Annotated in this window: 44 protein-coding genes, 1 tRNA gene and 1 pseudogene (1 of these 46 running past the window's edge); 19 read left to right on the top strand and 27 right to left on the bottom strand. The window is 64.6% G+C overall.

Annotation, left to right across the window (positions count from 1 at the left end; genetic code table 11):
• Both ACFTS5_RS07385 and ACFTS5_RS07380 read left to right on the top strand, forming a co-directional pair.
• Positions 1–6,806: the 3' portion of an amino acid adenylation domain-containing protein gene (locus ACFTS5_RS07385; RefSeq protein ID WP_378628458.1), read on the top strand. Its footprint begins 358 nt before the window's first position; only the last 6,806 of its 7,164 coding nucleotides appear in the window; the start codon falls outside the window, past its left edge; it ends in the stop codon at positions 6,804–6,806.
• A 35-nt stretch (positions 6,807–6,841) separates the two neighbouring features.
• Complete coding sequence (locus ACFTS5_RS07380) at positions 6,842–9,331, top strand: FAD-dependent monooxygenase (RefSeq protein ID WP_378628456.1); 2,490 nt, start codon at positions 6,842–6,844, stop codon at positions 9,329–9,331.
• 87 nt (positions 9,332–9,418) lie between these two features.
• Here the strand turns inward: ACFTS5_RS07380 and ACFTS5_RS07375 are convergent, their stop codons facing one another.
• Positions 9,419–10,276 (bottom strand): alpha/beta fold hydrolase, encoded by an 858-nt coding sequence (locus ACFTS5_RS07375; protein WP_378628453.1) that lies wholly within the window; start codon positions 10,274–10,276, stop codon positions 9,419–9,421.
• A 47-nt stretch (positions 10,277–10,323) separates the two neighbouring features.
• Positions 10,324–11,793 (bottom strand): long-chain fatty acid--CoA ligase, encoded by a 1,470-nt coding sequence (locus ACFTS5_RS07370; RefSeq protein WP_378628451.1) that lies wholly within the window; start codon positions 11,791–11,793, stop codon positions 10,324–10,326.
• 140 nt (positions 11,794–11,933) lie between these two features.
• On the opposite strand from ACFTS5_RS07370, the gene ACFTS5_RS07365 reads away from it, so the two are divergent.
• The 3 genes from ACFTS5_RS07365 to ACFTS5_RS07355 all read left to right on the top strand — a co-directional run bounded on the left by ACFTS5_RS07365 (position 11,934) and on the right by ACFTS5_RS07355 (position 15,686).
• Positions 11,934–13,139: a PucR family transcriptional regulator gene (locus tag ACFTS5_RS07365; RefSeq protein ID WP_378628449.1), complete on the top strand. Its 1,206-nt coding sequence runs from the start codon at positions 11,934–11,936 to the stop codon at positions 13,137–13,139.
• A 103-nt stretch (positions 13,140–13,242) separates the two neighbouring features.
• Positions 13,243–14,436, top strand: a complete 1,194-nt coding sequence (locus ACFTS5_RS07360) for a hypothetical protein (RefSeq protein ID WP_378628447.1) — start codon at positions 13,243–13,245, stop codon at positions 14,434–14,436.
• Positions 14,433–15,686 (top strand): hypothetical protein, encoded by a 1,254-nt coding sequence (locus ACFTS5_RS07355; protein ID WP_378628445.1) that lies wholly within the window; start codon positions 14,433–14,435, stop codon positions 15,684–15,686. Before ACFTS5_RS07360 ends, ACFTS5_RS07355 begins: the two co-directional genes overlap by 4 nt.
• 219 nt (positions 15,687–15,905) lie before the next feature.
• Here ACFTS5_RS07355 and ACFTS5_RS07350 read toward each other — a convergent pair whose 3' ends face one another.
• Positions 15,906–16,469 (bottom strand): TetR/AcrR family transcriptional regulator, encoded by a 564-nt coding sequence (locus ACFTS5_RS07350; protein ID WP_378628443.1) that lies wholly within the window; start codon positions 16,467–16,469, stop codon positions 15,906–15,908.
• A gap of 103 nt (positions 16,470–16,572) precedes the next feature.
• Between ACFTS5_RS07350 and ACFTS5_RS07345 the strand changes: the two genes are divergently transcribed.
• Positions 16,573–17,553 carry a zinc-dependent alcohol dehydrogenase family protein gene (locus ACFTS5_RS07345; RefSeq protein WP_378628441.1) on the top strand — a complete coding sequence of 327 codons (981 nt, stop codon included), beginning with the start codon at positions 16,573–16,575 and terminating at the stop codon, positions 17,551–17,553.
• 82 nt (positions 17,554–17,635) lie between these two features.
• On the opposite strand, the gene ACFTS5_RS07340 is transcribed toward ACFTS5_RS07345, so the two are convergent.
• From ACFTS5_RS07340 to ACFTS5_RS07330, 3 genes are all read right to left on the bottom strand, one after another.
• Positions 17,636–18,430 (bottom strand): SAM-dependent methyltransferase, encoded by a 795-nt coding sequence (locus ACFTS5_RS07340; protein ID WP_378628439.1) that lies wholly within the window; start codon positions 18,428–18,430, stop codon positions 17,636–17,638.
• 576 nt (positions 18,431–19,006) lie between these two features.
• Positions 19,007–19,486: a DNA-directed RNA polymerase subunit beta gene (locus ACFTS5_RS07335; protein ID WP_378628438.1), complete on the bottom strand. Its 480-nt coding sequence runs from the start codon at positions 19,484–19,486 to the stop codon at positions 19,007–19,009.
• Entirely contained in the window at positions 19,483–19,713 is a 231-nt protein-coding gene (locus ACFTS5_RS07330) for a hypothetical protein (protein ID WP_378628437.1), read from the bottom strand. Before ACFTS5_RS07330 ends, ACFTS5_RS07335 begins: the two co-directional genes overlap by 4 nt.
• Before the next feature lie 613 nt (positions 19,714–20,326).
• Between ACFTS5_RS07330 and ACFTS5_RS07325 the strand changes: the two genes are divergently transcribed.
• Positions 20,327–21,349: a hypothetical protein gene (locus tag ACFTS5_RS07325; protein WP_378628436.1), complete on the top strand. Its 1,023-nt coding sequence runs from the start codon at positions 20,327–20,329 to the stop codon at positions 21,347–21,349.
• Positions 21,350–21,372: 23 nt separating this feature from the next.
• Positions 21,373–22,296, top strand: a complete 924-nt coding sequence (locus ACFTS5_RS07320) for an inositol monophosphatase family protein (protein ID WP_378628435.1) — start codon at positions 21,373–21,375, stop codon at positions 22,294–22,296.
• 123 nt (positions 22,297–22,419) lie between these two features.
• On the opposite strand, the gene ACFTS5_RS07315 is transcribed toward ACFTS5_RS07320, so the two are convergent.
• Both ACFTS5_RS07315 and ACFTS5_RS07310 read right to left on the bottom strand, forming a co-directional pair.
• Positions 22,420–22,755 carry a YnfA family protein gene (locus ACFTS5_RS07315; RefSeq protein ID WP_378628433.1) on the bottom strand — a complete coding sequence of 112 codons (336 nt, stop codon included), beginning with the start codon at positions 22,753–22,755 and terminating at the stop codon, positions 22,420–22,422.
• 144 nt (positions 22,756–22,899) lie between these two features.
• On the bottom strand, positions 22,900–23,889 hold the full coding sequence (locus ACFTS5_RS07310) for a S8 family serine peptidase (RefSeq protein WP_378628430.1): 990 nt from the start codon (positions 23,887–23,889) through the stop codon (positions 22,900–22,902).
• 50 nt (positions 23,890–23,939) lie between these two features.
• Between ACFTS5_RS07310 and ACFTS5_RS07305 the strand changes: the two genes are divergently transcribed.
• A complete protein-coding gene (locus ACFTS5_RS07305; protein ID WP_378628428.1) occupies positions 23,940–25,034 on the top strand; it encodes a hypothetical protein in 1,095 nt (364 codons plus the stop codon).
• A gap of 7 nt (positions 25,035–25,041) precedes the next feature.
• On the opposite strand, the gene ACFTS5_RS07300 is transcribed toward ACFTS5_RS07305, so the two are convergent.
• The 5 genes from ACFTS5_RS07300 to ACFTS5_RS07280 all read right to left on the bottom strand — a co-directional run bounded on the left by ACFTS5_RS07300 (position 25,042) and on the right by ACFTS5_RS07280 (position 28,960).
• Entirely contained in the window at positions 25,042–25,566 is a 525-nt protein-coding gene (locus tag ACFTS5_RS07300; protein ID WP_378628426.1) for a hypothetical protein, read from the bottom strand.
• Positions 25,567–25,828: 262 nt separating this feature from the next.
• A complete protein-coding gene (locus ACFTS5_RS07295; protein ID WP_378628425.1) occupies positions 25,829–26,761 on the bottom strand; it encodes an SDR family oxidoreductase in 933 nt (310 codons plus the stop codon).
• Between the two features lie 52 nt (positions 26,762–26,813).
• Complete coding sequence (locus ACFTS5_RS07290) at positions 26,814–27,437, bottom strand: NADPH-dependent F420 reductase (RefSeq protein WP_378628424.1); 624 nt, start codon at positions 27,435–27,437, stop codon at positions 26,814–26,816.
• A 52-nt stretch (positions 27,438–27,489) separates the two neighbouring features.
• Positions 27,490–28,113, bottom strand: coding sequence for an NADPH-dependent F420 reductase (locus ACFTS5_RS07285; RefSeq protein ID WP_378628423.1), 624 nt, complete (start codon positions 28,111–28,113; stop codon positions 27,490–27,492).
• 112 nt (positions 28,114–28,225) lie between these two features.
• On the bottom strand, positions 28,226–28,960 hold the full coding sequence (locus tag ACFTS5_RS07280; RefSeq protein ID WP_378628422.1) for an SDR family NAD(P)-dependent oxidoreductase: 735 nt from the start codon (positions 28,958–28,960) through the stop codon (positions 28,226–28,228).
• 226 nt (positions 28,961–29,186) lie between these two features.
• On the opposite strand from ACFTS5_RS07280, the gene ACFTS5_RS07275 reads away from it, so the two are divergent.
• The 3 genes from ACFTS5_RS07275 (at position 29,187) to ACFTS5_RS07265 (ending at position 30,784) form a co-directional block, all read left to right on the top strand.
• Positions 29,187–30,098, top strand: a complete 912-nt coding sequence (locus tag ACFTS5_RS07275) for a LysR family transcriptional regulator (RefSeq protein ID WP_378628421.1) — start codon at positions 29,187–29,189, stop codon at positions 30,096–30,098.
• A 66-nt stretch (positions 30,099–30,164) separates the two neighbouring features.
• Positions 30,165–30,305: a hypothetical protein gene (locus tag ACFTS5_RS07270; RefSeq protein WP_378628420.1), complete on the top strand. Its 141-nt coding sequence runs from the start codon at positions 30,165–30,167 to the stop codon at positions 30,303–30,305.
• A gap of 86 nt (positions 30,306–30,391) precedes the next feature.
• The gene (locus ACFTS5_RS07265) at positions 30,392–30,784 is read left to right on the top strand and encodes a hypothetical protein (protein ID WP_378628419.1); all 393 of its coding nucleotides are present in this window, start codon (positions 30,392–30,394) and stop codon (positions 30,782–30,784) included.
• A 99-nt stretch (positions 30,785–30,883) separates the two neighbouring features.
• On the opposite strand, the gene ACFTS5_RS07260 is transcribed toward ACFTS5_RS07265, so the two are convergent.
• Complete coding sequence (locus ACFTS5_RS07260) at positions 30,884–31,855, bottom strand: DUF6670 family protein (protein ID WP_378628417.1); 972 nt, start codon at positions 31,853–31,855, stop codon at positions 30,884–30,886.
• A 524-nt stretch (positions 31,856–32,379) separates the two neighbouring features.
• Between ACFTS5_RS07260 and ACFTS5_RS07255 the strand changes: the two genes are divergently transcribed.
• Positions 32,380–32,464: transfer RNA gene (locus tag ACFTS5_RS07255), tRNA-Leu, on the top strand.
• 960 nt (positions 32,465–33,424) lie between these two features.
• On the opposite strand, the gene ACFTS5_RS07250 is transcribed toward ACFTS5_RS07255, so the two are convergent.
• The 8 genes from ACFTS5_RS07250 to ACFTS5_RS07215 all read right to left on the bottom strand — a co-directional run bounded on the left by ACFTS5_RS07250 (position 33,425) and on the right by ACFTS5_RS07215 (position 44,073).
• Positions 33,425–37,627: a hypothetical protein gene (locus ACFTS5_RS07250; RefSeq protein ID WP_378628414.1), complete on the bottom strand. Its 4,203-nt coding sequence runs from the start codon at positions 37,625–37,627 to the stop codon at positions 33,425–33,427.
• A 116-nt stretch (positions 37,628–37,743) separates the two neighbouring features.
• The gene (locus tag ACFTS5_RS07245) at positions 37,744–38,154 is read right to left on the bottom strand and encodes a DUF6375 family protein (protein WP_378628412.1); all 411 of its coding nucleotides are present in this window, start codon (positions 38,152–38,154) and stop codon (positions 37,744–37,746) included.
• Positions 38,151–39,017, bottom strand: coding sequence for a radical SAM protein (locus ACFTS5_RS07240; RefSeq protein WP_378628409.1), 867 nt, complete (start codon positions 39,015–39,017; stop codon positions 38,151–38,153). Before ACFTS5_RS07240 ends, ACFTS5_RS07245 begins: the two co-directional genes overlap by 4 nt.
• Positions 39,018–40,509: 1,492 nt before the next feature.
• Positions 40,510–41,235, bottom strand: a complete 726-nt coding sequence (locus ACFTS5_RS07235) for an iron-containing redox enzyme family protein (RefSeq protein WP_378628407.1) — start codon at positions 41,233–41,235, stop codon at positions 40,510–40,512.
• Between the two features lie 184 nt (positions 41,236–41,419).
• Positions 41,420–41,887, bottom strand: coding sequence for a hypothetical protein (locus tag ACFTS5_RS07230; protein WP_378628405.1), 468 nt, complete (start codon positions 41,885–41,887; stop codon positions 41,420–41,422).
• Positions 41,884–42,759 carry an alpha/beta fold hydrolase gene (locus ACFTS5_RS07225; protein ID WP_378628404.1) on the bottom strand — a complete coding sequence of 292 codons (876 nt, stop codon included), beginning with the start codon at positions 42,757–42,759 and terminating at the stop codon, positions 41,884–41,886. The genes ACFTS5_RS07230 and ACFTS5_RS07225 overlap by 4 nt, the downstream gene beginning before the upstream one ends.
• A complete protein-coding gene (locus tag ACFTS5_RS07220; protein ID WP_378628402.1) occupies positions 42,741–43,343 on the bottom strand; it encodes a DedA family protein in 603 nt (200 codons plus the stop codon). Before ACFTS5_RS07220 ends, ACFTS5_RS07225 begins: the two co-directional genes overlap by 19 nt.
• Before the next feature lie 34 nt (positions 43,344–43,377).
• Entirely contained in the window at positions 43,378–44,073 is a 696-nt protein-coding gene (locus tag ACFTS5_RS07215; RefSeq protein ID WP_378628401.1) for an iron-containing redox enzyme family protein, read from the bottom strand.
• 669 nt (positions 44,074–44,742) lie between these two features.
• On the opposite strand from ACFTS5_RS07215, the gene ACFTS5_RS07210 reads away from it, so the two are divergent.
• Entirely contained in the window at positions 44,743–45,408 is a 666-nt protein-coding gene (locus ACFTS5_RS07210; RefSeq protein WP_378628399.1) for a LuxR C-terminal-related transcriptional regulator, read from the top strand.
• A gap of 899 nt (positions 45,409–46,307) precedes the next feature.
• Here the strand turns inward: ACFTS5_RS07210 and ACFTS5_RS07205 are convergent.
• The 3 genes from ACFTS5_RS07205 to ACFTS5_RS07195 are packed head-to-tail and all read right to left on the bottom strand — an operon-like array spanning position 46,308 to position 49,156.
• The gene (locus tag ACFTS5_RS07205) at positions 46,308–47,165 is read right to left on the bottom strand and encodes a mycofactocin-coupled SDR family oxidoreductase (RefSeq protein WP_378628396.1); all 858 of its coding nucleotides are present in this window, start codon (positions 47,163–47,165) and stop codon (positions 46,308–46,310) included.
• Between the two features lie 33 nt (positions 47,166–47,198).
• Positions 47,199–48,314 (bottom strand): NDMA-dependent alcohol dehydrogenase, encoded by a 1,116-nt coding sequence (locus ACFTS5_RS07200; RefSeq protein ID WP_378628395.1) that lies wholly within the window; start codon positions 48,312–48,314, stop codon positions 47,199–47,201.
• Positions 48,311–49,156: an N-acyl homoserine lactonase family protein gene (locus ACFTS5_RS07195; protein ID WP_378628394.1), complete on the bottom strand. Its 846-nt coding sequence runs from the start codon at positions 49,154–49,156 to the stop codon at positions 48,311–48,313. The genes ACFTS5_RS07200 and ACFTS5_RS07195 overlap by 4 nt, the downstream gene beginning before the upstream one ends.
• Positions 49,157–49,697: 541 nt before the next feature.
• On the opposite strand from ACFTS5_RS07195, the gene ACFTS5_RS07190 reads away from it, so the two are divergent.
• Positions 49,698–50,972 (top strand): MFS transporter, encoded by a 1,275-nt coding sequence (locus tag ACFTS5_RS07190; protein WP_378628393.1) that lies wholly within the window; start codon positions 49,698–49,700, stop codon positions 50,970–50,972.
• Between the two features lie 23 nt (positions 50,973–50,995).
• On the opposite strand, the gene ACFTS5_RS07185 is transcribed toward ACFTS5_RS07190, so the two are convergent.
• Positions 50,996–51,658, bottom strand: coding sequence for a TetR/AcrR family transcriptional regulator (locus ACFTS5_RS07185; protein ID WP_378628390.1), 663 nt, complete (start codon positions 51,656–51,658; stop codon positions 50,996–50,998).
• Between the two features lie 219 nt (positions 51,659–51,877).
• On the opposite strand from ACFTS5_RS07185, the gene ACFTS5_RS07180 reads away from it, so the two are divergent.
• Genes ACFTS5_RS07180 through ACFTS5_RS07165 form a run of 4 tightly spaced genes read left to right on the top strand, consistent with a single transcriptional unit; the run spans position 51,878 to position 57,270 of the window.
• Complete coding sequence (locus tag ACFTS5_RS07180; protein WP_378628389.1) at positions 51,878–53,326, top strand: aldehyde dehydrogenase family protein; 1,449 nt, start codon at positions 51,878–51,880, stop codon at positions 53,324–53,326.
• A gap of 4 nt (positions 53,327–53,330) precedes the next feature.
• Positions 53,331–54,554: a CaiB/BaiF CoA transferase family protein gene (locus tag ACFTS5_RS07175; protein ID WP_378628387.1), complete on the top strand. Its 1,224-nt coding sequence runs from the start codon at positions 53,331–53,333 to the stop codon at positions 54,552–54,554.
• 53 nt (positions 54,555–54,607) lie between these two features.
• Positions 54,608–56,179 (top strand): class I adenylate-forming enzyme family protein, encoded by a 1,572-nt coding sequence (locus ACFTS5_RS07170; protein WP_378628386.1) that lies wholly within the window; start codon positions 54,608–54,610, stop codon positions 56,177–56,179.
• Positions 56,176–57,270, top strand: a complete 1,095-nt coding sequence (locus ACFTS5_RS07165) for a Zn-dependent alcohol dehydrogenase (RefSeq protein WP_378628384.1) — start codon at positions 56,176–56,178, stop codon at positions 57,268–57,270. Before ACFTS5_RS07170 ends, ACFTS5_RS07165 begins: the two co-directional genes overlap by 4 nt.
• 21 nt (positions 57,271–57,291) lie before the next feature.
• On the opposite strand, the pseudogene ACFTS5_RS07160 reads toward ACFTS5_RS07165, so the two are convergent.
• Positions 57,292–57,671 (bottom strand): annotated as a pseudogene (locus ACFTS5_RS07160) (PaaX domain-containing protein, C- domain protein); the annotation flags it as partial.

Below are 57,671 nucleotides of genomic sequence, written 5' to 3'. Positions count from 1 at the left end.
CGCACATCATCCGCGCCGGCGCGGAATCGTCCTACCTGGTCTTGACCACCCACCACGTCGCCGCCGACGCGACCGGGCTGTTCCATATCGGCGCTCAGATCCTCACCGACTACGCCACGACGGCGGCAGGGAATCCGATCGAGCTGCCGGGGTCCTCGTTTCTGGGGTGCCTGCCGTTCGAGCGTGATTACCGGGCGAGCGATCAGTACCTCCTCGACCGCGACGCTCTGGTCTCCGCGCTGACCACCACCACCCCCGCGCTGTTCGACCGGCCCCGCGCCACCGAGGGACTGGCACCGGTCACGGCATACGAGTTCACGCTGGATCGCTTGCTGGTCAACCGGATTCGCGAATCAGGGCTGTCGCTGTACCCGTATTTCTGTGCGATGCTCGGCCTCTACCTGTCGCGGGTCCTGCGCGCCGACGAGGTCACCATCGGCATTCCGTTCGGCAATCGTGCCAACCCCACCGAGCAGGCCACCATCGGCCACTTCGCCAACACGCTTCCCCTGTCCATCCGGACGGCGGGCCCGCGCACCGTGCGCGAACTGGTATCGACGGTGAAAGCCGATGTACGCCGGATGAAGCAGCACGAGCGTTATCCGCTCGGCGATCTCATGGGCGAGCTGCGCCGCCTCGGCAACCCGGCGAGACAGCTGTTCGACGTGACGGTCGCCTACCCGCGCCTGCCCTCGGCCGCGGGCTTGATCGACGGACTCGAGGAAGTACAGCAACCCTCCCAGGGGTACAGCCCGCTGGCGATGGCCTGGACGATCTCCGAGATCGACGACGACGGGCCGCTGCTGATCCGCCTCGATCACGCCGCCGACATCTTCGATGCCGACTACCCGATCGAGTCCGTCGCCGATCACCTGATCGCGTTGCTGCACGCCGGGATCGACGCCGTCGACACCGAACCGTCACTGCTGCCGATGTTGTCGGCGGCCGAGCACGACCTGCTGGTCGACCGCGCTCGCGCGACAGCACGTCCCTACGAGGACCAGACCACCGTCATCGCCCGCATCATGGCTCAGGCCGAGCGCACGCCGGACGCGGTCGCGGTCCACACCGCGACCGGCGACTCGATCACCTACCGCGAGCTCACCGACCGTGCCGCCGCCCTGTCCGGCGTGCTCCGCGATTCCGGGGTCGAGGCGGGCGATCTGGTCGCGGTGCTGCTCGAACGCGGTCCGGACATGCTCGTCGCGATCCTGGGCGCTCTGCACGCCGGAGCCGCCTATGTCCCGATCGACCCCGGCTATCCTGCCGACCGAATCGCCTACCTGCTGGCCGACAGTGCCGCCAAGGTGGTGCTGACCGACACCGAGATATCCGGCGGGCTCGCGCTGTCGCCGGAGAACTGGTCGACGGACACCCCGGCGCGGACTCCGGTCCCGACCGGCACCGACCCGGCCTACGTGATCTACACATCCGGCTCCACCGGTCGCCCCAAAGGTGTGGTGGTCGAGCATCATTCGGCGCTCAACCGGATCGGCTGGATGCAGCGCCAGTATCCGCTGGCCCCCACCGATGTGATCCTGCAGAAGACGCCGTCCTCGTTCGACGTATCGGTGTGGGAGCTGTTCTGGTGGGCGTTCGAGGGTGCCCAGGTGGCACTGCTGCGGCCGGGCGGTGAGAAGGATCCGCGTGAACTGCTCGCCGCCGTCGCCGACGTCGGTGTCACGGTCATGCATTTCGTGCCGTCGATGCTGACGCCCTTCCTGGATCTGCTCGAGTCCGACCCGACCGCGGTGGACTACACCGCCGGTCTGCGGACGGTGTTCTGCAGTGGCGAGGCGCTGCTCCCCCATCAGGTCAACCGGTGGAATCAGACTTTCGCCGGACTCGGTGCCCGCGCGCCACGTCTGGTCAACCTGTACGGCCCGACCGAGGCCACGGTGGACGTGTCCTATTACGACTGCCCGGTCGATCCGGCCCAGACGGTGACCCGGGTGCCGATCGGCCGACCGATCGACAACACCCGCCTGTACGTGCTCGGCCCGTCCGACCAGCCCCAACCGGTCGGCGTCGCGGGCGAATTGTGCATCGCCGGAGCTGGTCTGGCACGCGGCTACCGCGATCGCCCGGAACTGACGGCGGAGAAATTCGTCGCCGACCCGTTCCATCCGGGCGAGCGGATGTATCGCACCGGCGATCTGGCTCGCCGCCTCGCCGACGGTGAACTGGAGTACCTGGGACGCATCGACCGGCAGGTGAAGATCCGGGGCAACCGGGTCGAGCTGGGCGAGGTCGAGAACGCGCTGGCCGCGCTGCCCGGCATCACCGCCGCCACGGTCATCGACCGGGCCGCACCCGATCGCGCCACCTATCTGGCCGCCTACTGCGTGGCGGCATCCGCACCGGAGCCCGCCGCACTGCGTGCAGCCTTGTCGAAGACATTGCCGGAGTTCATGATTCCGTCGCTGTTCGTCCGTGTCGACGCGATCCCGCTCACCCCGAGCGGCAAGGCCGACCGCGCCGCGCTCGCGGCGATCACCGCCGAGAACTCGACCGTCGAGCACACCGCACCGCGCACACCGGTCGAGGAACAGTTGGCGCTCATCTGGCGCGAGGTGCTCGACCGCGAGTCGGTGTCGGTGTTCGACAATTTCTACGACCTCGGTGGCGACTCGATTCTGCTGCTGCGCGTGCGAGCCAGGGCCGAGGCCAGGGGGCTGGTGATCAGTGCTCGTGACATCGCCGAATGCCCCACCATCGCCGAACTGGCCGAGCGGGCGGGCACCGGTGCCGTCGCCGCGGTCGCCCTCGCCCCGTTCGAGCTCGTGGCCGGGATCGACCGGGCCCGCCTGCGGCATGTGGTGGACGCGTACCCGTTGACCAGGTTGCAGCTGGGTATGCTGTTCCACAGCCGCGAACGTGCCGAATCATCGCTTTACCACGATGTTTTCCGGTATTCGCTGCGGATGCCGTGGGACGAGGCCGCGCTGCGCGCCGCGACGTCGCGATCGATCGCCCGGCACCCGATGCTGCGCACCTCCTTCGAGCTCGCCGGCTATTCCGAGCCGCTGCAACTCGTGCACGCCCACCTCGATCCCCCGTTGACGATCGTCGATCTGCGCGCGACCGAAGCCGACGAGGCCGAGGCATTGGTTCGTGACCATATCGAGCGACGACGCCTGCGCCGGTATGCCTTCGAGCAGCCGGGCCTGTTCGATCTCACGGTGTTCCGGCTCGCCGACCGGATCGAGCTGGTGCTGTCGTTCCACCACGCCATCCTCGACGGCTGGAGTGTGGCGACGCTGATCTCGGAGCTGCTGGCGGACTATCGGGGCGCGGGCGAGTTCCCCACCGAGCTTCCGTCCTTCGCCGAATATGTTCGTGCCGAGCGTGATTCGCTCGATGATCCGGCCGATCGGGACTACTGGGCGAGGGAGTTGGACGGTGCGGAGACGATCCGCGTTCCCGGGCTGCGCCCCCATGTTCCCGTGGACGCGACACCGGCCGCGGGTCCGCCGCAGGCGCGTGTTTCGGTGCCGGTTCCGGTCGGCGCCGAGTTGCTGGCACGTGCCGACGAGGTGGCCGCCGCCGCGCATATCCCGGTCAAGGCGGTCCTGCTGGCCGCACACCTGTGCACCGTCGGCCTGTTGTCCGGTCGCACGGATGTGACCACCGGCGTCGTCACCCACGGGCGGCCCGAGCGCATCGATGCCGAGCGCATGGCCGGGCTGTTCCTGAACACGATGCCACTGCGGTTGAACTTCAGCGGTCGCAGTGGGCGTGAGGTGCTCACCGGTGTCTTCGAGCGGGAGCGCAACAGCGCACAGCACAAGCGGTTCCCGCTCACCGACATCCAGCGCGAAGCAGGCGTGGTCCTCGACACCGCGTTCAACTATGTGCACTTCCATGCCGCGGGCGCGGCCATGGACGCGCTGGATGTGACTCTGCTCGGCATCGACATTCGCGAGGACACCAACTTCGCGCTGCTGGTCAACGCGATCCGCAACCCTCTCGACGGAACGCTGGCACTGCGCGTCGACGGCGACCCCGCGACCTACACCTGTGACCAGCTGATCGGCATCGGTGAAACCTACCTGCGGGTCCTCGACCTGCTCACCGGCGATCCCTCGGCCACAGTGGACTTCGGCTCGCTGGCTCCCTCCCCGGAGACGCTGGCTGCCGCACCGGCCGCTGGCACGGTGATCGACCTCTTCGATGCCCGCGCGGCCCGCACACCCGATGCGGTTGCCGTCGAATTCGGCAGTCGGGCAATGACATACGTGGAGCTGCTCGCCCTGTCCAACCGGGTCGCGGCAACACTGGTGGCGCGCGGGGCACGCCAGGGCGACCGCATCGCGGTGGCCGTGGACCGATCACCCGAGCAGATCGCGACAGTTCTGGGAATCGCCAAGGCGGGCGCGGCCTGCGTGCCGCTCGATGTCAGCTATCCGACCTCGCGCCTGCACGCGATGCTGGACCAGGCACAGCCGTTCGCGGTGATCACCGGCGCCGGCCACGAGACTCTGGTACCACCCCGGTATTCGCGACTCACCCTCGACGAACTGCTCGCACCCGGAATCACCGCCGAACTGCCGGCGAGCGATCCCGAGGCCACCGCGTACGTGTTGTTCACGTCGGGTTCCACCGGGACGCCGAAGGGTGTGGCCATGCCGCATCGCGCGCTGGCCAACCTGATCCGCTGGCAGCTCTCGGCCACCAGCGGGGTACTGCCCGGTGTCGAACGAACCCCGGCGACAACACAATTCGCCCCCTTGTCGTTCGATGTGTCATTCCAGGAGATCTATTCGACGCTGTGCGGCGGGGGTCGCCTCATCTTGCTGAGCGAGGAGCAGCGCCGCGATCTACCCGCCCTTGCCCGCGTGCTCACGAGCACCGGCGCCGAACGGATCTTCCTGCCCTATGTGGCCTTGCAGCAACTGGCCGAGGCCGCGATCCGGCTCGGCACGGCACCGGCCGGGCTGCGGGTGATCATCTCCTCCGGCGAGCAACTCCGCGTCACCGACGAGATCCGGGCGCTGTGCGCGGCAGGTACCGACGTGCTGCTGGAGAACCAGTACGGTCCCACCGAAACCCATGTCGCCACCCGATACACGATGACCGGCGACCCGGCGCTGTTCCCGGCGCTGCCACCGATCGGCACCGCCATCGACGGCGTGGAGATCCTCGTCCTCGACGACCGGCTGCGCCCGGTCGCCGACCACGTGCCCGGCGAGATCTACCTCGGCGGCGCCGCGCTCGCCGACGGCTACGAGCACCGGCCCGATCTCACCGAGGCCGCCTTCGTTCCGCACCCGTTCGCACCGCCGCGTCGGCTGTACCGGACCGGCGATATCGGACGCCGACTGCCCGGCGGTGAGGTGATCAGTGACGGCCGCCGCGGTGGACAGGTCAAGATCCGTGGTCACCGGGTGGAACCGATGGAAGTCGAGCTGGCACTGCACCGTGTCACCGCGGAATTGCCCGGCGTCAGCGAAGTCGCCGTGGTGGCGCACACCACCGCCGCAGCGGCCTCCAGCGCCCACACCGCCCTGGTGGCGTTCCTGGTCGGCTCCCGTGCCGATGTCGACGAGCCGGAGATCGGCGCCGCACTGCGGGAATGGTTGCCGGACTACATGATTCCCAGTCGGCTGGTCTGGCTCGACGCCATGCCGCTGACCCCGAGCGGCAAGCGGGCCGACGCCGTCCTGGCCGCAATGGCACTGCCCGCCGCCACCTCCGCGGCCCGGGTTCGCCCACGCACGCCCGCGGAATCAGGGCTGGCGGCACTGATGGCCGAAGCACTCGGCCTGCCCGAAATCGGCGTGTACGACGACTTCTTCGCTCTCGGCGGTACTTCCCTGACCGCGATGCGCCTGATCGTGTCCATCGAACAGCGCTACGGGGTGTCGCTGCCGGTCTCCACCCTGGCCACCGGCCCCACAGTCGCCGCCCTGGCCGCGCAGCTCGACGAACGTGCCGAGTCGGGTTTCGATCCGCTGGTGCTGCTGCGACCGGGTACCGGGACACCGCTGTTCCTCGTGCACCCGATCGGCGGAAATGTGCTGTGCTACATCGAATTGAGCAAACACCTACCCGAGGGGCTGCCGTTGTACGGCCTGCAGGCCGCGGGCCTCGAGACGGGCAGCACCCCGGCCGAGTCCATCGCGGAGATGGCGGGCAACTACATCGCCGCGCTGCGCCGCGTCCAACCGGCAGGGCCCTACCATTTGGGCGGCTGGTCGCTGGGTGGGATGGTCGCCTTCGAAATGGCGCGCCAGCTGGCCGAAGCCGGTCACGAGGTGGGCACCTTGGCCCTGATCGACACCATGACGGTGCGCCACGGCGACGGCATGCCGGTGCCCGAACACGCGCTCTACGAGTTCTTCCTGTGGGAACTGCTGTGGCTGGCGCGCGGCGCCGACACCGCGGTGATCGAGATCCCGCAGGAGCTCGACACCGACGACGCCGTCTTCGACTTCATCCTCGCCACTGCCGTCGAAGCGGGCGTGCTGCCGCCGACCGGATCCCGTGCGCTGGTCCGGCGGTTGTTCGAGGTGTTCGTGGCGGGGTGGCGCGCGATCGACGCCTACCGGCCGCAGGCCTACGATGGCGACATCACCTTGTTGCGCGCCGCGCTGCCATTGCCGCAGGTGCTTCGTCCCGCCCATGACCGGGCGGGCACCCTGCACCGTGACCCGACCAACGGCTGGGATGCCTACGCGGCAGGACACCTCGAGGTCGTCGAGGTACCAGGTGACCATCTGACGTTGATCCAATCCCCGCACGTCGCCGAGGTGGCCGCACGACTGGCTCGATTGCTCGAACAAGCGGCGGCGACCGCATCATGACTCTGACGAATCCCGCTACACAGCAAGGAAATCCAGTGAACTCTCCCGTGAAGTCGGCACTAGTGGTCGGCGCAGGCATCGGCGGTCTCAGCGCCGCCGCGGCCCTGCGCCGGGCCGGAATCGATGTCGTGCTGTGCGAGCGCGGCCCGGAACTGCGCGCGGCCGGATTCGGTCTGTCGGTGCAGTCGAACGCGATGAACGCCCTGCGCACGCTCGATCTCGGCATCGACGAGGAACTGCTCCGAGCGGGCGCACAGGCGCGGTCGTTCACCTTCCGCCGGCCCGACGGTTCGGACATGCGACGCGTCGACGTGTCCGGCATCGACGCCGAATTGGGTGCTCCCGCAGTCGCACTCGCCCGTAAAGACCTCCACGACGTGCTGCTGGCAGCCTGCGGCGACGACCTGCGGGTGGAGCTCGGCGCCGAGGCGGTCGCGTTCACCGAGACCGCCGACACGGTGCAGGTCGAGTTCGCCGACGGCCGCACCCTGAGCGCCGACGTGCTGATCGGCGCGGACGGAATCAACTCCGCGATCCGCGCCCAGCTGCACGGCGCCGAGGCTCCGCGACCGGGCAAGTTCGTGTGCTGGCTGGCGCTGGTGCCGTTCGCGCACCCGGCGATCGAGCCCGGCGCCTCGATCCACTACTGGGGCAGGGGCATGCGCTTCGGCATCCACGACATCGGACACGGCAATGTCTACTGGTGGGCCACCCTGACCACCACCGCCGAGCAGGCCGCAGACTGGCCGCACGGCAAAGACGATCTGCTCACCCGATTCGCGGGCTGGGCGCCCGAGATCATCGAGATCATCACCGCCACACCGGAATCAGACATTCTCGCGTTGCCCGCTCAGGACCGTCCGCCGCTGACCGCGTGGGGCAGCGGCCGGGTCACCTTGCTCGGCGACGCCGCCCACCCGATGTTGCCCAGCCTGGGCCAGGGCGCGAACTCTGCCATCGAGGACGCGGTGGTGCTCGCGCACGCGCTCGCCACCCACGACAACGCCGTAACCGCGTTGCGGGTCTACGAACAGCGGCGGATTCCGCGCACCACGATGCTCGTCGACGGATCCCGCAAGCTGGGCCGGCTCGAACAGACCCGCAATCGGGCGCTGATCGTCGTTCGCGACGGCTTCATCGCCAAGGGCAACGAGGCGAAACTGCAGGCCAGTCTCGCCGAACCGATGACGTGGCCCGGTCTGGGCGATCTCGAACCGGTCGCCGCACTGCCACGGCCGTTGTCCACGCTCGAACGCTGGCACTGGACGGTGGATCAGGTTGCGCCGCTGCACATCGTGTCGCGCGTGCGCGTCACCGGCGATCTCGACGCCGATACGGTCCGTGCCGGTCTGGCCGCACTGACTCGACGGCATCCGATGCTGCATGCCGAGGTGCGCAGCGATGACGGCCGCAATCCACGCTTCGTCCCGGTGGCGATTGAGCCGATTCCGTTGCGCGAGGTGACTTCCGAGGACTGGGCCGCCGAGGTCGACGCCGAATTGCGGACACGATTCGAGGCCGGGGCACCGCTGCTGCGCGCCACCTTGATCACCGCCGCACCGGGCGTCCACGACCTCGTGCTGACCTCCACCTACACCATCGCCGACGCGGTGACCGTGCTGTCGTTCGCCCGGCAGGTGCTCGAGCTCGCCGCCGAAGCCGCCGGCTGGGTTGCCGAGGTGCCCGCGCCCCCCGCGCCGGAAGCGTTGTTCCCCCGGCCTTTCCAAGGCTGGCGAGGCAAGCGCAAGGCCATCGCCCGGCTGGCGGCCGATGGGGTGCGCGATCTGCGGGTCAAACCGGTGCGAGTCAGCGCGGGCACCGAAGTCGCGCCCACGCGGCGTTTCACCAAGCTGACGCGGCGGGTGGTGGACGGGAACCAGTACCAGGCGCTCCTCGCCGCCTGCGCTGAACACGACGTACCGCTGTCGAGTCTGGTCGCCGCCGCACTCGCGCGCGCGGCCGGAAACGATGCCGGTGCACCGCAAGCCCACTTCCCGGTCGGTGTCTCGGTACTGTTCCGCGAGCAGCTCGAGCGACCGCTCGACGCCACCCACACCGGCGCCTACCAGGCGATGATCGCCCTGCCCACACCGGCGGGACAGCCGCTGTGGCAGACGGCCACCGCGTTCGCCACCGACTTCGCGAGTCGTATCGAACAGCGCCAGCACCTGGCCAACCTGGGTGGAATCGGCTTCATGCTGCCCAAGACACCGGCGCGACCGGACAAGGTGGTCGGCCTGCTGGACGCCCGCGGACCGGGCAATCTGTGCCTGACCTTCGTCGACACTCGCGACTTCCCTGCCCGTATCGGGAACTGGGTTGTCTCCGGCGCCGAAGTAGTCTCCGGCATGTCGATCAGCGGTCTGATGATGCTGACCGTCGGTCACGGCACCGACGCGTTGTCGTTGAATCTCGGCTACATCGACGGGCTCCTGTCGCCTGAACGCGCCGACGCGTTGATCGACACCCTCGTCGACGCTCTGCTCAGCGTGGTTTCCGCACCGGAAGTCGCTGCTGTGCACTGAGTTCCGCCCCCGACCGACCACCACGGCCCTTCGGTATCGCTCTCGATACCGAAGGGCCGTGGTCGTTCGGTATCGACGCGACGGCACCTAGATCGCCGGAATACGGTCCCGCGAGATCCACGCGAGGAGTTCGTTCTCCACCTCGTCGCGGTTGATCTCGTTGAGGATTTCGTGGCGGGCGTTCGGGTAGACGCGGTAGGTGATGTCGGTGAGCCCGGCGTCACGGTAGCGCTGCACCTGCAGATCACTCAGTCGCGCACCGTCATTGAGCGGGTCGCTGCCACCGACCATGACATACAGCGGCAGGTCTGCCCGGATGCCGCGGGGCCGGGCGAGCCGTTCGTTGCCCAGCTTCGCCAGCGATGCCATATTCACCGCGTCGATCTCGAACCCGCACCATGGGTGGGCCAGGTAGGCATCGACCTGGGCCTCGTCGCGGCTGAGCCAGTCGGCGGGCGTGCGGGTCGGCTGGAACTCCCGGTTGAACAGGGCGAGCAGGTCGCCGTCGGCGGCGGCGATCTCGACGAACAGTTCATCCACCGCGGTGGTACCGCACAGGACCGCGGCATCGACCAGCGCGTCGTGATCGAGCAGGTACTGCTGGACCGCGAACGAGCCGAGGCTGTGCCCGAACAACACCACCCGCCGATCGGGATGGATCTCGCGCAGGATCGTGGTGAGCGCCGTCATGTCCTCGACGAGCAGATTCCAGCCATTGGCGCCGAGGTCACCGGGTGCGCCGGCCATGCTGTGTCCGTGTCCGCGATGGTCGGCGGCGTATACGGCGTAGCCGAGCGCCACGAGACGTTCGGCGAGATGGCTGTAGCGCGCGGCATGTTCGCCCATGCCGTGCGCGATCTGGACCACGCCGGTGACGTCGTCGCCGACGGGCAGCCAGGACCGGACGTGAATGGTGGTGCCGTCACTGCTGGGGTAGCTGAACATGGATCACTCCTGTGTGATGTGCGGACAGTGTTGTGCGACGGTGGCTTTCACGGACCGGTGATGGCGCGTTTGAGGATCTTGCCGGTCGGCCCGGTCGGCAGGGCGTCGAGTAACCACACCTGCCGCGGGTATTTGTAGGCCGCGACCCGATCCCGGACGAATTCCTGGATCTGCTCGCCGGTCGTGGTCGCGCCGGCGCGCAGGGCGACGGCGGCCACGATCTCCTCGCCCAGATGCGCGTCGGCGATCCCGATAACCGCGGCCTGGGTGATCTCGGGATGCTCGTAGAGCACCTCTTCGATCTCGCGCGGATACACGTTGTAGCCACCGCGGATGATCATGTCCTTCTTGCGGTCGACGATGTAGAGGTAGCCGTCTTCGTCGCGGCGGGCGTGGTCACCGGTGCGAAACCAGCCGTCGGGGATCGCCGTAGCGGTGTCGGCGGGTCGGCGCCAGTACCCCAGCATCACGTTGGGGCCGCGCACCGCGATCTCGCCGATTCCGTCGATGCTGTCGACGAGTTCGACCTCGACGTCGCGGATCGGCGTACCGATCGAACCCGGTTTGCGTGGCTGTCCCGCATGGTTGAACGCGACCACCGGACTGGTCTCCGACAACCCGTAACCTTCGAGAATCACACAGCTGAAACGCTTTTCGAAGCCGTGCAACAACTCCACCGGCAGCGAGGCGCCGCCGGAGACGCAGCGCCGCAACGTCGAGACATCGGCCTCGACGGCCCCCGGGTCGTAGAGCAGCGCCGAATACATCGTCGGCACACCGGCGAACACGGTGACACCATCGCGCGCGATCGCCTCGAAGACCGCCGCGGGCTCGAAGCGCGGCACCAGGGTCAGGCAGGCGCCGCTGCGGATCGCCGCGTTCATCGCGCAGGTCTGCCCGAAGGTGTGGAACAGCGGCAGGCAGCCGAGGATCACGTCGTCGGTGCCGATATCGAGCACGGTTGTGGAATAGACGTCGGCGTTGTGCACCAACCCGGAATGCGACAGCGCGGCGCCTTTGGGCGTGCCGGTGGTGCCGGAGGTATAGAGGATCACGGCCGGTTCCTCGGCGGTGATCGAGCGATCGCCGCGGCAGGGGTCGTGCCCGGCGAGCAATTCAGCCAAGAGGTCGGCATCGATCGTGAGTGCCGTGGTCCCGGCTTCCCGCGCGCCATGCGGACCCTCACCCGGTCCGTCGACCCAGTCGAACAACAGCGCAGCCTCGGAATCCCGCAGGTAATAGGCAACTTCGCGCGATTTGAGCAAGGGGTTCATCGGCACGACCACCGCGCCGGATCGCAGGATGCCGTAGTACAGCACGACGAATTCCGGCACGTTCGGCAGCATCAGCGCCACCCGGTCCCCCGGCTCGATACCGCGCTCGCGCAGAAAGGCGGCGACCCGAGCGGTGCGCTCCTCGAGCTCGTCGTAGGTCAGCACGGTCGTACCCGAGCGCAGCGCCGGCCGGTTCGGGTGGCGCAGCGCGGAGTGGAGCAGGTTCTCGCTCAGAGCGGGCATCGGCAGATCCTCGGGGACGATAGCGGTCGACAACGCGAAAATCGTCGCACCGCTGTGACCGCGATCCCATGGATCGCCGGACAACATCGCCGCGAAAGCATTGTCCGCGGGAACAACCGCACCCCCGGTAAGCTGCGGAAATGGCCCGAACATCGCCACCGAGCCCGATCGTCGACGTCGCCGCGGCACTGCTCGCGCGCATCGACGACCTCGGACTACAGCTGGCCCGGCGATTCGTCGACGAACTCGAGACCTACCGCAACGAGAACCAGGTTCCGTTCGACACGATCCACACCTCCTGCACCCGCAATCTGACGCTGATGGTGCAGCACTTCACCACCGCCGAACCGGTGGATCCCGAGCCGCCGAAGGAAACCGGCAGGCTGCGCGCCCAGCAGGGTGTGCCGCTGGCCGAGACCCTGCACGCCTTCCGGATCGGATTCGAATTCCTGTGGTCGGAGTTGGTCGCCGAGGCCAGACGTCACCCGGCGGTCACCGACGCCGTCCTCGTCGATCTGGCGGCCGAGGTGTGGGCGCTGGCAGGCGAGTACTCCGTCGCCGTCGCGGCCGCCTACCGGGAGATGAGCTCAGAACTCGTGCTGCAGCGTGAGCACGAGCGGTCGGTGCTGGTCGAGGCGTTGTTCACCGGCGTCATCGCCGACCCGGCCACCCTCGGCGAGGCCACGCGTGTTCTCGGGCTGCCGCCGCGGGGGCGCTATGTGGTGGTCGCCGCGGAGGTCAGCGCCGCGGGCCGGGAGGCGCTGCCCGGCATCGAGACCGAGTTGCGCCGTGCGCAGATCATCTCCGCCTGGCGACTGCGCCCCGATCAGCAGATCGGCGTTCTCGCGCTCCCGGCCAATCAGGAGTCCACCACGCTGGCCACGCTGCGCAAATTCCGAGCGCGCGTCGGCATGAGCCCACCCTACGAGTCACTCACCGACACCCCGCAGGCCCTGCATTTCGCCCGGCTCGCGGTGGTCGGCCTCGGCGATCACACCTCCGGCGTCGCCCGATTCGACGACAATCCGCTGGGCATGGTGGTCGCCGCCGCACCACTGGAGGCAGCGCGCATGGTCGACCTGCGCCTACACGAGGTACTCGCCCTCCCCCACGACGACCGCCACCGCCTTCTGGAAACCCTCGAAACCTGGTTCGCCGCAGGCGGTTCCGCGGCCACCACCGGCGAACGCCTCTACCTGCACGCCAACACAGTGCGCTACCGCCTCCGACACATCGAGAAACTCACCGGCCGCTCCCTCACCGACCCCGCCGCAGTCCGCGATCTCGGTGCGGCACTACAGGCTTGGAAGGTACTGGCCACAGTGCGCGCGGATCAACGCCTGTGACCTGAGGAGACCTCCTCCCTGCCTACCGTTGTGCAGAGCATTCCAACCCCACGTTCGTCGGATCCGCCAGTGCTTGTCGTGCCCTGTCGCTAATGTCACGCGAATGGACGCGGTGCAGGTACAGAAGAAGCTCGAGCTCTCTCCCGATGAGGACTTCATCCTCACCGCGTGGCAGTACCAGATGATGCAGCGCGACATCGCCGCGTCGAAGGGCAAGCACCTTCCGTCCAAGCGCGAAATCCGTAACTCCTTTCGCGACAACGCCGTTGCTGCCATCGTGGCGCGCGACCAGGACGACTGGTCGCCTACTGTCGCCGAAGTCGTTCACCTGATCGCCGCGGATGGTGAGTCTCCGAATCTCGAGGCGCTCGAGTCAGCTGGGCCCCAGATCTCCTCGGTCGTGGCGAGACGGTCACGGGCTCTGCTTCTGCTGATCGATCTGTATGGGTTCGAGCCGTGGGTGGAGGGCAAGTGGGAGAAGGCTGTCCGCGCCGAAGCTCTCGCCGCCGCCCATCGGTCGATGGATCAACTCCATCCCGAAGACCTCCCCGCTGTGGAAAACGCATACAAGGACGCGATCAAGAAGCTGTCGAAGGCGAGTAACTGGACCAAGTACGCGCTCTTGGCTGGAGCCGGCCTCGGACTCGGTGTCCTGACCGGCGGCCTCGCCGCACCAGCAATCGCCGGCGCGTACGGAGCGCTTGTTCTCGGATATTCGGGCGCGGTGGCCACTTCGGCGGGCCTGGCCGCGATCGGCGGCGGTTCCATCGCTGCCGGTGGTCTCGGCATGGCCGGTGGTGCCGCCCTCATCACCGGCTTCAGCGGCGCCGCAGGTGTCGGGGCAGTCACGCTCGCGGGTAAGGCTGCCGGGTTCACGGCCGCTCGCATCGCCGCCGACGCCATCCGACTCCACGTCGTGACCCAGCTCGTGCTGCGCGATGTCGACGGCAACGAAGAGGCAGCCAAAGCTGTCATTGTCAGTCTCCGCGAGCGCGTGACAAGCCTGGGCAAGACCGTCGTGACTCTCGCCGAGCGAATCGAAATCCTTCGTGCGCAACTCGAGACAAAGCAGGCAGAGTTGAACGCGGAGCGAGATCAACGCCAGGCGGCCGAAGATCGCGTCGCTCGCTTCCGGATAGTCGCCGACCGGCTCAAGGAGCGTGTCACCGGACCGGAGAATGATGAACTCCAGGCCCTGCTTGCCGAACTCGAGGATCTGGAGGGTGAGAAGAAGACCGTGGAGACCCTTGCCGAGGGGGTATCTGTCCTCGCCGACGACCTTGAGGAAGCAGCGTGAGCGCCACTGGCGGCAACTCCAGCGACCGGGTCTCGCCGATCGATGACGACTACATCGGCAACTTGGATGCACTCACGCGCGACCTCGAAGACATCGAATCGATTGCAGCATCAGCACTTTCGGATACACCGATAGACCACACAGCCACAGAGCGCATCGTGAGCACCTCGACGGGCCTTACCTATACCGAACTCACTGCCCACCATCAGCAGCGTCGCGAAGTCGAGGGATGGGGTGAGGCCGACATTGCCGATATCCTCGACCCGATCGCGCTGCACCAGCTCGATGGGTGGCGGGCGGCCCAAAGGGTTCCGTGGGAGCGTGGCGATTTGGTCGTCGTGGGTGTCTCCGGCCTCATCGGCGCACTCGGAAACCTCTACGACAACCAGGTAGACGCTGCAGTGCTCAGCGGCCTGTCTTTGTTGAAGAAGACCGACCTGCTGCGCCGGTGGGAGAGGGAGACCGCCCGGCTACCCATCGATTACACCGGCCCGAAATTCGGCGGTCCGGCACACCGCGTTCGGTCGGCCGGCCACGACATCGGCCGGTTCTTCGCCGCCCTCAATCAGATCCGCACGGGAACCTTCGAAGGTACGTGGTGGGAAGACGGCCAGCGGATGGTCGAAAAGGTTGCGACAACTCGCTCCGGTCTACCGTTCGCCCAAGCGCCCGAGCGCCATCTGGCAGTCGCGCTTCTGTTGAAACACTGGGCGGCAGATTTTGTCACCCCGATGAACTTGCCGCTGCCGGGTTGGACACTTCTCGGCGAGATGCCGAACCCTGACCTGCGGAAGTTCGCCAATGACGCTTACGCCGGAACGAACTCCGGCGACGGATTGAATCTTCGCTCCGGGGTGTTGACCCCGGGCCTAGGGATGCTCGCGACCGAGGTCGTCATCCGAACCCACACCCATCTCGGGGCATATCGTTCCACGGGCACGACACGGCTGGCGACTTCCGCCACGGCCAAACACACAGAGATGCTGCTCGCCGCGCACGCCGCAGCCGGAGCGATCAGCGTATCGAAGACCACCGCAGCTGCGATTGCCGGTGAAACCGTCGTCGCCGCACGACATCTCAATATTCCTGTTCTCATGAGGATCGGCATGCTCGCGCTGAAGGTCCGCTCCGACGCCGCAGCCCGCGCGGAAGCCGGAGCACCGTCGTGGGAAATGCTGCTCGCTGACGAAGCGGCAACTTGGACCCTGCCCGAGGCGCTCACCATCGCGGAACTACTTACGTCCCCATAGGTTCCGTGCGCCGCCGATAATCGCCGCGGTATCAGCGCGAAGTCCGTCGCGGTGTGCGGGTGGCACGGACCGAGCAGCCCCTGGCGCGACGGTTCGCAGCAGGCCATGGATGGCGACTCGATAGCGTTCGGGGCAATGCACCAATCATGTCGGTGGCGGTGGCGATCGTTCCCACTGGGCGCACCTGTTGTCCGACCGGATCGCGGGGGGTTGGCGAGATTACGGTCGGCGTTCGAGGGCGCTCAGGAAGCTTTCGGCAGCATCCTGGACCCGGTTCCGGTCGCCGGTGGTGAGAAGGTCGAGCAGCAGTCCGCGAATCGTCGCGATCACCAATGTGGCTGTGCGAGCTGCGGTCTCGGGGTCAACGTCGGGGGCCTCGCGCAATGAGGTCATCCAATCGGTGACTACGTGGTCGAGGAAGTCCGCGAACTGCTGGGGAGCTTGCAGGGCGCGTCCGTAGGCGGCGAAGAACAACCGGAACTCCGCCTGCATGCGTGGGTCGGAGGTTCGCATCCAGACCGCACGCGCTGCCGTTGCCAGGTCGGGGTGCGGACCCGCGGCGTCACTGGTCGCGGCGAACATGCGCCGTCGTAACCGCTCGAGGACGACCTGGAGCATCTGCTCCTTGGTGCCGAAGTGGTGCACCAGCGTGGTCGGCGAGACGCCGAGGCCGGCGGCGACGGGCCGCCACGACAACTCGGAGAGCCCGTGCTCGACCATGTAATCCACTACCGCGTCGAGCAATTCGTCCCTGCGCTGATAGTCGACCGGACGTCCTGCCATCACTTGCCTCCCGATCCACCACGATTGACATTCCTAGAACGACTGTACTATCTATATTTATAGAACGACTGTACGAGAAATAGATGAGCGGTCAGGAGCCCCCATGTCACGAGTCGTCGTCTTCGATGAGACCGGCACCCCCGAAGTCCTGCAGATCGTCGACGAACCGGTCGGGAACCCCGGCCCCGGCGAGGTGCGGATCGGCGTCGAAGCCATCGGTATCAATCGGCTCGACCAGATGATCCGCGCGGGCATGTCACCGCGACCGATCCGCCTGCCACACGCCCGCCTCGGCATAGAAGCGACCGGCACGATCGACGCCCTCGGCTCGGGCGTCGAAGGATGGGCCACCGGTGATGCGGTCATCGTCACGGCCGTGCCCGACATGGACACCAACGGCACCTACACCGAACACCTCATCCTTCCCGCCGACCGGGTCGTCGCCAGGCCCGCCGGACTGGATACCACCAGCGCAGCAGCGTTGTGGGTGGCGTACTCCACCGCCTACGGCGCGCTTGTCGAGAAGGCCGGGATGCAACCCGGCGACCATGTCCTGATCACCGCAGCCTCCAGCGGTGTCGGCCTGGCCGCCATCCAGATCGCCAACCAGATCGGCGCGATCCCCCTCGCCGTCACCCGGAGCGCCGCAAAAGAACGCACCCTGCTGGCGGCCGGTGCCGCCGCCGTCATCGTCACCGACCGCGACGATGTCGTCGAGGCCACCCACCGTCACACCAACGGCATCGGCGCCGACATCGTTTTGGACTCGGTCATGGGTCCCGGCCTCGCCGAACTTGCCGACGCGGCCAAACGATTCAGCGGCAGGCTGATTTCGGTCGGCTGGCTGGATCCCCGGCCGGCACCGTATCCGGCCAGCCCGATCACCATGATCCGGTACATGAGCTTCGAACACACCCTCGACCCGGCGGCCGTGCACCGCATCACCGCGTTCCTGACCGCCGGCATCCGCACCGGCGCACTGCGCCCCATCGTCGACACCGTGTTCACCCTCGACGACATCGTCGCCGCCCACCACTACCTGGAACAGGGCCACCACACCGGCAAAGTCGTTGTCACCATTTGACGCCGACCCCGGCGGACGTCCTCGTGCCCACTGTCGTCCAGATCGCGTTGGGAGCGAGGCAGAGACAGTGAACGCAGTGCGGTCATCGGTGGAGTCGGCCCACTGCGGCGTAAGCACTCAGATCCGACGCCGCGCGGTGTCGCGGCGCGGTGGCGAGTGCGCGCACCCCGCCGCTGGGGATGGGTTGCCACCGGTGTGGGGCGATGAGGCCGGGCGTGACGAGCCGATACCCGGTGAGCATGTCCGTGATCTCGTCGCGCCCGCGTGAGTGGAAGGCGATGCCCGCACTGCGGAAAGTTTGGGCGGCTGAGTGGATCTGGTGACTGTGGACGTCGTCGGTGATGTGGGTGAACACCATCCATGTCCCGGAAGCAAGGCGGTCGGTCAACGCCGTGACCATCGCTGGAGCGTCGCTGATCAGTTCCGCGGTCCCCGACACAAACACCGCGATCGGCCTGGCTGTGTCCATCACGGCACTGATGTCGCCGAGGACCGCCGAAGTGTCGGTCAGATCGGTGTCGGTAAAGAAGCTGTTCGGTCCGGTCAGCAGGGCACGGCCGTAGGCGGCGACAACGGGATCGTTGTCGATGTAAAGGATTCGGGTGAGGTCGTCGTTCCGGCCTCCTGCGATCTCGTGGATGTTCGGGGCGTGCGGGTAGCCGCAGCCCAGTTCGATGAACTGGGAAACCCCGTGCTGGTCGATCAAGTACTCGACCGCGCGCAGGATGAACCGGCGTGATTCGGTGATCGCGGGCGTGATGTTGTTCGTCGCCAGGCTGGTAGCCAGCGCGTGGTCAGGCGCGTAGTAGTCCTTCCCACCGAGGATCGCATTGTGCAGGCGCGCGGGGGTGGGCCGGTACGGGTCGGCGGTGGTCATTGCGGGCTCCTGCCGCTTGGGCATCGCGAGTTGTGCCTGTTGTTGCGGTGCAACAGAATTGGATGGGCAAGCTAGCGAGGCCTTGCAGATAGGTCATCGCGGCGTCGCTTCCGCGTCGTAGGTCATCAGCACGAGTCGACTCCTGTCGAGTTGTTGCACCGTTGGAGTTCTTCGACGCCTTCGGCGTGGGAGCCCCTTCAACGACTTAGACGCCGCAAAGGTGAATTCGGTTCCCTTACAATGGATATCGGTCCAGCTCGGCTCCTCCGACATTGGGTCGCCGGTCGGCCTGGTGACATTCAGGTGGTTTGGAAGCGCATGCGGCAAGGCCGAGGTGCAGCGACATCGCCAGGCCAGAAGGTCAGGGCAGCAGGTACAAGCGTTCATTCGGCAGTCTCGGAAGCCCCGCACAGTGCTGGGAGTCGACAGCGACTACGCCGGGGCGACGGGCTGTCACATCTCAGACGAACACCAATGCCGCAGTCAGACAGGCGACGAACTCCATTCGAACACAACAGAGCTGGACTGCGATGCGGATGTCAGGTTCGTCGGGGCGCGGTGAGCTACCGCCGTAGTTCATTGTGGGCTCGGCCGCAGTAGGCACTCACGGGCGCATTCGAGGACGACAGACCCCGACGGTCGGAACTTGCTGATGGCCGGAGATACCCAGGTGCGAACCATCAGCGCGTCCGGCGCCGGGGACGGTAGGGCGATGTCGCCGTCTCCGACCACGACGACCCGCGCCTTCCACAACCGCGCTTCGTCGGCGGGGTCACCGATCGGCCGGATATCGGAGCGCACCAGAAACGTCCACATATGCGCGCGGGGGTGGCCGATGATCGGCAACGGCGCGACGCCACGAAGATCGAGCCTGATCTTGACCCGCTGGGCGAGGTCGGTGGGCATCATCACCGCACCGACGAACCCGGCCCGCATCGTGATTCGGCCCGTCGCCGGGTCGATCACGGTCGGCAGCGAACACACGCGGCGGTAGAACTCACAGCGTGACCGCGGGGTTTCCGCGTAGGCCGAGGCGAGCGGGCTGGTTTGGGTCATCGGAATTCCTTGAGCGACCCGGCGCCGGAAACAGCGCGCATCGAGACACCCCCGACTGCTGTCTGGGAGTCCAGCGGCACACTCGTGACCCAACCGGCCACTGTCATAGCCTCGAGCAGGTCGATCAGATCGGTGAGCGATCGGCTGAAAGCGCATGCGCCCTCGCCGGGGTTGATGTTCTCGTTGGCCATCATGAGGCGGCCCACTGTCCGCGACGATTCGCCCATGCAAGGTTCTTCATCCGCAACGAGTTGGCCGCCCGGCGCACTTCCCACACCCGCCTGCCGGTACGGCTGGCGAGGGTATCGAGGGTGAGCAGGCCACCCGGTGTAAGGACATCAAGCACCATTTGCTCGACATCGGTCAGGTTTGCCGCACCCATCGCTCCCCCTGATAGATTCGGCCACAATGGTTTCCAGCGCGGTTTCGGCGGTGGTTGGGCGGTCGGCAACATGTCGTCTCTCGCCGGGCGCTGATGGTGCGCGAAGCCCGTCATGGCTGTTTGCTCCTATGGGCGTGGTTGTTGCCAATCAGAGTCGCAGTCGGCGAGGGGTGCTCACACCTGATGATCAGGACGAACCCCAACGGGTTTGTGGGCGGTTTGACCTGCGCAGATAGCGCGAAGGGCAGTAGTTGCCCATTTCGATGGGTAACCTCCCTGACAAATTGGTGCTCCTGGAGTGAAGGGCTGTCGGTTTGGGAAACTCATCGCGGTCACCGGACGTAACCACACGCACGACCCCCCAACTGAGCCCACAAGCGCGTGGCCGCGAGCTCGCAGCACGGGGCAAGAAACTGTGGACGGAGCTGGGGTCGGTAAAGAGCGCGGCGGCTGAGCTGATGGCCCAGTACCCGGACGTACCGAGTTTGCAGGCACACCGCTACGCGGCTGGGCTATCCCAAGATCAGGCGGCCGCGCGCTACAACGACGTGACCGGCAACCAGACCAGCCTGGGCGGCACATCTGTCAATGCCTGGGAATCATGGGCGCGCCGCCGGGGGCAGGGTTCCCCGCCCCCGATGTCAGGTTTGCTGATCTTGTGTGCGGCTTACGGACGAGGGCCGCTGGGCGTCGCCGAGGAGCACATCAGCCCAACGGAACTGGTCGCCGAAGCCTACGAGCGGCTGCCTATCGAAGATCAACTGGCACTAAAACAATATTCAGTGGGAAAGGTTTCAAGCGAGAAACCAGCACTTGCGACATCGCACGAGCATGACACGATCCGCAACGAGTTCACCACCCAGCACGATCGGGTGAGCCAAATCGGCCCAGCGTTCGCATTGACGGTTCCTACTGTCGAATACGGGAACCCTGAGATAGACGTGTTCGCCCTGCCCAATCCTCAACCTGGACGATTGATAGATCTGACTTGGGAAACATTTGGACACGGCGTCGAACAATTGTCCCAGCAGATCAAGAACCTGGGAAGACGTCTGGATATGGATATTTGTTTCGGAGTCAATGAGGCGGGCCTGGTGATGGCCACGTTTCTTGCCTCATCCCGGTTTTCTCGATGTCGAATCGGATATTTGCGATGCAACAAGTCGCGCGACGGCATAGCTTTGGATGATGCTTCTTTCTATCCGGAAGCAAAACGCGCCCCTACGATCATCATCTGCGACTTCGAGGTCAAGCACGCTGATGTAATCGGCTACCTCGTTCGACAACTACGTGAGCGCTACCCCAAGGCTGAACTGTATTTCGCCGTCTTCGGCGCAATGACCAAAGACCGCCGACTGGACGTCGAGAATTTCGATGACTTGACCGGCGCCTCTATTATGCGCGCTGCCGAATTCGAAGCCATTTTTATTGCCGCAACGATGAGCCCTCCCGGCATTGAACCTCCATTGGAACTGCGCTAGATCCGAGCAAAGGTGACTTTTCCATGAGTGACGAGAACACAATTCAGCTGGCGCAACAGATCACCAACATGGTAACGACCATGATGGGCGAGATACGGCCTCGCCTTGTACGAGCCGCACTGAGCGGGCATCGTTCGGAAACCGAGAATGTCCGACACGACGACAACTTCTTGTCGGACTACGACTTGTGGATGCACGACCGCTACAAAGAACTTCTAGCCAAGCAGATCCCGTCATTCATATACGCATCAGAAGAGGCTGACCCACTAGTCGTGGGAACCGACCCGGAACCAGACCTTTGCATCCTGGTCGATCCACTGGATACGAGCGAATTGGCTGTTCGATCCCTGCATGGCTACACCCATATTATGGTCTACTCACGGTCTCTGAAGCGGCCGATTATTGCGGTTGTCGGCGACATCTTTCATCATGTTCAGCTCTACGCAGCCGTACGCGAAGGTGGATCTGATCGTGCCTTCATGATCACCGCGAGCGGAGACCGCCACGTGCTGAACATGCACTCGGATACCCAGCTTTCCCGAGCGCTGGTGACGAACTACTCGATGCGCCCCGACGAGCGTTTCAAGCCCTTGGCTCGACAGCAACGATTTTTGGATGCGCTGAGCGCACCATCGGAGGATGGCAAGAGAAGAGGGCGTATCGGGGTTGATTTCGGCTCCATCAGCTTGTGTCATGTTGCTGCCGGGTTCACTGATGCGACCGTCGAATTCGCCAAAGGATTTGCCATTTGGGATCTGTCGCCCGGCCACTATATTTTGTATGCTGCGGGCGGAGTGATAATCGACCTCGACGGTAACCCGATCTCGATGGATTGCGGTCTCAACAGCCTGCCCGAAATAAACAAGGCAATGAGTACGCGCCGCAAGTTCATCGCCGCCGGCAACCAGGTGCTGGCCGATCAGATCCGTGAGGCTATTCAGCAATAGGAGCGGCTCGCCCGCAACAGTTTTCGCGGTCTCGCCTACCCCGACGGTTTCCCCGGACCTGCCCAGCAAATCTGTCCATCTACCGATTGCCGCCGACGATGTGTCGTGCGACTGACCAGCCGATCAAGCGGCGCGCGGCGCGTACATGATGATCGCGACACCGACCAGGCAGATCACCGCGCCGACTACGTCCCACCGATCGGGACGGAAGCCGTCAAGCGCCATCCCCCACAACAGTGATCCGGCGACGAACACGCCACCATAGGCTGCGAGGATGCGTCCGAAGTTGGCGTCGGGCTGCAACGTTGCGACGAAACCGTAGATCCCCAGGGCGATGACCCCGGCGCCGATCCATGCCCAGCCACGATGCTCACGCACTCCCTGCCAGACCAGCCAAGCCCCGCCGATCTCCGCGATTGCAGCCAAGACGAACAGCAGGATCGAGCGCACCACGGTCATGGGCAGAGCCTAGATATCCGGTTCAGGATGGAGGGTGACAACCACCTGGAGTCCAACGCCCACATCTGATCCGGGAACGACGCCTTCACACGCCGGTTTCGGCCTGCTCGATGCGGCGCTTGTTGCGCATTCGCCTCGGCCACTTCAATCCCTAACTGATTTCCGCCGCCGCGCCATGTACTCGATCGCAGCTGTCCGGCCGTATTCGGTCATCAAAGTAGTCGCGAGCCCTCCGGCGAGTACACACGCGACCGAGGTCCCGCTGCGGGTTCGCAGCAACCGTCCGCGGACAGGTGCGCGGACCCTGTCGCCGCGCACGAACAGGTCCACCCGCGGTTCGCTCACACAACCAGGTAGCAGCACACCAGTCGCGGTGCATGCCCCGACGGCCAGGCACCGTGGGTCACTCGCCGGGAAGAGGATCGGCCCTGCTGCCGAGTTGCCCGCTGCCGCGATCACCGCGATCCCGGCGTGCGTCGCTGCCCGCAGCGCGGCGATCAGTCCGGCATGGGCGTCGGGCTGGCCCAACGGAATCACGATCACGGCTGCACCCACAGACGTCAGCCATCGAATGGCGGTGGCGACATCATCGGGCCGGATGACGCCGTCCGCCGACGCGGTGCAGGCAACGTTCAGGCGCGCACGTGGCACGATTCCGTGCAGTCGTACCACGCCCTGTCCGACCAACAGCGATGCGGAGAAGGCCCCGTGTTCGCGGAACCACAGTGGGGCGGTCCGTCCGCCACCGAACCACCGGACGGTGATGCCGGCGCCGTCCAGGTCGGCAACCGACTGATCGAAGCCGCCTTCGATCAGTCCGATCGTGAGGCGCGTCTCCCGTTCCTCGGCCATCGAGCTCGGCCACCACACGACGCGCGGATCGTGCGCGGCGGCTATCCGGGGCCGCAGATAGTCGACCGCATCGATGACGGCCGTGCGCTCGCGCTCCACCGCCGACCTCGAACTGTCGTTGATTCCGCACATCCGGAGCACTTCCTTCGATCTACGCACGGGCCACTGACTGCAGCCGTTCATCGCCTTCCACAGCAGCATGTGTCGCGAACGCGCCGACCGCATCCGGGCTACCACGGTGCCCTTTTCGGTGTCAGCACCGAAGTGCGCCAAAGAATTCATACATAGTGTCGAGTTCTCATCGAAGTGATGAAACACGAAAGGAAATCGACATGGCCATCAACAGCATTGATTCGCAGCTCGGCGATATCATCGATCCGAAACTGCGCAAAATTGGCGAGCGAGTAGTTCGCCAGCTCGAACTGGCGGCAGACAAAGTCGCCGCACACGCTGCCGACGCAGCGCGGTTCCCGCTGCCCACCCAACGAGATTCCGCGGAGAACATTCTGGCGGCCTGGTTCGACACCATGCCAGAAAGGAAGCGGGCCGCCGCCGGAGTCGCCGCTATCCGGCGGGTGAATACCACTGCGATCCGCACGGCGCATCTCGGGGAACTGGCCGCGGTCGATCTGCAGACACGGACTCCGATCGCCTCGCAAGGCTCCGCTTTCGCCATCCCCAACCTGAAGTTCTCCGCCGCGGACCTCGCGAAACTGCAAAATTCGGCGTTCCTCGGCACATTGGGCGGGATGATCCCGCAGCATGCGCCCGCTCGAGCGACGCGGTCGGACAGCCTCCTGCTGCGGGTGACCCAGATCCGCTGCGCCAACGAGACCAACAGCCCGTTCGGCGGTCAAATCGGCAAAGACGACATGTGGCTCGGTGGCACATCCGTCGATGAAAGTGGTGACACAAAAACCATCAAGCCGATCAAGCTCGGGAGTTTCAACAATAAGGACGTCAAGCACTACAATCCCCCGCGGAACTTCACGAACTTCAATATCACCGAGCGCGGAAATTCCTTCCCCAAGGCCTACCTCGTGACACTCGTGCTAGTCGAACGGGACAATGGTAAGGCTATGCGAACATTTCTGGACCGGGTCACGAAGGAGATCAAGAAGCAGGTTCAGGACGCTCTTGTCAAGGTGGGTACGACCATCGGAGGGCCGTTTGGACTGGTGGTTGGAACCATTGCCGCCTGGGTATTCGGTGAGCTGATCGACTACATTTCCTCGGGATGGCGGGACACTGTATTCCGGCCCCTCACTGTAACTGCCCACATCGGCTCGTACGACAGCGTATGGGTCAGCTCCGGCCGCAAGGACAGCACGGATCGAATGCTGGAGACCAAGGCGCCGCAGGCGCGGTATCAGCTCTGGTACGACTGGTTGCTGTACAACTCCGCAGCCGGGTTGGGAATCATCTAGTGCCGCGTCAGGCGACCTTGGTTGGGTAATACGACCGCCGGATCTTCGCACCGACAGTGAAGTTCGGGTCGGGGGCTCGCTGGTTGTGCCAGCGGGTGTTACCGCCGATCGCCGCAGCCTGCACGACATGGCTGCGGCGATCGGTGCCGTTGAGCGCGAAGCAACGGAACGCCGCGAACTCGCACTCGATCAGGTTCAACCACGACGAATGGTTCGGCACGAATAACTCGACCTCAATGCCCACACACCATTTCCGCACCTCACCGCACTTGTTGACCGAGTAGTTGTCCAGAGCCAGATGCAAGCACCCACCCAGCCAGCGAGCCCGCAGCAGCATTACGAACGCCAAGTGCCCTTCCATGTTTCGTGGCCAGAACACCCCACCAGCTTGGATGAACTGCCTCGGCGTTTTCGGGGCGGTGTCCGCCGCAGCCGGGCACTCATGGCCGGGCTGACGGCGCAACAATTTCTGATCAAGGTGGGAGGCAACATTCACCTCGCCCTCGAGCTGCGCGCCATTGCCAGACGGCACTCGATGCCGCGGCTCCGGCCATCGGGGGTGTTGAGGTGGTACCACTCGCTGGGGTGAGACGTTTGCTACGCACCCCTGCTCACTCGGTCGGGTTGGAGCAAAATGGCGGGTGGAACGGGTTTTCTTGTTCTCTCACAACAGATTTCGATTTCCAGGGATGTGTCGGCGCAGCGGGTTGAAAGTCCGCTTCGCCACAGCGAACTCACGATTGAGCGCGGGTGGTGCCACCCGATCGTGCAGCAGTCCCTTGTGATCAGGCTCCCTACCCGGGGAAGTAGTGGCCGTTGTCCAAATCGGCGAGCAGGCCGGGCTGAGTGGGTTCCCAGCCGAGGGCTCGGCGGGTGATGTGGTTGGACGCCGGGTAGCTCTGCGTGACTATGCTCGCGAGGAACCCGAAGTATCCCGGCACCATCAGTACGTCCGAGGGAATGCTCACGACGGGCAGGCCCAGTCGGCTGCCGATGGCCTCAGCGATCTCGCGGAGCGGGATGGCCCCCTCCCCTACCGCGTGCCAGTACCGGCCGGCCGGCCCCTTCTCCAGCGCCAGGCGGAACACGGGGGCGATATCGCGGACGTGCACGGCGTTCCACAGGTTCGCGCCGTCGCCGGGGTAGCCGACGAAACCCTTCTCCTTCGCGAGCGCGATCAGCTGCACGAGGAACCCGCCACGATCGGTCGTGCTGTGCGCGATGTTGGCAAACCGCACGACCGAAGACCGCACTCCCTGCTCAGCGAGGTCGACTACGGCGGTTTCCACGACGTTGCGAGCCCGCAGGGTGCCCTTGTACTCCTCGCTGCTCGGAAGGGCCGGGTCCTCCTCGGTGGCCGGCCGGCCGAGGTTCCCTGCTGAGCCGATGCTCCCCGCGGCAACCAACGGCTTTCCGGTTCCCGCGAGTGCCTCGCCGTAGGCGAGGATGATCGGGAGTTCCGCGGCGGCCACGGCGTCGAGCCCGCCGGAGGGAAGCAGGTCTTGCCTGTGCGCGACGTGAATGACACCCTCGGAATCCGCGGCCGCGTCTTTGAGCCCGTCGAGATCCTCGAGATCGCCGCGACGTACCTTCGCGCCGAGCGCGGACAGGGCCGCCGCGGCCGTGTCCGACCGGGCCAGGCCGGTGACCTCGTGCCCGGCGGTGACGAGTTCGGGGATGATGTGCGAACCGGAATGGCCGGTCCCGCCAGTGACGAAAACGCGCATGATACTGCTCCTTGTGAGTGATGCGGCGGAAGAAATGGCGGTGCGCGCCCACTCAGTCGGCGATGTCGACGCTGAGGGCGACGTCGAAGCTCCCCACGCCGTGGCGGGCCAGGCCCATCAGCAGCGGACCGACTCCTTCCAGCCAGCGAGCCATCTCGAGTCCGCCGACATCGAGGGGACGCAGTCCGAGGCTCTCGACAAACGCCGACACGCCGGCCTTGGCCCGCGCGTCATCTCCGGCGAGGAACACGTCCAACAGACGGCCCTGGGCCATGACGTGCCCGAACACGGTGTTGAACGCCTTCACGACGTGCGCGCTCGCGGGGGCGACCTTGGCGATCTCCTGCGCACCGGACGTGCCATCCGGGGTGACAAGCCCGGTGGCGTCGGCGTTGAAGGTATTGGTGATGTCGATGATGACCTTGCCGGCCAGCGCATCCCCGTATTGGGCGACGACCGACACCGCGCTGGTGTAAGGCACGGCGAGGACGACGACGTCGCCGGCAGGGACGGTCCCGAATGTCTTGGCCGTGGCACCACCGCCGAGCGCGGCAGCCAAACCCTCGGCCTTGGCGGAGTCGCGGCCGAGGATCTCGACAGTATTGCCACCAGCGACCGCGCGAGTGGCGATAGCGCGGGCCATGGTTCCCGAGCCGATGAAACTGATGCTGCTCATGGGATATGTCCTTCCTTCTCAGGTCCGAATCGAACCGCAGGGGCCCGGGGGCTCAGCCGGTGAATTCGTTGACGCCGACGGCGAAGTCCCAGTGGCCGACCCCGTTGTTTGCCAGGCCCACCGTGACCACGCCCATTCCTTCCAGCCAGTGCGCCATTTTCAGGCCGCCGACGTCCATCGGGCGCAGTCCGAGGCTCTCGATGAATGCCGCCACCCCCGCCTTGGCCTGCGCATCGTCGCCGGCGATGAAGATATTGGGCCGGCCGTTCTCCAGGACATTGCGAAAGACGGTGTTGAACGCCTTCACCACGCTGACGTCGGATGGAGCCACCTTGGCGACTTCCTGCGCGATCGAGGTTTCCTCGCTGTGGGCCAGTCCGTCGAACGCGGCGTTGAAGGGGTTGCTGATGTCGACGACGACTTTGCTCGCGAGTGCGTTTCCGTACTCGGCGACGACCGGAACGACACCGTCGTACAACAGGGCTGTGATGACGATGTCCCCGGCCGGGACGGCGCCCCACTTTCCCACCGTCGCACCGCCGCCGAGAGCCTCGGCCAGGTCATCGGCCTTGGACTGGTCGCGGCCCATGACCTCGACGGTATTGCCGCCCGCTACCGCGAGCGTGCCGATGGTACGAGCCATGTTCCCCGTACCGATGAGGCTGATGCTGCTCATGAGATGTGCCCTCTCGCTGTTCTATCGGTGTCGCGCTGTCTCGTTCATGCCGGTCGAGCGCAGGGGCACCGGCCACTACGTTCTCGAGCCGACGGCATTGCTGGGGTGTGGTTCAGATGGCGGTGGTGCCGCCGTCGGAGACCAGCTCCAGACCGTTGACATAGCTGGAGTCGTCGGACGCGAGAAATAGGGCGACGGTAGCGATTTCTTCTGGGCGGCCCATTTTCCCGCGGGGGATGAGCGACTCGAATTCGGCTCTGGTGGCCTCGTCGAACAATTCTTCTTGTTTGGCGGTGGCCACCTGGCCGGGAGTCAGGACGTTGACCCGGATCTTGCGGTCACGCAATTCGTTGAGCCAGACGCGGGCCCAGGCCTGTTGGACGGCTTTGCTTCCGGCGTAGAGGCTCCAGCCGGGGAAGGCGCCGAGGGAGGCGTTCGATCCGGTCATGAAGATCGAGCCGTTGTCGTTGATCAGCGGCAGCGCCTTCTGCACCGTGAACAGGGTGCCGCGCGCATTGAGCCAGAAGGAGCGGTGGAACTGTTCCTCGGTGATATCGCCGAGGACCGCGGGTTCGCCCATCCCGGCGCTGGCCCACAGCACGTCGATCGAGCCCTTTTCCCGCTTGACGGTGTCGTACAGGCGGTCCAGGTCGTCCAGATCGGACGCATCACCCTGGACGGCGGTGACGCCGTTGCCGATCAGCTCGACGGCGGCATCCAGTGCTTCCTGCCGCCGGGCCTGGATGAAGACGTGTGCCCCTTCCTCGACGAACAGTTTGGCGCCGGCCAGTGCCATGCCGGTGGATCCGCCGGTGATTACCGCTACCTTGCCATCGAGCTTTCCCACGATAACTCCCTTGAATTGTTGGGTATCCGAAACAGTTCGGTTGTTTGTCGCGCTCGTCAATGCCGTCGTATGACGCGATGGAGGGAACCGATTACTGACGTGCGAATTCTGGTTCAATTCCGAATTCGCTTGCGCCCCATGAACGATGCCACTGGGTCGAGTTGGCGTCCAAGACCCATTTCAGCCGTGGTGATACCTTGGAGGCATCACCGGACCAGGAGGCGCCATGGATCTGGATCTGCGCAAGTTGCGCTACTTCGCCGCCGTCGCCGACAGTCTGCATTTCGGCCGCGCCGCCGATGAGCTGCACATCGCGCAGCCGGCGCTCAGTCGGCAGATCCGTGCGCTGGAACACGATCTCGGCGCAGCGCTGTTCACCAGAGATCGCCACGGCGTAGCGCTGACCGACGCGGGCCGACAACTGCTGGCCGACGCCGGTCCGCTGCTCGCCTCCGCGCACGCGGTCCGGCGCCGGGTGGCCGTCGCCGCCCGCGGCAGCCATCGGCTGGTGGTCGGCTTTCGGGCCGGCATCCCGGTCATCCCAGCGGCGCGGGCGTTCGAGGCTCAGCATCCGGACGTGGTTGTGGACGTGCAGCGAATGGAATGGGACGACCAGGCCCCGATGCTGCTCGACGGCCGCGTCGACGTCGGCTATGTGCGGCTGCCCATCGACGAGACCGGCCTGCGCCTGACTCAGCTCTACACCGAGCCGCTCATGGTGGTGCTGCCCGCCGATCACCGGTTGGCAGGCAAGGAGGAGGTCTCCGAGGCCGACCTGGCCGGTGAGCCGCTGATCTGGCATGCCGACGCGAGCACGCAGCCCACCACGCGCCCGCTCCCCGACTCCGGGCTCCGGGTGCGCGGCGTGGAGGAGAAGCTCGAGCACGTCGCCGCCGGCCGCGGAATCTCGTTCGTGGGGCGTTCGGAGACCCTGTTCTACTCACGTCCGGACATCAGCTACGTGCCCGTGCCGGATCTGGCGCCCGACCAGGTGTACCTCGCGATGGCGGCATCGCGCACCTCGCCGCTGGCCGACGACTTCTTCACCGCAGCCCAGGCGACGGCTGAGATCACGGCGGAATGCGGGAACTATGAAATGTGGCGGCTTCAAAGCGATGCGGTTTCACAGCACGGCTGAGGGTCACATTGCATCGGCCAGTTCGCCGAGGTTCGCGAATCTCTTGCCCGGCAAGGCCATTCGACCATGGCCCAATTCCTCACGAGCGTCGGCGCAGCCTGGTACGCGATCGCGTTGGACGAGATCATGGGGTGGGAGCAGGAGCGGGTGGTCATCGCCTATGACGAGGTGATTATCGAAACGGCCCGCCAGACACCGACGCCATGAGCTCGGAAGCGTCGTCGTGGCGAAGTCGTCGTTTCGCGAGGACACTGAGGGACGGAGCACCCAACTCGTCCCCAGGAGCAGATGCGATGGCTACCAATGAACCTTTCGGCATCGATCCGCAAGATTTCGAACGTGCGCTGCGCGAGGCAGGAACCGAACTGCGCGACCTGCTCGGAAAAGCTGGTGACTATCTGAGCCGCGTAGATCGTGCCGACGTCAGTTCACTGACGTCGCTGTTCGGTCCGTTGTTCCAGCCGGAGCAGCCACGCCCACCGATGCCCGAGGGCGAGACCACCGGTGACACCGGCAGCGGGGTGTGGGCGATCTTCAGCATCGACGACACCGGCCAGGCCGGCGTCGACCAGGTATTTCCGACCGAGCTCGAGGCCTTACGCGCACATCGCGACAACACCGACGATCGCCGACGGGTGCGGTTTCTGCCCTACGGGGTTCCGGCAAGCGTGTTGGACGAGCCCTGAGGGACCGGACAGCTCCACGGCGTCGCGCGACGCCGTGGATGCCGAATCGCGGTGAACATTTCGGGTCGAGACAACGACGCTCGAGTGCTCGTGCCGGGGTCACTGCCCCGGTTCGCAGTCGATCCACTCCATGTAGCCGCTTCCCGTGACTGAACGTCGGTCCTGCCACGTTCCTCGGTAGGTGTAGGCGCCGACATAGCCACGGCCGTGCCCGTAGCGGAGCGGGCTGTCGACTTCGGCGTCGAATGTCAGGATCTCCGCACCCGCCGCATCGCGCACCCGCCAGCGCAGTTGTCGCGGGACGCGCATCGGGCGGCCGCGAGGATCGACCAGGGGTTTCGGCTGATAGGACAGGACCGTCATGGCGACATCGTCGTAGACCCGCGTTGTCCCGTCGAGACACCGCACATATGCGAGCCGGCACGCGACCGCGCCGGCGGCGCGAACCTCGGTCAGCAGGACCTGCGTCGAACTGTCGAGGTTGATGATCTGGTAGGTGAAGAAATCGACGGGGAGCTTGCGTTGTGTCGGAAGCGCCTGTGCCGTAACCGATTGCGGCGACATACAACGGGCGTATTCGAACGTGCACAACGTCTGTTCGATGGCGACCGTGCCGGTCTTGTCGGTCAGGGTTCCAGTGGCGGTCGCGAACAGGCTGAGGTGGTCGTAGACGGGGGTGCGGACGAACCACGAAACCTGGTCCGTCGCTCGAATATCGAGACTCACGTCGAAATCGTCATACTGGCCGCGGACGTGGAAGTAGGGATACGCCCCGGTGATGCTGAGGTCGCGGCCCCAATCGAGACGGGAGCCGTCGTCGGCGAAAGAGCAGTCGCGTCCGGTGTCGTAGGCGCGGTAATGGTGGTGTCCCTCGGCGGCAGTGGACGACAGGACAGTGGCCGTGTCGCGGGCGTCATCGGCGGCGAGGTAGTCGTTGTCGAAAGCCAGTGCACCGGTCGCGCCGATCAAGGTCATCGTGTTCAGGTAGCGGTGGGGAACGGGTAGCTCGGGGAGGAACACTCCGTAGTGCGTCCATGCCCACCGCCGCGACTCGGCGTGCGGTCGCATCATCTCCGATGCTCTGAACGGCCTGGTCGAATCCAGGATGCGCGAGTCGATACGCGGCAGGACTGCGTCCAATATCGGGCGTGCGAGGCGATCGAGTACGCGCGATCGACGGTCGGGTGCGGGGGGCTGAGAGAGTGCCGTGGGGTGTTCCATGAGCGCCATTGCTCCTTTGCTGGACGGCTGGGTCCGCGCCTGCCGAGTGCGAGCCACATGTGTGTGTTACCGATAGTCACGGGTAGAATTGACTGATTGGTAAATTACGCTCGGCACTCCAGCCCGTCAAGTGCGGCCGCATGTTATCCATCGGCCGCCCGACCTGGGTTACGCGACGGAGTGGCCGCTCCACGGCAGCCAACCGGCACATGGACGGTGCCGATCGCATACCAACGCCGAACCGCAGCGCGAAGCATCGATATCCCGCGTCGGACCGATCTCAGCGATGGAGTGCAGAACCCGAACAAACAGCAGGTCAGCTAGGCGATTTGGTTTCCGACGGCGCGTCGGATAATCTTTTGGCACACCAGCAAGTCCGGGTGGCGGAATGGCAGACGCGCTAGCTTGAGGTGCTAGTGCCCGTATTAGGGCGTGGGGGTTCAAGTCCCCCTCCGGACACAATTTTTTTCATCGCATTACCCCTCTGACCAGCACATATGGCCGTGTGCCACTGGGGACAGCCGAGTCGGGTAAGTCGCAAAACCGCAGGCAGGAGCCCGTGGGGGTTCAAGACGGGTCAATCTGAGAGATCCTTAAGAAGCCGACGACATCAGCGGGTCATGGAACCCCCTACCGCGGAGGCCTTGGGCCGATCGAGTCCACCGCAGGCAACCCTGACCAGGTGGCCACTGCCGAAGGTGGACCCACTGCAGAAACCAGGCCTGCCCCAGAACCCTTTGCCGACGCGCGCCACTCTCCGAGACGCCAGCACGGAACCGGCAGAGCTCGAAGTCATCGTCCCGACGAATCCGCCCGACCTCACATCAGCCGCGGCTCGCGCATTGATGCATCGCCTCACCAACTTCGCGAGCAGGCCACAAAGCCGAACCCCGCGAAAACAGATGTCGATCCCACGGCATAGACCGAAGGCGAGACCTCATACCGCCTCCACGCCCCGTCCCGACGAAAGACCCGAGCGCCTCGCAGCTTCGGCCGCGACGATCAGAAGCACTCACAGTCAGCATGCTGGTCGACAACAGCGCTGACCCGGCAGATGGGCTGCCCCTTCAGGCTTGACAGGATTTGAACCTGCGACAACCTGGCGCGGGTTCTAGTTGTCTAGAACCTACCCATCAGTGCTCAATAGCGCTCAGCACCAGGCCTTTTCACGAAGCGACACTTCTCAACGATTCGTGTCAATTCGCATTGATTCCGGTCAAAAGTGTGGGGTTTCTGTGGGGCGATTCCAACTCCCTCCACCGCTCCCATGGTATCGAGATCCCCGTTGCACCCAAATCAACGTCGCGTGCAACGAGTCCAGTTCGGCTCCACCAACAACCACAATCACGCAAGCACGATACTGGAACTGAGCGTTGTTGCAGTACTGGATCGCAAGCCCGACCTACGCGACAGCATCGGTCAGTCTTGAATGATGCGGCCCACGCGCCACACATTCTGGTGGGATCGATAGACGCGCCGCAGGCGCTCTGGCATGTCGCCGGACCACGCCAGGTGCATTTGCCGCTCCCCCCAACCGAACGTTACCGCCGCGCGATCTCCGGTGAACTCTCGCACGAGGTCCTCTCGAATGTAGAGCAGGTGCCCATCGAATCCCTCAGGAGCCGAGTAGCTCTTGGTGGCGGGGCGACCGTCGGTGTCCATCTGGTCGAAGCTCGCGCCAATCGCGCGTAACCGGGACTGTTGTGAAAGCCGTTGGCTCGGTACATAAGCAAACTCCTGGTTCTCCGAGCTGTGGTATCCCTCCCATGTGAATGAGTGCGCCATCGACTCGAACCGAAGGCTTCTATAGGAAGGCCATCTGCCAGCAGAAGAAGCCAGCCCTTCGAACATATCGTCCAGGTCATCGTCGGCGCCTGGCGGGTTCTCACCCACCTCGGCCGTGGCGTCTACCGGTCCGTTGGTGTCGACCTCGGCACCGTCCTTAGTGTCATAGATTCGCACCTGATCGATGTAAGGGTCTTCGAGATCGTAGGCATCATCGACGATGTCTTCTGTGACTTCACGAGGCACGTTTGTGCGAGATGCTGTCGCATTAGCGAGGTCGTCGCCGGACGTGACCATTCGTGAATGCCACGGAATTTCGCCAGCGAACAGGTAATACGCGGCTGGAAGTTCGATGATATCCCTGCCGGGGTGTTCGACGGTCGACCACCACTGCATCAACGCGTCCAGGTCGCTGTGTTCGACAGCGACCGTGTTGAACAAACCGAAGCTGCTCCGCCCGGACTGACGGTCCTTTATGTCGATCTCGGCATGCACCAGAACCCACGGGCCCTGTGCCCCATCGAGGGTCTGGCAGTACAGAAGCTCGTCAGGAATTCTGACTAACCCTCTCTGCATCCAGTTCCGATCGTCACGCGGTGTGGGCCGCACCCACGTCGGAACCTGCAGCGGCAATGCCGGGGATGACTGAGGAAACGTCGGGTCGATATCGACCTCAAGCCATGGAACATCTTCTCCGCGTGCGACGAGCATCCCCGAAACGAGGTAAAATCCGATCCATCCGTACTTCTTGCCGTACCGCTCTGTCCGTCCCGGATCCCGGTCGAACGAGTGTGAGCCGATGGAGGAGTCCACAGTAGAGAATTCGTTCTTACGCCATCCTAAGTCGTAGACGACGCCCAAGATATTGTCGGTCGCTTCGATGTGCCCTGCATGGTCGTAATCGTAGTTACTTCTGTCTTCGAACAGGCGCCCCAGGGTGTAGTTGCCGAAATCCATGTGGATGGTGACGGATACCTCTTCTCGTCGTGCATCGCCATCATGTAGTGCAGTAGGCAGGATGCCGTTCGCGAACTCGATTCCATCGGCCAAGGCGGCAGGGACAGCATCGGGGTAATGCTCCCGGGCGAACGCGATCGTGGCAGCGATGTAGTAGCGAGTCAACCGGTGGTAGGTCGGTGCCGTCGGCTGTGGTCCGGTAACGATCGGTATCAGACCGTCGAGGTATTCCCGCAGGTAGGCACCGAATTCGGGGTCACAGGTCTGGTGCGCCGTGGCGATGCCATAAGCCGCGGCCACCACCCGCTCACCGACATATGCATCGTTGACCGTCAGCGCGTCGAAGGACAGCGCGAATACACCGGATGGGTTGGTGCGGCCGTACCAGTACAGTGCTGCGGTCACAGCGTCGCGCAAATCACGGACCGTACTGGTCAACATCCACATGAGCCATCGAGCCCGCAACCCATCGACCTCAGTACGTTCAGCGCGGTTCTTCCAATCAACGATCAACGCGCGGACCTCACCGAGCATGACAGCTGCGTTCTTCCGCAGCCACTCCGACCACAGCAGGTCGCGCTCCGCGACTCCCCTAGGTCGCAGCAGCGTATCCAGATAACGAGCATTCAGCGGGTGCGACAACGCAGAACGCGCCGACTGCAATCTTGGCCAAAAATCGCCCCTGCGAACCAACGTCTCGAAGTTTCTTGTGAAGGCCTCGACAGTGACAGCGTCTACTGCGGCCGCGCTCAGGGCGGTCGTTCGAACCAGCGCGGAATCCACCAAGGGCTTTTCGACCATCTGCCACAACTGTCCAAATCCAGCGCGGGGAAGGAGGAACACCAACGCCTCGAAGATATCGCTCGCTAGCGGGTGCCGTTCACTGGCTGCTCCGCTGAAGCGGGATGCCGTCGTGGGCGTGCGCAACGCATTCGCGAACACAGCGCCGCTGGTGTTGACCATTGCAGAGGCGATGATATGACCTGCGAGAAGGTCATAGACCACCGCGACCCGCATCCCACCGACCGATGATGCCGCCGTATGGCTTGCCCCAGCCGGCATGGGGTTCTGCTGCGCAAGCTGGCGAATGAGAACCCCTTCGTGTTCGAGCGCACCCAGAATGCTGTCTTCCCAACGGCCGTTGTCTCGGAACAGTCCTCGGGCCCGGTCGACGTCTACGTCGCGAGATTGGGTTTTCCACATCTCGATACCGAGTTGCTCGAGTGCGGTGGTGACATCATCGATGCTGATTTTTATGTGTAGTTGGTCGATGCGTCGCGCCGCAACACGCAGGTACTCATCGAACATCTCGTTCAGCGACCGGGGCAGAAGTGCCAGTTGAACTCGGGTTTCACGGGTAGGGTTCGCCACCGAGCAGAAGATGCGCAACGCCAGCGGATGGCGGAGAACCTCGCGCGGAATGTAAGCGTCACCGGCGTCGATGTTGAAGAAACCGAAGTACTTCTGCACGACCTCGTCAAAGTCCTCCGTGAATCCCTTAAGGTCCACCGAATCGGTAACCGTGGTGGGGATTGCGCGAGACACGAAGTTCTCACGAACCGTGCACACAACCAGCACCGACGGGTACTTCTTCAACATTGCGTGCAGCTTCCGTAGGAGCGGCTCCCACGAACTCGGGTCCTCCGCCTCGTTCAGCCCATCGATAATGACAGGAAGTCGGCATCGGGCCCGGGCCGCAGCGGCATCGACTGCCGCTAGAAGGGCCTCGAACGTCTGCATGGGTCGACCGGAGACAGTGACCTGTCTCGCCAGTCTGTCAAGGTCGTCGCGGGCACCCAATCGGCGTCCGTGCAGCAGAATACCCGGCGGGCGCAACCCCGTTGCACCGGTGAGTTTCGCGGCCAGTTGGGTTTTCCCGTAGCCGGCTCCTCCGGTCACCACAGCGATCCGAACCTGCAACTCGTCGAACACCTGTCGGGCTAGGCCCGCAGCACGACGAGTGCGCGCCACAAGGTTCGTGCAGAACATGGAGGCCGGGTGGTTGTCCGAACGCAGTCGCCGCAGGACAGGGGGTGTCCTGGGTGGCGGCGGCGGGACGTTTACATCGCCGAGCTCAAGCCAACTGTGCTGGCTGTCGGGCGCCAAGTAGGCGCGTGCGTCCAAGAGGAGGTCTCGGATCGTCGCCGCGGTCCTGAGCAATGTGTCCAACTCGGTCTGCGCGGCGGCAGAGAGAGGGGTCGTTGCGACCTCACGCTTAACGATATCGGCCAAGGCGGCGATCTCTGTACCGGCAGTATCCAAGTGCGTCCAGGCTTCTGGCTCAGCCAGCATCCGTTGGAGAGTGTCCTCGGCGGCCGTAGTTTGGTGCACTTGGGGAAACCACCGCTCCCCCACCTCCTCGACTGCGGCCTGCTGCAACTCGGTCAGGCGGTGAGGAGTCAGGACGAGCTCGCCGAAGTACGCTTCGCGTAGGAGCGCCGCCTCCCCGACCAGCAGATTGGCGAGATCGTCGGCAACCAAGTTCTCCAGCGAGATCCCGGAGTCCAGGCTTTCGAACCACTGCTGGTCGGTAGGAGTCAGCGGGCGGCGGGTGCACAACACCCAATGGTTCAGGTTGGGGAGGTGCGCCTTGGTCTTTGCTAGAGAGTCTTCGACGTCCTTCCTGCGTGTCTGGCCGATTTGAGTTCCGGATCCGATCTCCCACCATTTGGTCTGCCAACCGAACCACTGACCTACCGCGCCCAGCGGGCAGTCTTGCTCAATGTTCAAGTGGAACTCGACGCCAGGCTGCTGAGCCAGCGCTCGGAATGTGCCGAACCGCCCATAGGTGAGCCGAATAGCGCCTCGCCACAATAGCTCGAAGTTCGCGCGGCGGTCGCCCGGAAGCTCCTCGAATCGCTGCCAATTCAGTTGTGTCATCAATCCCTCCCCTCCGGGGTGAAGTCGTTGATCGGTCGAAAATTACCTCGCCTCGATGATCAAGACTCAGAAAATTGTCGATCTGGTGCATTTTTCGTTCGGTGCGACGGGCCTGCTCATGTGGGCCGCCCATGCCCTGTGCCCTTGTGCTGGTGCCCGGAGTAAATCTCGAGCTTCGCGCCTCGGTGAAGGAGCACCTTGATAAACGCGATGACATCGACCTCGTCGGTAGTGATCACTATCTTGTCCCGCTCGACCACGACCCTGACCTCGTGGAGAAACTGCTCGATGTCGGTGTAGTGCAGGCTGTGGATATTCAAGTCGACCAGCAACTGCAGCAAGTCCTCGCTGAATTCCTCCGGAGGGTCGCCGAAAATTAGACGACCGTCCGACTGCTGGGCTTCGATCGCCCGGGTCAGCTGGTCTATTACATCCTTGGCTGCCGTCGCCGACTTGGCGTCCTCGAATTGCCCGATCATCACCAGGTTCATCGAGTGCTCGGTCCCGTATCCATTCCAGACCTTCATGCGGCATCCGCCGCGGCGAGCCGGGCTAGTGCTATCAGCACACCGTCTTCGCCTACAGGCTCACCGCACGCCGAGTACGACGTCGCGCGGACGATGCCGTTGGCGTCGATATGCGCATACGACCTCAACCCAATCTCGTTCGGCAGAGCCACAGCGATCGGTAGCGACATCGCCGCATCCTGGGAAACAGCCAGCGGGACCGATCCAGCGTACGACAGCACCCAATCCTCCAGTCGGGCCAAAACTTCACCGGCCGCACCCGATCGGATACCGGTTGGCCGCTCTGGCAGTAAGAGCAGTTCAGCAGCGCCGTAGTCGGCTGCCAGTTCCGCGACCGCAGGGAGCTGTCCGATGGTTTCAGCATTGACAACACAGTTGAGCCCAATAGGGAAGGCCTCAGTGATTGCGCTTAGTCGCTCGCAGAGCGCGGGGAAGCTGCGACCGCGCTGTTTCTCATAGGTCGATCCGACACCGTCGACACTGACCCGCACGAAGTTGACCGCCCCCTTCAGCCGTGCCACTAGATCGGCATCCCATCTGTGCCCATGGGTCGTCATTGTGATCGCGAGCCCGGTACGTTCGGCGGCAAAGGTACACACCTCAAGAATGTGACGGTACAGAGTTGGTTCTCCGCCACCGAACCCTACGCCGAGCGCACCAGCGCCATCCAGCTCAAGCATCCACTTGCACAGCCGCTGCGGGTCCAGATGTGCACGGTGCTTCGGCGCGTAGCAGTACTCGCAAGAGAAATCGCAAGCATTCGTCACTGCGATCGACACCTGCCGCGGTGCCTCCGACCAGGCGTCCTGCGCGACCAGCACCTCGTCGACGAGTACGTTCAAGCCGGTCGCACGGTCGAACATGTGAATACCATCAGGGCCAAGCCGACGCTTCACTCAGTTCACCTCTCGCGGACGCGGACACCTGAACCTGGGATATTCAGTGCATCATCGTAATCCGTTCGCTTTGAAGTTCCGCATTTACTGCAGGCTCACGCACACCGATCGTTCTGTCCAACCCGATACTTCCTCCGATGGCGAACACCGATCCCCGAGGTTCCCTGCTGAGCCGGAGACCGGACTATCAGGTTCCGGCTTGACCCCGTCATCGTAGTGCTCGTCAAGCAACCTTCCGTCGAGCCGAAGCCTCGTTCGGGACATGATGGCTGTGACAGCGGCACAGGCGCCGATCGCAGTGCCCTGCTCACCGTGCCCGCGGCGACTCGACTGCATAGGCGAAGTCTGGCACCTAATCACCTTGCTGCCAGAGCAATTCGCGACCTCGGTTTCGATGGGCGCGGAGTCTGATCGCGTGACCCGGGAGCCCGATCACCATTGCACCGACCGCCGCTACGCCATGACCTGGGACAAGATCCCAGTCTGGGTTACGAACGCCTGACACAGAGCCAACGCCGACTTGTAGACGCCGATGTTGTCCGCCCACAACGAGATTCAGCCGTGACTGCGGCGTGGGTGCTGGTCACCGGCATGGTAGCCAGCCCTGCTTCGACCTCGCCCGGCGTCTGCACTAGCCCGGCGCTATGATGATCTGCTGCGACGCCGACACCGTCGACGCGGTGGCCCGACTGCGGAATCCGAACTGCCGGCCCTGATCGGTCTCGCCGATGAATTTGCTGTGACGCGACCGACAGCACGCTTCGGGTGTCTGATGTGCTCAAGCAAACACCACGCAGACCTCGGAGGCTATCGACACCGAAGCCGACCAAGAACTCGATTTCGGCACCGGCCACATCCATCAGCCGATGACCGCCATACCACCAGACTTGCACCTCATCGGCACCGTGGCAGCCGAAGTCGCTGTCGCCACTATTCCGCTGCGGCAAGGACATCCACTGCATGTGGTGACCGACGAGCCGTGGTAAGCCATCCTGACCGATCTCCCCGTCGACGACCATCTCGCGGAGCCACAGCAACACCCGACCACCAGTACGTGGCCATCGCGGACTCCGTCGAGCAAGTCAGGACTCTGGAGGACCCCTTCGGCTGGTTCAGGCCCGACGACCTGACGATGGTGATGTTCGACGACACCGCATCCTTAGCTGCCTGGCCGGCGTCGTCGTGTTCCAGTGCCTCGCGCGCCGAGGCCATCAGGCCATCCGTGCCATGGTGCCAAATCACATCCGGCCGCGACTAGATGGACGCCGATCCGCAGCGCCTCCTGACTGTTCCACGCAACGTAGCACTCCTGTCTCTGCCCCGCGCAGCGATGTGTCGCCAGTCGGTGAATGTAGAGCGGCGGCTGGAGTACAACCCACCGAACAACACCGACGTCGTCGGGACAATGGCCACTGCACTCGCATTGGCACCCGGCGGCAGCCATCCAAGTCGAGTTCGGCTACGACGCGCCAGAAGACTGTTTGAAGATGCGCTCTGCGGAACCCGACCTGAACACCTCGGCGACACCATCGAGCACACGACCGAACAGCACCAAGGAGGTTTCCAGCGTAGTCATCACAGAGTCCCGCGCCTCCCGAGTCGTACAGGTCGAGTCGATCATCGACTCGACCGCTCGGAAGTGATCGACGTCGAGGATTGCGTGTGAGGTCAGGAAGGTGCACTGACTCGGAGTCAGCCCCAGAGCAGAAGGTAACGCGGTCAGCAGTGAGCCGAAATTGCCGTAGCTTCCCTCTGCCCAGTAGGTCATTCCAAGTCGCGACCGAGCTCCACGGTGCATCGAAAGGTAGTAGGTGTAGCCGATGAAAGCTTGGGTGTCGAGGAGCGGATCAACGTCGAGAAACCCCGGCTCTGTCCCCAACGCCACCAGGTCAGCCGCGATCAGATGCTCGTGGCCGACTTCGTCTGCCGCGTGACGGTACGCGAAGCGCGCGATCTCGTACTCACCGGTCTGACACAGCATTGCTCCGATGCCGAGGGACTGGGTTGCGTGCCGGATGCAGAAGTACAACTCGCGAAGAACTAGGGCGTACAGGCGGGGATTCAGCCCCTCGCTCGATGTAGCCAGCTGCCAAAACGGACCCTGCTTGCTAGCTTCCCAGATCCTGTCGCGCGTCTGGCGAAGCAATATCGGGAATACGTCCGAATCAACTTCGTTGGCGTTCATTGGCGATCTCTCTATCAGCCGTTATCGCGGGGGCCGGTAGCCAGTTCCGCGGTTGGTCATGGACTTCCGCCGATGAAGTGCATCCTTATGAGTGATCGAATCAACCTCGCCGAATACAATCTTTCCTCGAACAAGGGCAAGAATATCGATACTCCACGAAAGGTACGCTCCCTCCATCAGATTTTCACAGCGCTGCCACCCCAGCGATCAACGGCAGGAAGAATGACGCCTTCCCCTTAAACGAACCGTCACCGATATCGATATTGCCGAGGTAGAACACCCCGCCGTTCATCGCCCTTTTCGCCGTGCGCGCGATCCTGATCGAGATTCCGGTGGTGCTCGTGACAGGCTTGGCACACCGCAGGTCGAACCTGGTCAACCACACCTCGGACTCCTTCTTCGTCAGCCCATTTTCGATGTGCGACCAGGCGATAACGAGCTGCGCGACCGCCATGAATGCAATGGGGACGGACAGGTGGAATGCTCCATCTGGCGGGATATAGTGGGAGATCATCGAGCAACTAGCCTTGAGGGAATCACCGTCGATCTCGATCGCGTCGATTCGGATATCATCATTTTTGAACCCCCCAGCAAGATATTCCGACTCGAATACTCGGATATCGTCATAGGACAAGATCTTCTTCTCTGTCATTGCTCACCTGCCTGTATTTGCGATCTCCACCCACGAATACCATCCACTAGCGGCGTATCATGGGCGTCTTTGAAGGAGCGGACTTCGACAAACGTCGCGTCGATGCGACCTGCGATCGTGCACGCCGAGTTCACGCTGTGCATCGGATCCTGTGATGCCGCAACCACGAGCGTCGGCGAGCGGAGTTTCTCGACCTTGGACAGATCGAGCCGGTATTTGCGCCACTCGAGCGCCGCAGCACGAACCACCAACGCTTCAGCACTGCGGGTTGCATACAACGCCCCGCGCTGCTTCCTCGTCAGGCCGATCAGCCGCCGCTTCCATTCGAGTACAGCCACAATGGTCGTCTGCAACAACCGGACCATCCATCCACGCATGCGCCGGGTCAAGCTAACCCAGCCCGGAAACGGGACACGTTCGTGAGGAAGCACGAGCACGCTCCAGGCCGGCTCGGGTAGTGCCGCTCCCGCGACGGCTTCGATGAGCAAGTTGGCGCCGGTCGATGCCGCCACAGCCCCGCAGGCCCCAACCTCAGCAACAGTCGCGAGAGCCTCGCCCAGATCTGCCGCGAGTCGGGGGATCTCGAATGCAGCGGCAGAAGCACCCCAATGGCCGCGAGCCGTCTTTTCGTGCGTCTCGACATACAGAATGTCGTAATCCTGGACGAGCTGCGACAGCACTGCCGACCACGTATATTCTGTCGAAAGAAAACCTGGAATAAAGATAAGAGCAGGACGCGACTCCCCCAGCGACAACCGAGTGATTCGTACAAGGTTGCCGTTACGGCGTGGAGCCACCAAAACAGTTCGCTGGAATTCAGTCGAGACCGGTCCGATTCGTTCGGCCACTTTTTTCACCTTCCCGACTTCCATACCTTCAGAGCCTTCATACCGAATACCGACGCCCATACTATAAACAGCACTGCAAATGCATAGTTGAGATAACTGGAGACCACGTCAGCCTGACCGACGCGACCTGTTACAAGTCCGATACCGCAACCGATCCCGCCGACCACCGTTACGAAAATGACAGTTGCCAGCAAGTCCAGGACAATCCATCGACGAAAACTCAACGACACTGCTCCAGCGACAATAGGTAGAGCGACCCTCAACGGCATCGGGAATTGAAAGAAGACATACCGCCAACGTATTCCTTCACGAATCGAGTCTGCATGGTTCGAACGGTTTTGCAAGATCTTTCGCACCCTGGGTATCCGCGTCACCCCGTGGCGGCCGAGAAGGTATCCGCCGTTATCACCAACAAGTACCCCGGCCGCAGCGGAGAACAGCACCAATCCGATCGACAGTTCCCCGATACCAGCCAGAAAGCCCGCCAGGACTAGAACAGCCACTCCCGGTATGACCAAGCCCGCGATCAGCGTGCTCTCTGCTGCGAGAGCTCCGAAGATGACCCAATAACCGAACCGAAGCAGATGCTCGGAGGCGAACCCATCCATATTTCCCAGTTCCTGTCACCCTGGCCGGTTTCGATCATGTCAGAGGCAGGACCCAGGGGTTCTCGGTCGTGAGGGTTCGGCGGATGTGCTCCCCGGCGAACTCCATGTCCTCGTCGGTATCGACGTAGTCGAGAAGAGCTTCGAGCGCTTCCTTGCCGTGGGACTCGTCAATCTCGATGTGCTCAGCGAAATACTCTTCTGCCGCGTCACGGTAGGTTCCGGCTAGTTTCATTTGATCGACGACAGCTGCTACCGACTTGGTCAGCGGGCCAGCGATTCGAGGCGCGACCGACTCCCATGCGTAGGAGATCGCGAGCTCTCGCAGAACGACCTGCCGCGAAGGTGGCTCGTTCAACAGATTCTGGTAGTTCGGCCAGTAGCGTTGGAACTCGGATTCCAGCACATCGCGTCCGATGTCGAGCGCGGTGCAGAATCGCTCGAAGAGACTGGCATGATCCGCACCAGCAACGAAATCGCCCTGCTCTTCGCGGTAGACGTGAGCGAAGAACTTCTTCGCCGACGCCGCCTCGAGAGGACACAGGCGCATTCGGCTCGGTAGTTTGATGTCGATGAAGGTCCTGATCTCAGCGTAGTGGCGAACAGCGATGAAGACGATATCCTGCTGCTCAAGCCTACCGGCGAGTACATCCGACAAGATGGGCGCCGTCGGAATTGTTTCACGAACCATTTGATCCAGGTATTCGGCTGCTCTCGTACGACGGTCTTCCACGGCACTCCTCTGAATTCACCAACTCGATCCCACCAACCAGCGACGGCTACTCGCTCGACACCCGTAGTCCGGCCGATGCGTCTGCACTCACCCGGCTATCGTCGGCACCCCCGCCCCACGCAGGCCGTAGACAAAACTAGCTGTGCACCAACACATCTCACCAGTAGCCAGTTTTAGGTGACATCGTTAGTGCGCTTCGTACACATTGGCCATGGCGCATGATCCTTGGGTTAGGCGTTGCTGTCTAGCCGCACCGGGGACGTACTGCCGGCCTACCGGCTGACGGGCTTGACCGACGGGCTACCCGAGCATCGCGCTTGGCTTCCCGCTCGCAGCCCACTCGGGCAAAGCCCCGCGCCCTGTAGCCCTAGAACAGTGATTGCTCCTCTGTAGCTCGTCTAAGCCATAGTCATCCGCGAGCGATTTGGGCAACGACGCCCCTGAGCACTGCTACTCCAGGTCCACTGCACGGTGCACGATAAGGGCAGTGACTAATTGGTCCGACTTACCCTATCCGCCACCAACCCTGATCTTTGTGTTTGTTTCAATCGAGCAAACACCAGCGAGTCGACGTAACTTGGCGGCGACCGCGCACCGAAACACACTGCGCGCCAGTATGTTTTCCCCACCCACGGGCGCACCTTCCACAGCCGTTCGAACAGGAGCACCGTGCCCAACGCATCTCGCAAGCACCTGCAGATTGCCGCTATCGACGACCATGCGATCTGGGTGCGTGGTCTGAGCTCGACCTTGCCCGACTTCGCCGTCACAGCGACGGTGGCACACTACCGTTCGGTCCCAGCTCTGCTTGCTGAACCCTCGGTCTTCGATCTGGTGATCTTGGCGCTACTCCTCGGCGATAGTTCCACACCCGCCCAAAACGTTGCCAGGCTCAACGATTCCGGCAACCGAGTACTGGTTATCACCTCGGGAGCACGGCCAGATCTCGTCAGAGAAGCAACGCGGACGGGGGTGCTGGGCGTGGTCTATAAGTCCGAGGCGGACGCGGTGATCGCCAACGCCATTTGGACCGCAGCGCAAGGAGGCACGGTCAGCGGATCCACTCCGACAGCGGACACAGATCTTCACGAGTTCGAGCCCGAACTGAGCCCTCGCGAACGCGACGTTCTGGCGTTGTGGGCATCAGGAGAAACTGCCCGCGGAATCGCGGAAGTACTGGAGTTGTCGGTCAACACCGTCAATATCTACCTCCGCCGGGTCAAGAGCAAGTATGAGGCGGCCGGATACGCGGTGCACACCAAAACCGATCTTCGTGTCGCCGCCCATCGCACCGGCATCGCCCCGCCGCCGTGGTGGCGTCCCAGAGCTGACTGACCTGCCCTGATCGATGGACCCCACGAACACGGCGGTGTCGGTGCTACGTCGTCGGGTCGACACGGGCCCGCTCGACCGATTTCCCAAGCGAGCTTGCGCAGCAAACGTTGCGGGGGACCCACAGGCCGGACCTGCGCTGGCTTCTTCCCTGCCTCCATGCGCGGCAGGTCATCGCGCACGCAACAGATCACGGCATGTCGAGCCAGCCCGACGAATTGCGTCGTGCGTTCCTCGCGCACGCCCAGTGCAACGGAGCCACCGCCATCTTGACCCGCGTGGGTCGCGACCGGCGGGCACGGCGAGCCTCCACGATGTCAGCGGCGCTGGCGACCGAGGCTGCCTTGGTCGGGGCAGGTCCACCAGCCTGGGCGTACTTCGTACGAATCCGCTCAAGGTACGTGTTGACAGTCCCGCCCGTAGTGCAAAGCCGCTGTCCTTCGAGCGCTTCGGACTCGGTCTGAAAACCATGTTGCCGGGTTCACGATGGACTCGACCAACAATGTCGAGGTCGTCGAAGTCGGCGCTCCCGCAGTCGGTACGTGGAGGATCGATGTCATCGGCTCGAACGTCCTGTAGGGGCCTCAGCCCTACGCGCTGGCCATCCTCGGCGCGGCAGTCGGCTAGTTGTTACTTGTGGCGTTGGCTGCCCTGTCCGCCGATAGGGTGCCCGTCCACTACCACGTGCGCAAAGCCGAAGAGTTGCTCAGCCACACACTCGGCGAGCGTAGGCTCGACATCGAAGTGGCCCTGCTGACCTGCGCCCAATGGGGGATCCCCGAGGCTCCTCGCGAGCCCCGGCGAAGACGTCGCAGGTCAGCAGCGCCGACAGTCGATGACGCGACCTGACGCAACGGGAGTCCGCGGCAATTGCACGGACTCCAGAGAGAGGTCGCTGTCGGTCAACTCCTGACCGGGACCGGGTTGAATCCGGTGAGCAGTCCGTGACCGGCGTCGACCGGAATCACGGCCCCGGTGACTACCGAGGCCAGATCGGAGTTGAGGTACAGCGCGGTGTCGGCGATGACCTGGGGGTCGAGCACCGACGTCGCCTTGAGCGCGTTGAAGTGGTAGGCACCCTCGTCGAGATGAGCCCGGTTGCCACCCGGCCCACCGGCGAACAGGTCATAGGCCGACTGGTTGTCGATCATCGGGGTGTCGATGGCGCCGGGACAGATGGCGTTGCAGCGCACGCCGTGCGGCGCGAGCTCGAGGGCGATGTTCTTCATCAGTCCGATCACGCCGTGTTTGGCGGAGACATAGTGGGCATAGTTCATCCCCGGTTCTAGCCCGTTGGCCGAGGAGACGACCACGATCGAACCGGCTTGTCGCTCGATCATGTGCGGTGCGATCGCTTTCGCCGACCGCCAGACCCCGCTGAGGTTGACACCGATCATCTGTTCCCAGTCCTCATCGGTGAGCTCCCAGAACGGCTTGCGCGTCCAGATCCCGGCGTTGGCGATGAGAATATCGATCTTGCCGAACGCGGCGATGCCCTGCGCGACAGCTTGGTCGAGCGCTGCTTGGTCTCGGACGTCGGCTTCGACAGCGAAAGCTCGACGGCCCTGTTTCTCGACCAGTTCCACGGTTTCGGCGAGTTCGTCGCCGGTGCCCATCGGGTAGGGCACGGTGGACAGCTGGCCGGCGATATCGACAACGATCACGTCCGCGCCCTCGCGTGCGCAGGTCACTGCGTGGGCGCGGCCTTGCCCTCGTGCCGCGCCGGTGATGAGCGCGACTTTGCCGTCGAGAAGTCCCATGTGAATATCCTTCGTATTGTTCGGCAACGCGGGCTATTTCCCGTGCAGGATCACGCCGCGGATGATCTTTCCGGCCTTCATGTCGGCGTAGCCCTCGTTGATCTGATCCAGCCGGTAGGTGCGGGTCGCCAATTCGTCGAGCTTCAGGTGGCCACTGTCGTAGAGGCGCAGCAGCTTGATGATGTCGTGGTGGGGGTTGAGGGTGCCGAACATGGAACCCTTGATCGTCTTCTCCCACTTGGTCATCACCGCACCGGAGACGTGGACGGTGCGGTCTTCGGGGGCACCGAGTCCGGTCACCACCACGGTGCCGCCTTTGCCGACGATGTCGAAGGCGTCGCTGACGACCTTTTCGTCGACGACGCCGACGGTGACCAGTGCTTGATCGGCGCCCTGGCCCCACGTCAGCTCGTGCACGCTGGCCGCCGCTTCTTCGGCGGTCGCGAAGGCGTGTGTGGCACCGAGTTTCAGGGCGGTTTCGCGCTTGAACTCCACCGGGTCGACGGCGACGACAAATTTGGCTCCGGCGAACGCCGCGCCCTGGATGGCGTTGATACCGATGCCACCGATTCCGTACACCACCACCGCGTCACCGAAGTGCACCCCGCCCGCTTCGGTGGCCGTGCCCCAGCCGGTCGGCACCCCGCAGCCGACCAGGACGGCGACTTCGAGCGGAATCCACGGATCGATCTTGATCATCGACCGCTCCATGACCGTGGCCCGTTCGGAGAACGTACCCAGCATGCAGAGGCTGCCGTAGTCCCGGCCTTGCGCGTCGTGGTAGCGGAAACGGCCGTCGGGGAAGGTGCCGTTCATCGTGTCCGCGGCCATGTCGCACAGACTCGACCGGCCCGTCGCACAGTACCGGCAGGCACCGCAGGTGGGCACGAAGCTGCCGACGACGTGGTCACCGGGCTGCAGTCTGGTCACGCCCGGTCCGACGGATTCGACGATGCCCGCCCCTTCGTGGCCGAGCACGATCGGGGTCCGGCCGCCGAGAACACCGTCGATGAAATGGTAGTCGGAATGGCACAGCCCCGAAGCGACGAACTTGACGTGGACCTCGCCGAAACCTGGTTCGTCGACCTCCAGTTCGCGCAACTCGAGTTCGGTGCTGCCCTCGTCGATCACCGCTGCCACTGTCTTCATGCGGAAACGCTCTCGGCCGAGCGGCTGCCCCGAAGCGTTGCCGCGCTGGTGATTTCCGAGCCACCGGGCCGCAGCTCGGACCAATCCGAGGGGTCGTGACTGATCCAGACTGTCGTTCCGGGTTGAGTGGACAGCAGTTTGATCTTCTGTAGTGAGCTGTTCTTGTTCGGTCGGTCGACGTCGAAGGGCATCCCGATGGTCAGGTCGACGTTGTCCCACTTGTGCGCCGCGTCGCTGGTGAGGACGAGCGTGCTCTCGTCGGGCATGCGCAGTTTCAGGCCCAGAGTGCCGGGGGTGTGCCCGTGCAGCGACAGCAGAGTGAGGCTGCCGTCGCCAAACAGGTCGTGGTCGTACCCGGCGGGCACCTCGTTCCAGGCGATCTTCTGCGCGGCCGCGATGTCGTCTTCCCGGAAGAAGGCCGCGTCGAGATTCGACGGCGTCTTCGCGTAGCGCAGTTCGCCCGCGCCGATGAAGCCCTGCGCGTGCGGAAACAGGTCGAGCCCCCCGGTGTGATCGAAGTGCATGTGCGACAGCACAACCCGACGGACGTCACGGGTGGTGTAACCGATGGCTTCGATCTGCCGGTCGAGCCGGTAGGCCTCGGGGAAATCGATCTGGAATGCCGAGGCCATCTCCCCGTACGCGGCAGCCGGATCGCCGGCACCGATCGTGGCCAGCCCAGCGTCGAATACCAGCAGCCCTTCGTCGTGTTCGATGAGGAATGTCGGCGCGGGGATGGTCTCCTGCACACCGCCCGATCCGAGCATCAGGATGCCGCAGTCGACGGTGAGCGTCGGCGCGTCCAACGCCCACACGCGACGGACGGTCTTTGTTGCTGCCATGAGGACTCCAATGTCTTGCCGGCGTCGAGGTGCTGAGAATTGTTAGCAAAGGCATACAATTCAGCATTAAATATTGTGCTTATACATTCCCAAGGCTGTCGACCAACATGGCCGAACGCGGGTCGAGCTGCCGCTCTACCACCCTGTGCCCTGGGTCACAGGGCTGACCGGAATACTATCTTCAGGCCAGTCGATATTCAACAAATGACTAGATTTTGACTCTACCTGCGATGATGATGCGCAGAGTCGGGGTCATGACGCACGGATCGTCCGATGACACCGGCGCGACGCGAAGTACACCGGCCCCGGACTCCCCCTCAGCGCCCACGGGCTTCATCGTGAAGCACTTCGAACGAAGTGCATTAAATTTCATGCATAATCTCGTATTCTGTTCCTGGGATCAGCTCCCGGGTCGATTCACAGCGCACCCCCAGCATCCCGTTCCGAACCGCCCACTCCCCCGCACCCGAGGCCCGCTCCGACTCGCCCTCATGGCGTGGCGGGGAGCGCGCGACCCTTCTCACCGAGCAAGAGAGATCCGATGAGTTCACCGAAGAATTGGGCAACCGCGATCGGTATGCGCCCCACCCAGCTGGCAGTCGTTCTGTTCTGCGCGTTCCTGAACATGCTCGACGGCTACGACGTCCTGGTGATGGGCTTCGCGATGCCACACCTCCCGGAGGGATTCGCGTCGAACTCCCAGAAGGGGTACCTGGTCAGCGCCGCGCTCGCGGGTATGGCGGTCGGTGCGATCGGGCTCGCCCGCTACGCCGACATCTACGGCCGCCGACGAATCCTGCTGATCGGCTTGGCGGTCAACACGATCGGGCTCGCGACCTCGGCTCTGTCGTTCAACTTCGAGACGTTGCTGCTGACTCGCTTCGTCACCGGCATCGCCATCGGCACGATCAGCGTGGTGATCATCGTGCTGGGCCAGGAGAGCACCCCCGAGAATCGGCGCAGCATCGCACTGGGCATCGTGATGATCGGGTATCCGATCGGCACGATGCTGGCGGGTTTCGCCGGAGCCGGACTCATCACCTGGGTCGGTGGCGCGTGGCAGGGGATGTTCTGGATCGGCGCGGCGTTCGGCGCACTGTCACTGGTGGTCACCGCCGTCTTCCTCCGGGAGTCCGACGACTTCCTCTCCCGAAGCACCGACGGGCAACCGGTGGTCACCGCCGACACTCCACCGCTGCTCGGACAGACGTTGCGCGTGCGGACGATCCTGCTTGCCGGTGGCTATTCGATGTTGACCGCCGCCTACTACTTCGTCGGCACCTGGACTCCGCAGCTGATCAAGAACGCGAGCGGTGACGCCGGTAGCGGCGCACTGGCCGGGATCATGATCGGGTTGGGTGCGGTCATCGGCGGAACCGCGTTCGGCGCGATCGGATTGAAGTTCGCCGGCGCGCGAATCGCGGCCGTGACCGCGGTGGTAGCCGCCGTGGCGATCGCCGTGTTCGCGGTAACGCTGCGCGGGCCCGTCGCGCTGACAATGGCAGCCGTGCTCGGCGCGGCGATCTACGCGGCGCTCACCGGGTACACCGCGACGTCCACCGCGGTGTACCCGGTGCTGGCCCGGGCCAAGGGGTACGGCGCCATGATGGGGGTCGGCCGGGCGGGTGCGATTCTGTCGCCGATCATCGCCGGATACGCGTTGAGCGTGCTGACACCGCGCACGATGTACCTCGCCGTCATCGTTCCCCTCCTGATCGCGGCGATCACCGCGGTGGCGCTGATGCGGGTCACCCGCTCGCTCGCCCTCGAATCGCCGTCGGCATCGGCACCCCGCGAGTCCGTCACGGATTCGTAGATCCCGTCACCTCGCCGATCCCGCTAGTCGGGATCGGCGACGAACATCCTGATCAGGGTGTGCGAGACCTGGTCCGCGAAATCCTCGACACCGAGATCACTGCCGGGCTTGAACCATTCGCCGATGAGGGACAGTCCGCCCAGCGCTAGATTCAGCGTGACGTGCAAGCGATCGGCCGGGATGGCCTGCGGTGTGGTGACGAGTTCGTCGACCACGGCGCGAAAAATCGAGGTCTGCTCGCGCCGCAGCTCGTCGCGACGCTGTTCGAGCGCCTCGATCGGCACCTGGACCTTGAGGAACAGCGGTATGAACTCGGGGTATTCGCGCAGCGTGATCACGGCTTCCTCGCGAAACATCCGGCGAAGCCGGTGCAGGGGCGTCCCCTCGGCTTCGGCGATCACCCGCAGGCGCGGGAACACCTCGGCGGCCGCGTGCTCCATGCAACGAAGGAAGAGTTCTTCCTTCGACGGGAAGTAGTAGTAGAGGCTCGATCCGCGCATGTCGAGTGCCGCGCCGATCGCTTCGAAGTTGGTTGCCTCGTAGCCGTATTCGGCGAACAGACGCGCCGCGGTGTGTTCGATCAGGCGAACACGATCGGCGCGTTTGCGCATGGCGCGGGTCTCGGGTTCCCCGGTGACCTCGGCGCCGAGATGACCCGGGTCAGTGCCTGCGCGTGGCGCGCTCATCATCAACCTCCCTGTCGAACTCCATGCGCCAAGGGCTCGCAACAGTCCCGACACTGCGGCGAGTCTAACGAACCTCCCCGGCGCTCCCGTGGTGTGACAGCTCCCTTGCCATCCACAGATAAGATATATAATCTAGCCACCAATAGAATTTCTGGTTGCGTGAAGATTTTCCGCACCCGTTCGGCACGCCGGCGATCGTCACCGGCAGAAGGTGGAGTCGTGGATATCTCCGGAGTAGACGTCGCTCATACCGGCGACGTGCTGATCGGCGGCGCGTTTCGGCCCGCCACGGGTGAGGGCTACACCGTTGTCGCGCCGTCGACCGGTAAGCCGGTCGCCGAGGTCCGGCACCCCTCGGTGGCAGACGCGATCGCGGCGGTAGACGCCGCGGACTCCGTACGCGAGGCGTGGGCTCGGACTCCACTCGCCGAACGGATCGCCGCGACGGCCCGCTGGTTCGAGCTCGTCGACGCACGCTCCGCCGAGTTGGATGTGGTGTGGGCGGTCGAGGCCGGGATGCCCGTGCGCCACGGCCGGGCACTGCACCGGTTCGGCACCACCGCGGCGTGGCGCTCGGCACTCGTCGGCGCCGAGGCCGTACTCCGCGAACGACGTGAGGGGTCCGACCTCGGCGAAGTACTGCTGCGCCGCGAACCCGTCGGCGTGGTGGTGGCGATCCTGCCCTACAACGGGCCCGTGGTCACGATCGCGTCCAAAGTGGTTCCCGCCCTGCTCGCCGGGTGTCCCGTGGTCATCAAGGCCGCGCCCGAATCGCACTTGACGATGGCACTGATCGCCGACTGCGCGATGCGCGCCGGCTTCCCCGCCGGTGTGGTCGATATCGTGTGCGGCCCGGTCGATGTGGGCAAGGCGCTGACCCGCGATCCACGAGTCGCGATGGTCTCGCTCACCGGTGGCCACCTCGCCGCCCAGGACGTGCTCGCCGCGACACACGGACGCTACGCCAGGACCCAGCTCGAACTCGGCGGGAAGTCACCCGCGCTGATCCTCGACGACGCACCGCTGGACCGAACCCTGCGGGCGCTCGTTCCCGGCGCCACCAACGGCGCGGGTCAGGTGTGCGCGCTGCTGTCACGAATCCTTGTTTCCGAGCGCAGGCACGACGAAGTGATCGAACAGCTCGCCGCGGGATGGCAGCGGTTGAGCATCGGTGATCCACTCGAGCCGAAGACCCATCTGGGTCCGCTGATCAACGAAGCCGCATTACAACGCACCGAGGACTTCGTCGCCAAGGCAACGGCCGATGGTGCGCAGCTGGTCACCGGCGGCAACCGTCCTGCACACTTGGATGCCGGGTGGTTCCACGAGCCGACCCTGTTCACCGGGGCGGCCGAGGACTCCGATCTGGTCCTGCGCGAAGTGTTCGGTCCGGTCACCGTGGTACAGGTCTACCGCGACCTCGACGACGCCGTACGCCTGGCCAATGCCACCGCCTTCGGCCTGTCGGGCGCGGTGTTCACCGCCGATACCGCCGTCGGCATCGAGGTGGCCAGCCGAATCCGTTCCGGGGCTGTCGCCGTCAACTCCTTCGGGCCCGCGATGAGCGCCCCGTTCGGCGGTGTCGGGGCTTCGGGCTGGGGCCGCGAATCGGGGCCGGAGGGGATCCTCGGGTTCACCGAACTCAAGCAGATCCTCATCGGGGCGTGAACCCATGACTCTTCGTGAACCGTCGGCACAGCCCACCGAAACCGATTCCACAACCGAGACGCGAGCGATGGGCCCGTTGCACGGACTCAAGATCATCGAATTGGCCGGGCTCGGACCGGGACCGTGGTGTGCGATGCTGCTCAGCGATCTCGGCGCCGAGGTCCTGCGCATCGACCGGCCCAGCGCTGTCGGGTCGCTGCGCACCGATCTGGGCGCGAGCAACGGCCGCCAGCCCGCGTTCGTCAACGACCGCGGGCGTCGCTCGGTGGCCATTGATCTCAAACACCCCGATGGGGTGGAAACCGTCCTGCGACTGGTCGAACAGGCCGACGCTCTCCTGGAAGGCAACCGGCCCGGTGTCACCGAACGCCTCGGCGTCGGACCCGATGCGTGCTTCGCCCGCAACCCACGGCTGGTCTACGGCCGGGCGACCGGGTGGGGTCAGGACGGACCACTGAGCCAGACCGCCGGGCACGACCTGAATTACCTGTCGTTGTCCGGGCTGCTCGCCGCCATGGGACCAGCGGGCGGAGCCCCCGCGATCCCGCTGAATCTGCTCGGCGACTACGCCGGTGGCGGCCTGATGCTCGCGATGGGCCTGGTCTCGGCCCTGTGGGAAGCACGAGGCAGCGGACGTGGGCAGGTCGTCGACGCCGCGATGGTCGACGGCATCGCATTGCTCGGCAGCGTCTTCTACGGCCAGCGACAGGCGGGCATGCACGGGCTCGAACGCGGGACGAACATGCTCGACGGCGGTGCGCCCTTCTACAGCGTGTATCAAACCGCCGACGGCGGCTGGATGGCGGTGGGCGCGATCGAGCCCGCGTTCTTCGCCGCGCTGCTCGGCGTCCTCGGACTGGAACCCGAACTCGCCGAATCGCAGTGGGATCGCGCCCGGTGGCCGCAGTTGCGGTCCCGGCTCTCGGCAGTGTTCGGCACCCGGACGCGATCGGACTGGGAGTCCTCGTTCGCGGGCACCGACGCCTGCGTGACCCCGGTACTCGACCTGGACGAGGCACTGCGCCACGACCATGCGCTGGCGCGCAACAGTTTCATCCCGGTCGACGGCGTCCTCCAGCCCGCCCCCGCGCCACGCTTCAGCCGCACCCCCGGTGCTGTGCAGGGCCCCTCGGTCCCGGCGGGAACGAATACCACCCGAGCACTGATCGACTGGGGCTTCGCCCCGCCCGAGATCGATGCCCTCCGCGCCGCCGGAGCGGTCATCTAGCAGACAAGGACACCACGAATGAGTCATTGCCGCCTCACTCACCGGAGCATCCCATGGGGATGAGCCTGAACTACATCACCGATTCGATCGCTTCGCAGATGCCCGCCGTCGATCCGAGCCGGCCCGCTGTCGCACTCGGCGGCGAGCCCGCCCTGAGCTGGCTCGAACTGCGCGCCGCCGAGCTCCGCTACGCGCGGGCCCTGCAACAGGCAGGAGTCCGGAAAGGCGACAGAGTCGGTCTGCTGCTACGCAACTGCACCGATTACGTTGCCCTCTACCTGGCAATCGGCCGGGTCGGTGCCATCGCGGTGCGTCTCAACTGGCGGCTCACCGCACCGGAATTGCAGTTCGCACTCAACGATTCCGACCCCGGTGTGCTGGTGCTCGATGCCGAGTTCTGCCCCACTGTCGTCGCGATCCGCGACCACATTCCGGTGACCACCTACGTCGTGCGCGGCGAGACCGGTGACTTCGACTGGGCAACGCCGTTGTCGGTTTTCGCCGCCGAGGACTCCGACGCCGCCGACTTTCCCGACGTCTGTGCCGAAGACCCGGTCTCCCTGATGTATTCGTCGGGAACAACCGGTCGCCCCAAAGGCGCACTGTTCTCCCACGGCAATGCCCTCTGGATCGGATCGATCCAGGCCCAACGCTGGCGCATCGACAGCAATACCGTCTGCCAGACCAGCGGACCGCTGTTCCACGCCGGCGGCTTCGAGGTCCTGCTGCTGCCCGCGCTGACCACCCACGGCACGGCGATCACCTTCCCGTCGGGCAACTTCACCCTCGACAACTTCCTCGAGGTCGCCGACCGGCACGCCGCGACCGATGTGCTGCTCTACCCGTTCATGCTGTTCGACCTCCTGCGCAACGACGAGATCATCGATCGGGTGCCGCAGACCTTGCGGCGCATCGTCACCGGCGGCGACATCGTGATGCCCTGGGTCTACGACGCACTCGAGGAACGGCTGCCCGGCGTCGAACTGGTGCAGTCCTACAGCCTCACCGAGGGCGGCGCGGTCAGCACCAGCCTGGAATTCGACGTGGCCCGCGGCCACGAGAGCAGCATCGGCACACCCCAGGCCATGACCGATATCAAGGTGATCCGACCCGACGGCTCGCGCACCGATGTCGACGAAGTCGGTGAGATCTGTGTGCGCAGCGGTGGGGTGAGCATCGGCTACTGGAACCGCCCGGACGCCGATCGCGCCACCTTCGTCGACGGCTGGTGCCACTCCGGTGACCTCGGCAGCATCGACGCCCACGGCTTTCTCACCATCGCCGGACGCGCCAAGGACATGTACCGCAGCGGCGGCGAGAACGTCTACCCCGCCGAGATCGAAATGGTGCTGACCGGCCACGCCGATGTCGCCGACGCCGCCGTCATCGGCGTGCCGGATCAGCGCTATGTCGAAGTCGGCGCCGCGCTGGTCGTCGCCACCGAAGACAGCACCGTCGATGTCGACGCCCTGCGTACCTGGCTGAGCGAGCGGCTCGCCAAATACAAAGTGCCCAAACACTTCTACGTCGTCGGCGAACTGCCACGCAACGCCAACGGCAAGGTCCTCAAAAACGTTCTGCGCGCCACCTACGGGCAAACCACGACAACGGAGACGAACACATGACACGAGCAGCCCTGTTCGAACAGTCCGGTGCGCCACTGCGGCTCGCCGAGATCGACATCGCCGCACCAGGACCCGGCGAGGTCGTCGTCGATGTCAAAGCGACCGGCGTGTGTCATTCCGATGTGGGTGTCTTCTCCGGAAAGCTCCCCGCGCCACTGCCTTTGGTGCTCGGTCACGAGGGCGCCGGTGTCATCACCGAGGTCGGCGACGGCATCGACGACCTCAGCGTCGGTGACCATGTTGTCCTGTCCTGGCTCGCCTCCTGCGGCACCTGCTACTACTGCCAGCGCGCCGAACAGCATCTCTGCGGACGCCCGCGCACCATGCTCGGCGCCCACACCCTGCCCGACGGCAGCACCCGGATGAGCCTCGACGGCGCACCGGTGCGCCAGTTCTGTGGACTCGGCACCTTCTCCCAGCGCACCGTCGTCCCCGCCGGAGCGGCCATCCGGATCGCCGACCAGGTACCGATCGCCTCCGCCGCCCTACTCGGCTGCGGAGTGCTCACCGGATTCGGCGCCGCGGTCAAGACCGGCGGAGTCCGTGTCGGTGACGCGGTAGCGGTAATCGGTTGCGGCGGTGTGGGTCTCAATGCCGTTCAAGGCGCGCGCATCGCGGGTGCGACCACCATCATCGCCATCGACGTCCACGCCGACCGGCTCGCCCTGGCCACCGAACTCGGGGCGACCCACACGCTCACCGCGGGCCCCGATGTGGTCAAGAAGGTCCAGCAACTCACCGGTCGACGGGGCGCCGATGTCGTCATCGAAGTGGCCGGTCGGCAGGAGACCGTCAACCAGGCCGTCGCGATGGCGCGGCGTGGTGGCACCGCTGTCCTCGTCGGCGCGGGACCCGGTGTCGGTGTCGACGAAGTCTTCAACAATGTGGTCATGTCCGGGAAGACAGTCAAGGGCTGCCTCTACGGCTCGGCCTACGTCAAACGCGATATCCCGCAGCTGGTCGAGCTCTACCAGCGCGGTGCACTGCTGCTCGACCAGTTGGTCACCGAGACCTTCGATTTCGGCGACATCGGCAAGGCCGTCGACTACTGCGCCGGCGAGAACGGCGCCCGCGCGGTCGTCCTTTCCTGACCTGGCGGCGCCGGGAGCAGACTACGGATCGAGTTGACCGATCCAGGCGAGATAGGCCGAGGTTTCTGCCCGGAGATCGTCGACCGGCCAGTCGTCGGGTTGCAACGCCGGGGGAAGCGCGGGGTCGGTGGTGAGCAGGTCGAGCGCGGCACTCACGACCGCGAATCTTGCAGCCGGGTCGGGGTTTTCGATGTCGTCGAGCAGGGCGCGCCCCCGGGCCGACCATTCGGTCAACGGCCAGAGTTCAGCGGTGAGGTCGGCGGGGTTCTCGACCGGCCGGAGGCGGAACTGGAGTGTGGTGGCGGACAGGTCCACGGGCAGCTCGCGGACGAGGTTGGCCGGCCGCAGCCAGACTCCCTCGCGAAGTTCGGCCAGGCGAAGCGAGAGCAGCCTGGCGCGCA

The sequence above is a fragment of the Nocardia sp. NPDC056952 genome (assembly GCF_042674185.1).
Lineage (GTDB): Bacteria > Actinomycetota > Actinomycetes > Mycobacteriales > Mycobacteriaceae > Nocardia.
This window is presented reverse-complemented; position numbering and strand designations above follow the sequence as displayed.

Bases quoted from the DNA above. Each gene is read 5' to 3' on its own strand.
- ACFTS5_RS07165 (WP_378628384.1), top strand. From the start codon at position 56,176: ATGACACGAGCAGCCCTGTTCGAACAGTCCGGTGCGCCACTGCGGCTC.
- ACFTS5_RS07175 (WP_378628387.1), top strand. From the start codon at position 53,331: ATGACTCTTCGTGAACCGTCGGCACAGCCCACCGAAACCGATTCCACA.
- ACFTS5_RS07340 (WP_378628439.1), bottom strand. From the start codon at position 18,430: ATGACCACCGCCGACCCGTACCGGCCCACCCCCGCGCGCCTGCACAAT.
- ACFTS5_RS07285 (WP_378628423.1), bottom strand. From the start codon at position 28,113: ATGAGCAGCATCAGCCTCATCGGTACGGGGAACATGGCTCGTACCATC.
- ACFTS5_RS07305 (WP_378628428.1), top strand. From the start codon at position 23,940: ATGGCCATCAACAGCATTGATTCGCAGCTCGGCGATATCATCGATCCG.
- ACFTS5_RS07365 (WP_378628449.1), top strand. From the start codon at position 11,934: ATGGCCCGAACATCGCCACCGAGCCCGATCGTCGACGTCGCCGCGGCA.
- ACFTS5_RS07235 (WP_378628407.1), bottom strand. From the start codon at position 41,235: ATGAACGCCAACGAAGTTGATTCGGACGTATTCCCGATATTGCTTCGC.
- ACFTS5_RS07230 (WP_378628405.1), bottom strand. From the start codon at position 41,887: ATGACAGAGAAGAAGATCTTGTCCTATGACGATATCCGAGTATTCGAG.
- ACFTS5_RS07350 (WP_378628443.1), bottom strand. From the start codon at position 16,469: ATGGCAGGACGTCCGGTCGACTATCAGCGCAGGGACGAATTGCTCGAC.
- ACFTS5_RS07370 (WP_378628451.1), bottom strand. From the start codon at position 11,793: ATGCCCGCTCTGAGCGAGAACCTGCTCCACTCCGCGCTGCGCCACCCG.
- ACFTS5_RS07260 (WP_378628417.1), bottom strand. From the start codon at position 31,855: ATGATGCGACCGCACGCCGAGTCGCGGCGGTGGGCATGGACGCACTAC.
- ACFTS5_RS07295 (WP_378628425.1), bottom strand. From the start codon at position 26,761: ATGCGCGTTTTCGTCACTGGCGGGACCGGCCATTCCGGTTCGCACATC.
- ACFTS5_RS07290 (WP_378628424.1), bottom strand. From the start codon at position 27,437: ATGAGCAGCATCAGTTTCATCGGCTCGGGAACCATGGCCCGCGCTATC.
- ACFTS5_RS07375 (WP_378628453.1), bottom strand. From the start codon at position 10,276: ATGTTCAGCTACCCCAGCAGTGACGGCACCACCATTCACGTCCGGTCC.
- ACFTS5_RS07265 (WP_378628419.1), top strand. From the start codon at position 30,392: ATGGCTACCAATGAACCTTTCGGCATCGATCCGCAAGATTTCGAACGT.
- ACFTS5_RS07330 (WP_378628437.1), bottom strand. From the start codon at position 19,713: ATGGGCGAATCGTCGCGGACAGTGGGCCGCCTCATGATGGCCAACGAG.
- ACFTS5_RS07270 (WP_378628420.1), top strand. From the start codon at position 30,165: ATGGCCCAATTCCTCACGAGCGTCGGCGCAGCCTGGTACGCGATCGCG.
- ACFTS5_RS07325 (WP_378628436.1), top strand. From the start codon at position 20,327: ATGGCCCAGTACCCGGACGTACCGAGTTTGCAGGCACACCGCTACGCG.
- ACFTS5_RS07240 (WP_378628409.1), bottom strand. From the start codon at position 39,017: ATGTTCGACCGTGCGACCGGCTTGAACGTACTCGTCGACGAGGTGCTG.
- ACFTS5_RS07345 (WP_378628441.1), top strand. From the start codon at position 16,573: ATGTCACGAGTCGTCGTCTTCGATGAGACCGGCACCCCCGAAGTCCTG.
- ACFTS5_RS07335 (WP_378628438.1), bottom strand. From the start codon at position 19,486: ATGACCCAAACCAGCCCGCTCGCCTCGGCCTACGCGGAAACCCCGCGG.
- ACFTS5_RS07275 (WP_378628421.1), top strand. From the start codon at position 29,187: ATGGATCTGGATCTGCGCAAGTTGCGCTACTTCGCCGCCGTCGCCGAC.
- ACFTS5_RS07185 (WP_378628390.1), bottom strand. From the start codon at position 51,658: ATGAGCGCGCCACGCGCAGGCACTGACCCGGGTCATCTCGGCGCCGAG.
- ACFTS5_RS07200 (WP_378628395.1), bottom strand. From the start codon at position 48,314: ATGAAGACAGTGGCAGCGGTGATCGACGAGGGCAGCACCGAACTCGAG.
- ACFTS5_RS07205 (WP_378628396.1), bottom strand. From the start codon at position 47,165: ATGGGACTTCTCGACGGCAAAGTCGCGCTCATCACCGGCGCGGCACGA.
- ACFTS5_RS07170 (WP_378628386.1), top strand. From the start codon at position 54,608: ATGGGGATGAGCCTGAACTACATCACCGATTCGATCGCTTCGCAGATG.
- ACFTS5_RS07195 (WP_378628394.1), bottom strand. From the start codon at position 49,156: ATGGCAGCAACAAAGACCGTCCGTCGCGTGTGGGCGTTGGACGCGCCG.
- ACFTS5_RS07220 (WP_378628402.1), bottom strand. From the start codon at position 43,343: ATGGATGGGTTCGCCTCCGAGCATCTGCTTCGGTTCGGTTATTGGGTC.
- ACFTS5_RS07310 (WP_378628430.1), bottom strand. From the start codon at position 23,889: ATGAATTCTTTGGCGCACTTCGGTGCTGACACCGAAAAGGGCACCGTG.
- ACFTS5_RS07360 (WP_378628447.1), top strand. From the start codon at position 13,243: ATGGACGCGGTGCAGGTACAGAAGAAGCTCGAGCTCTCTCCCGATGAG.
- ACFTS5_RS07190 (WP_378628393.1), top strand. From the start codon at position 49,698: ATGAGTTCACCGAAGAATTGGGCAACCGCGATCGGTATGCGCCCCACC.
- ACFTS5_RS07250 (WP_378628414.1), bottom strand. From the start codon at position 37,627: ATGACACAACTGAATTGGCAGCGATTCGAGGAGCTTCCGGGCGACCGC.
- ACFTS5_RS07320 (WP_378628435.1), top strand. From the start codon at position 21,373: ATGAGTGACGAGAACACAATTCAGCTGGCGCAACAGATCACCAACATG.
- ACFTS5_RS07315 (WP_378628433.1), bottom strand. From the start codon at position 22,755: ATGACCGTGGTGCGCTCGATCCTGCTGTTCGTCTTGGCTGCAATCGCG.
- ACFTS5_RS07245 (WP_378628412.1), bottom strand. From the start codon at position 38,154: ATGAAGGTCTGGAATGGATACGGGACCGAGCACTCGATGAACCTGGTG.
- ACFTS5_RS07225 (WP_378628404.1), bottom strand. From the start codon at position 42,759: ATGGAAGTCGGGAAGGTGAAAAAAGTGGCCGAACGAATCGGACCGGTC.